The following is a 57671-nucleotide window of genomic DNA, read 5'->3' as shown; positions in this document are numbered from 1 at the left end:
TTATTGCATCTACCAGATGCTCTTCATTAAAATCGGGCCAAAATACGTCAATAAAATATAATTCGGCGTATGCTATCTGCCAAAGTAAAAAATTACTGATTCTGTGTTCTCCGCTAGTACGGATAACAAGGTCTACATCTGGCAGGTTATGCGTGTAAAGATGTGTATTAATAAGGTTCTCGTCAATATCCTCTACTGAAATTATATTATTTTTAACTTTGGATGCGACGCACTTTACCGCGTTTTTTATTTCTTCTCTAGAGCCATAGCTAAGGGCTAATGTTAGCACAAGCCCTGTATTCTTGGCTGTTTTACTTATAACATCTTGAAGTTCTTTAGCTGCTTTTTGCGGCAAAGCTTCCAGATTGCCTATTGCATTGAGTCTTATGTTATTATCCTCAAAAGTCCTTAATTCTTTCCTAAGAGACCCTATTAAAATCTTCATTAAAGTTTGGACTTCTAACTTTGGCCTTTTCCAATTTTCCGTAGAAAAAGCATAAAGCGTTAGACATTCTATATTGAGCTTAGCACAGCTTTCTACGGTTCTTCTAACAGCAGTTACTCCATTTTCATGACCAAACACACGTAATTTGCCTCTTTGTTTTGCCCATCTTCCATTGCCATCCATAATTACAGCAATGTGTTTTGGTAATCTGTGTTTATCTACTTGGTCTAGGTTGTTCATTTTATTCAAAACAATCTTGGCAGGGTTTTCTACCAAAAGTATAGGTTAACGTAAATCCTGAAAATACGTACCAGTCGTCACTCAGAATATTTCCAAACTTAAACTCATCAAAATTGGAACCTTCAGGATTACTGGCGTCCAAATTATCGGTAAAAGTATAGCGTGCACCAATTTCCACACCTAATATTAAAAACTGATTAAGCCGATACTTTGCCCCAATTGTCATTGGAATTGCGAAACTACCATCTTTTTGGTTAATATCCTGAACTTGTTGTGCATCAATGTAGTTAAAATCATACCTAAAGTATGTAAGTCCAGTATACAAGTAGGGTGTAAATGCAGGTCCTAGCTTATGTAAGTTGTATTCCACAAAATTAAACTCCAGTCCTGCGGAGTACTCTGTAATCTTATTCTCTACCCTATAACCACGCTGTTCCCTGGAAGCCATATTACTCTTGGAATCATCCATTACTACCTTGCCATGATACACACTACCCCTGTAAGCAAAACGTTTGGCTTTATTCCATTTAAACAACCCACCAAAAGCCACTCCTGTTGGAACTATATAATTAGTGCTCCCAACATCTGTAATGGTATTGGCCCCACCAGCAAACAAACCTGCCTCATAGGTCTGTGCTTGGCCCCAGATACCAAAACAAAGTATAATAACAAAGAATATTTTTCTCATCTACCTATTCCTAATTTTACACTGATTCTTCAGCGATTTAAAAAAGGCATGCAAATATAACAATCCAAAATTGCCATAGTTTTCATTGCCATAAACTGTTCCTCAAGTAAAACAGTTTTAGCGCCTATTTATTGTTCTAATTACGCTTGTCTTCTCCCCAAAGTAGTTTGTTTCTCAAAGTTTTAAGAAAACTCTCTGCTTTGTATTCAATCATATTAATAGTGAAGTCTGCCTTTTTAATAATTATTTCCGTTCCATTTGGTATGGTAGCAATTCTAGAATCTAAAGAAAGTAAATGGTTTTCTTCCCTACCGGAAACCTTTATTCTTATTTCGGTATTATCAGCGATAACAAAAGGGCGTGCATTCAAGTTATGTGGTGCTATTGGAGTAAGCACCAAAGCCTTGGCCGAGGGTGCAATTACGGGCCCACCACAACTTAAAGAATATCCCGTTGAGCCTGTAGGGGTAGATAAAATTAAGCCATCTGCCCAGTAAGATGTCAGGTATTCGTTGTCTAAAAAGGTTTCTACCGTAATCATAGAGGTGGTATCTTTTCTGCTTACGGTAATTTCATTAAAAGCAAAATTTAAATCCCCAAAGTGACCTATTTCCGTTTCATTTGATAACGCCACCAGACTCCTTTCCTCTATACTGTAATGCCCCTTTAAAAACTCCGTCACTACTTTGGATACATCTTCCTTTTTAAAAGTAGATAAAAAACCAAGTCTACCGGTATTGACCCCTACTATAGGAATACCCAAATCTTTGATATAGGTTACGGCCCGGAGCATGGTTCCGTCTCCACCAAAACTCACGAACATATCAAAATCCTTATCTAGACCAGAAGTTTTATCAAAGGTGCTATACTCGTATACGGATAAAGCGGTTGCAATTTTTTTAGCAAACTTTTTTTCTACCGCGAATTTGGCCTTAATTTTTTGAAGTTCGGTTATTAGTTGAATTACAAAAGGTATATCTTCTTCTAATATTACCTTACCGTAAATGGCTACCTTCATATTAAACGTTAAGGTATTTATTTAAATAATCTGAACGCTGTTTTAAGTCTTCCAAAAATTGGTCGTCATTGTTTCCAAAAAGAATATTGTAGCTATAACGCCTAAAGGTTTGTATTACCTCGTTTAAGTTGGCATTTGCTATTTTAAGGGTAACCTGCACCAAATCGTTCTCATTATCCGTAATCAATGCTCCCAACAATTTACCGTTGTTGGTCTCTACAATTTGGGCTATTTCGCTCATGGAATAATCCCTTACTCCTTTTGATACAACCAAAATACCTCCAGGTTCGGTAAAAAAAGGCGTACCAATAAAAAGGGTTACAATATCATTTAGATTATAATAGCCCAAAAAACGTTGGGATGCATCCAATACGGGAACTAGATTGGCATCGTTACGCGCAAAAGCCTCTAGAACATCTAGCCAAAGTGTTTCTGTAGTAACCGAAAAAGTCTCTAGTTGATACCTAAATTCCTCAATACTTTTACCCTTCTCAAAACAATCTTGATCGTTTTCCGATAGCAGACCCAAATACTCGCCTTTATCTACCACAGCCACGTGAGAGAACATAGTTTCTTCAAAAAATGTAATTACATCGTCCAAAGTGTCCTTAATATGAAAAACCGGTAAGGTGTCTATTAATTTATCTTGAATATGCATAACCTTTTACTTACTAACAAAACTACACATTAATAGTGAGCAAAAGGCGTGCCTGTTTTGTATTTTTGGACTTATTTAAGTTATACTATGACAAAATTAAGCGTAAACATAAATAAGTTGGCCACCCTAAGAAATAGCAGAGGAGGCAACGTACCCAATTTAACTCAATCTACATTAGACATAGAACGCTTTGGCGGGCAGGGCATAACCGTACACCCCAGACCAGACGAACGCCATATTAAATACCAAGATGCTAGAGACCTTAAACCCATTATTACTACGGAATTTAACATAGAAGGCAACCCAATTCCAAAATTTGTAGACTTGGTTTTAGAAGTAAAACCAGCTCAGGTAACCCTTGTACCAGATGCAGTAGACGCCATAACTTCCAATGCGGGTTGGGACACTATTAAAAACCAAGCATTCTTAAAAGATGTAATTACAACTTTTAAAGAACACAATATTAGAACCTCCATCTTTGTAGATCCAGATGTGAAGATGGTAGAAGGGGCCGTTGCAACTGGCACAGACCGTATAGAGTTATATACAGAAGCTTATGCAGAAGCTTATGCGGCCGGAAACCTCAAGGGAATAGACCCCTTTGTGGTAGCAGCAACAAAAGCACAAGAAGTAGGCTTGGGACTAAACGCTGGGCACGATTTAAATTTGGAAAACATTAAATTTTTCAAAGAAAACATTCCTGATTTATTAGAGGTATCCATAGGGCATGCCTTAATCTGTGAATCTATATACTTAGGATTAGAAAACGTGATAAACTTGTATTTACACCGTCTAAAATAATGGAAGTATTACATTCAAAAATATTGGGCGAAGGCTCACCCTTACTAATATTACACGGTTTTTTGGGAATGAGCGACAATTGGAAAACGCTAGGCGCCAAATATGCTGAAAATGGTTTTGAAGTACATTTAATTGACCAAAGAAATCACGGTAAAAGTTTTCATTCAGACCTTTTTAATTACGATGTGTTGGCAGAAGACCTTAAAAATTATATGGACCATAAAGGTATTTCTAGTGCTAATTTATTAGGTCATTCTATGGGTGGCAAGACCGTGATGCAATTTGCCGTAAGTTATCCGGAAAAAGTAGAAAAATTAATGGTTGCAGACATTGGGCCAAAGTTTTATCCACCTCACCATCAAGCCATACTTAATGCCCTACAACGGTTAGACTTTAATTCAATAAGTAGTAGAACTGAAGCAGACGAACATTTATCAGAACATTTAAAAGATTGGGGCATTAGGCAATTTCTACTTAAAAATCTGTATTGGGTAAATAAAGGCACACTAGGATTTAGGTTCAATCTAGACGTTCTCAAGGACCGAATGGAAGAAATTGGGGAAAATATACAAACTACGGATAGTTATAATGGGGCTACTTTATTTTTGAGAGGAAGTAAATCCGAATACATTTTACCCAATGATTATTCTGAAATAAAGAAACACTTCCCTAATGCCAAAATAGAAACTATAGATAACGCTGGGCACTGGCTCCATGCCGAGAATCCAAAAATGTTCTTTTCAAAATCACTAGAATTCCTAAATCAGTAAAAAATAACAGTTTTTATTATGCATGCATAATTTTTTATCCTTAAAAATTGCATGAATCATAAATATAATCTAGATTTGGTTTAACTGATATTAACAATAATTTCAACTTAAACTAACTCAAATATTTAGGTGTATGAAAAAGTTCCTTGCCCTTTTACCAATTATGGGGCTGCTCTTTATTTCTTGTGAAGATGATGATACTATAGACGGTACGGTAACACCGGAACCAGATCCAGTAAACTATAGTAGTGGATCTGCAGACTTTTCTAATTACGTTTCTATAGGAAACTCTTTGACGGCAGGTTTTTCTGATAACGCCCTTTTTATTGCAGGGCAAGAAGCCTCTTTTCCTAACATGTTGGCCGGTGCATTTGCAGAAGCTGGTGGCGGGGATTTCTCCATTCCTTTTATGAACGATAATTTGGGCGGCATGACGCTTGGAGGACAAGCAATTAGCCAAAACAGACTTATTCTATCTTTTACTTCTGGCTCTCCGGCTCCTGTTAACGTAGAAGGCCAAGGCTCTACGGAAATTTCCAATACACTTTCAGGACCTTTTAACAATATGGGTGTACCTGGTGCTAAAAGTTATCATGTTTTAGCTCCTGGTTACGGTAATGTACAAGGGGTAGCTTTAGGGTTAGCCAACCCTTATTTTGCTCGTTTTGCATCCGCTCCTGACGCTACCATTTTGGGAGATGCCGCGGCACAAAATGCATCTTTTTTCACATTATGGATTGGCAATAACGATGTATTGGGCTATGTAGCAGCTGGTGGTGATGGCGAAAACCAATTGGGCAATTTAGACCCATCTACTTATGGTTCCAATGACATCTCCGATCCAATGGTGGTTGCAGGTGCGATCCAAGCAATCTTGCAAACCATGACAGCCAATGGTGCTAAAGGCGTCATAGCAAATTTACCAGATGTAACAACTATTCCCTATTTAACAACGGTTCCTTACGCACCTTTAAGTCCGGCCAATCCAGATTTTGCTCCGCAAATCCCTGCATTGAATGCTCAATTTGCAGGATTAAACCAAGTATTTGATGCGCTAGGGGTTCCAGAACGTAAGTTTACTTTTTCTGCTACAGCGGCTAGTTCTGTTATCATAAAAGACGAAAGTTTAGTAGACTTATCTGCCCAAATAACCCAAACACTAATAGCTGTTGGCACGGATGCCGGTACAGCCCAGGTTTTAGGTTTCCTTTATGGCCAGGCTAGACAAACCACAGCAGATGATTTATTGGTATTACCAAGCTCCAATGTTATAGCTACTTTAAATGAAGAAGCTTTTGCAACACTACAAGGTTTAGGATTGCCTGCAGCTACCGCCGGTCAATTAGCGGTAAATGGTATTACATACCCTTTAGAAGACAAATGGGTTTTAACTCCAGCAGAACAAATGGAAGCTAATACTGCAATGGAAAGTATAAATACCTTAATACAAGGTCTTGCCACACAGTTTGACATTGCATTTGTTGATGCCAATGCAATCTTAACAGACCTTAGGGAGAATGGCATTACCTTGGCAGACGGCAGTAAAGTAACCGCAGATTTTGGCACGGGCGGCGGTTTCTCTTTAGACGGTGTTCACCCATCGCCCAGAGGTTACGCAATATTGGCCAATGCATTTATAGACGCTATAGAAACAAAATACAATGCCACATTGCCAAGCGTAAATCCGCTAGACTATACTGGTTTGTACATTAACTAATCCAAACTTTAACAGTTAATTAGAAGCATCGTTTTAAAACGATGCTTTTTTTTACTCAAAATTTTAAACTATGAAACTCATATTAAGAATCTTACTTAGTGCCGTGGCTGTATTTATACTTGCACATGTTCTACCTGGGGTTGGTGTAGACAGTTATTTTACCGCAATACTTGTAGCCATTGTGCTAAGCCTGCTTAATTTTTTGGTTAAACCCATTTTGGTCATCTTAACCCTACCCATAACCATTGTTACTTTAGGGCTTTTCCTATTAATCATTAATGCACTTATAATCCTACTAGCAGACAGCGTAATTAGCGGATTTAGTGTAAGTAGTATTTGGTGGGCTTTGTTATTTAGCTTACTCTTATCCTTTTTACAATCTATCTTGTTTTCACTACTAAAAGAAGACACTAAAAATTAATCTTTACTAACTGATTTGCAATTGCTTAAAAACTTGTTGAACAAAAGAAAATGTACTACTTTTGCCAGCCATCAATAAAATTGAATATTTAGATGAATATTTCCAAAGAGCAGATAGACGATTTAAATGCAGTTGTAAAGGTTGAGATTACCAAAGCGGATTATGAAGACAAGGTAAACGATATTCTCAAGAATTACAGAAAACAAGCCAATATTCCTGGCTTTAGAAAAGGACAGGTTCCAATGGGACTGATAAAAAAACAATACGGTAAGGCCGTATTGGTAGACGAAGTAAATAAGTTATTACAAGACAATCTTAACAAATACCTAACCGAAGAAAAATTAGATGTTCTTGGTAATCCACTACCAAAACAGCAAGATAATTTTGATTGGGATAGTGATACTTTAGACTTTGAGTTTGAATTAGGTCTAGCTCCGGATTTTGATGTTAAATTGAAAACAAAAAAAGCCATTACCCAGTACAAAATAGTTGCTGACAAAAAAATGGTAGATGAGCAGGTAGAACGTATTCAAAAACAATACGGTAAAATCATCTCTAAGGATACAGTAGAAAAAAACAGTGAGGTTACGGGAACCTTTACCTATAGCGAAAAGGAAATTACTAAAACCACTACCGTAGAAGTAGACAAACTTAAAAGTAAAAAAGCAAAAGACGCTTTAGTAGGTAAAAAGGTAGGTGATACCGTTACTTTGAACACCAAAGGCTTATTTGCAGAAGATTACATGTTGGCCTCTGCTACAGGTTTGTCTAATGATGAGGTTAAAGATTTAAAAATTAATTTAGAATTCACCATTGAAGAAATCAATGAAAGAGAACCCGCAGAATTAAATCAAGAATTGTTCGATAAACTTTTTGGAAAAGATAACGTTACTTCAGAAAAAGAAATGAAGGACAAAATAAAAGAAGATTCCGAAAAGCAATTTGAGCAACAAGCGGATCAGAAATTATTGAACGATGTTACCGAAAAGCTTATAGACGAAACTACTTTTGAACTACCTGCCGGTTTTCTTAAAAAATGGATTCAATTTAGTGGTGAAAAAGAGCTAACGGAAGCAGAAGCAGAGGAAGAATACGAAAAGTCTGAAAAAGGTTTACGTTATCAACTAATTGAAGGAAAAATCATAAAAGATAACGACCTTCAGGTGCAGTTTGATGAGCTTAAAGAGTTCGCCAAAGGATTTATTAAAACCCAAATGGCGCAATACGGACAATTAGATCCAAAGGAAGAAGAGTTAGAAGGTATTGCCGCTAGAGTATTAGGCAACCAAGATGAAGTTAAGCGTCTTTCTGAGCAGCTAATGAGCCAAAAATTGTTAGATCTTTATAAAGAAAAAGCTAATCTTAAGGCTAAAGAGGTAAGCTATGAGAACTTTGTAAAAGAGGTTTACGGATAGCGTTTTAAATAATTGTATCTTTACGGTTCTGAAATTTTCTATTTCAGAACCTTTTTTTTGTCTAAAAATAAGCGATAAAATCCTATGGATTACGGAAAAGAATTTGAAAAATACGCTACTAAGCATCATGGAGTTAACAGCATGTATTACGATAAAATCGTAAGCAGTATGTTCCCAGTAAACCTTACCCCTAACATTATAGAAGAAAGACAACTAAATATTGCAGTATTTGATGTTTTCTCTCGTTTAATGATGGATAGAATTATCTTTTTAGGAACAGGTATTAATGACCAAGTAGCCAATATTGTGCAAGCACAATTATTGTTTTTGGAAAGTACAGATGCCAATAAAGACATCTCTATATATATTAACTCTCCTGGTGGTGGTGTTTACGCTGGGTTAGGTATTTATGACACCATGCAGTTTATTAAACCAGATGTTGCCACAATTTGTACCGGTATAGCCGCCTCTATGGGCGCCGTTCTTTTGTGCGCAGGAGAAAATGGTAAACGTAGCGCCCTACCCCATTCTAGAATTATGATCCACCAACCTTTATCTGGGGCCCAAGGGCAGGCAAGCGATATTGAAATTGCAGCTAAAGAGGTATTGAAAATTAAAGATGAGTTATACGACATCATAGCTAAACATTCTGGCCAAACCTTTGATAAGGTTTATGAAGATAGCGACCGTGATTTTTGGATGAAAGCGGATCAAGCCAAAGAATATGGTATGATAGACGAAATTTTAACTAGAGACAAAGCATAAATTCGATGTACGAACTGTCGTTCATCGAAACGGTAAAAATTTAATTACAATATTACCGTTAAATAGAATTCAAGTACAAAAGCATAATGGCGAAGGAGAATTTAGAATGTTCATTCTGTGGCAGAAAAAAATCAGAAACCAATTTATTGATTGCTGGTTTGGACGCGCACATTTGTGACCGCTGTATAGAACAAGCTTACAGCATTGTCTCAGAAGAATCTAAGCAAGCAAAAAACAATGATTTGTCCTCAGAACTGGTTCTAAAAAAACCGCTAGAGATCAAAGACTTCTTGGACACATTTATAATTGGCCAAGAAAGGACAAAAAAGGTTATGAGTGTTGCCGTTTATAACCATTACAAAAGGCTATTACAACCAAAAAATGCAGAAGACGGTATAGAAATACAAAAAAGTAATATCGTTATGGTTGGGCAAACGGGTACGGGCAAAACCCTAATGGCGAAAACAATTGCCAAAATGCTTAACGTACCCTTAGCTATTGTTGACGCAACTGTTTTAACAGAAGCCGGTTATGTTGGGGAAGATGTGGAAAGCATCCTTACCAGGTTGCTACAAGCGGCAGATTATAATTTGGACAAGGCAGAACGTGGCATTGTATTTATTGATGAAATAGATAAAATTGCCCGTAAAAGCGATAATCCTTCCATTACCAGAGACGTTTCTGGAGAAGGCGTACAGCAAGGCTTGCTAAAGTTATTGGAAGGAACTACGGTAAATGTTCCTCCAAAAGGAGGTAGAAAACATCCAGACCAAAAGTTCATAGAAGTTAATACGGAAAATATTCTGTTCATAGCTGGCGGTGCTTTTGATGGTATTGAACGCATTATCACCAAAAGATTAAATATGCAAGCTGTGGGCTATAGTGCCTCTAAAGCTGAAGATAATTTAGATAGCGAGAATATATTGCAATATATTATTCCAAAGGATCTTAAGGAATTTGGATTGATACCGGAAATTATTGGTAGATTACCGGTACTTACCCACATGAACCCGTTAGACAAAAAGACGTTAAGAGCTATTCTTACCGAACCAAAAAATGCTATAATAAAGCAATACGAGAAGCTTTTTGCAATGGATGATATACAATTCACCATTACAGAACATGCGCTAGATTATATTGTTGAGAAAGCAATTGAATACAAACTTGGGGCCAGAGGATTGCGCTCTTTATGCGAAGCAATTTTTACCGATGCCATGTTTACCCTACCTAGTAGCGATGAAAACGAGTTTAAGGTAACCAAAGACTACGCTGAAGAAAAGCTTTCTTATGAAACCATAAAGAAACTAAAGGCAGTTTCATAAAGGTTTATACCACAAACAAAAAACGGGACCAAATGGTCCCGTTTTTTGTTTGGCATGTTTGGCGTATTATACCGCCTTTTTGGTCACTTTATTTAAAAGCTCCATACAAATTTCGCTTATATATTTTTCGTCTGAATAGAGTTCGTGCCCAAAATTTTGGATTATAGTAGGTTCTAGTTTCATGGTCTTGAACCAATCTGCTTTAGGTTTATACTTATCCAAATCACCATAAACCAAATTCACGGCTTTGCACAAAGGACGTTCTTTTTCAAATCTCAATCTTGTTGCAGAAATTGCGGTTAAAGATTTTAATGGCATTCCCAAAAGTGCTGCTTTCCAAGCTATGGTGCCACCAGCGCTAAATGCCAAGATGTGTTTAGCCTCTTTTACCTTACTTTTTAAATGCGCGGCAGCAGTTTCCAATCCGCCTTCTACAAATGCCTTGTGTATATTTTCTCCTGTATTAACCGGCAATTCTAAATTGGCCAACTGTTGAATATCATAAAACTCAATATCATAATATTGCTGTAAATAACCAAAATAGGAAGTTATCCAAAGTCCTTTCTTTACGCCCCACATATCTGATAGGACAATCAGTTTTTCTGCCATAGTTAATGCTTTAAGATTTTAGTTTAGTTTCTTAAAAGTGAGTAGAAAACGAGAATATTTCTAAAATATTGGGCAAGTACATGATAATCTCGATAAAAAACACAATTATTACGAAAACGTTTGCGTAACACCGTGTAATTTAAATCCAAAAGCTTAAATGGCACTATCCATTCAATTGCAATAATTCCTCTAAATACTCTCTGCTGTTAGATAACCTTGGAATCTTATGTTGTCCCCCTAATTTATCTTTAGATTTTAACCAATCATAGAACAAATTTTGCCTAGCTACATGTAACTGTGGTATATTTAGGGTAATGTTGTTGTAGCGCTTGGCTTCGTAATCAGAATTAAGCGCTTTTAGGGCATTGTCCAATAATTCCGCAAAATAAGCCACATCTTCCGGTGCTTTTCTAAACTCAATTATCCACTCATGCGCGCCTTTATCGTTATCCTTCATAAAGATTGGGGCCACGGTATAGTCCTTAATTTGCGAATCGGTCTTTAAACAAACCTGTTTAAGTGCTTCCTCTGCATTTTCTATTATCAACTCCTCCCCAAAAACATTAATGTGATGTTTGGTCCTACCTGTTATCTTAATTCGATAAGGATCAAGAGAGGTAAATCTAACCGTATCTCCTATTTTATAGCGCCACAAACCAGCATTGGTTGTAATAACAAGAGCATAGTTCACTCCTTTTTTCACCTCCCAAAGCGGAACTGCCGTTGCTGTACTACCGGCTTCCAAATCCATAGGGATAAACTCATAAAAAATACCGTAGTCCAACATTAATAAAAGCTCATCCGAATTATTGCGGTCTTGAATTCCAAAAAAACCTTCTGATGCATTGTAGGTTTCGTAATAATTAAAACGTTTTCTGGGAAGTAATTTCTTATACTGCTCACGGTATGGCGCAAAAGATACCCCTCCATGAAAATAAACCTCCAGATTCTCCCATATTTGAAATAAATGGTCTTTTCCCGTTTTTTCTAAAACATTGTTTAGCAACACCAACATCCATGAAGGCACACCGGCCAAACTGGTAACGTTCTCTTTTATGCTTTCTTCTATAATAGCGGCCATCTTATGTTCCCACTCACTCATTAAAGATACCTTGTTGCTGGGCGTGCTGCTATATTCTGCCCATAGTGGCATGTTATCAATTAGTATGGCAGACAAATCACCAAAAAAACTACCATTATCCTCGTACAGTTCTTTGCTACCTCCCAAACGCAAACTCTTGCCCGTAAATAGCTGGGAATTCTCATTATTGTTTAGATATAAACACAGTAAATCTTTTCCAGATTTATAGTGGCAGTCTTCCAATGCCTCTGTGCTTACTGGTATAAATTTACTTTTGGCATTGGTGGTACCACTACTTTTTGCAAACCACTTTATATTGGTAGGCCAAAATAAATTTTGCTCACCCTTACGGGTACGTTCAATTAGAGGTGCCACCTCTTCATACTGTACTATTGGCACCCTTGCTACAAAATCTTCATAGGTTTTTATACTAGCAAAATCATATTGCTTGCCCAATTGGGTATGTTTTGCATAGGTTATCAAGTGCCTTAATACATCCTTTTGTACATCTATAGGATACTTTAAAAAAAGTTCTATTTGATGGAAGCGTTTTTTAAGCAACCACGAGGCAATGGAATTGAATAATGGTATTGGCATTTTCGGTATTTTTGGGCTAAATAGTTTTAGCGCCAATAGCTAAAATAACTTTTATTTCAAATTTGTTCAAATAAAACTATTGCATGATTTACGAAGGTGTTTTAAAGAAAATGCGTACCGAATTTAAGTCGCCCATACAGTATTATCTTATGCTGGGTTCAGATTTTATACATATGAATCAGGTATTGGATAAAACAATAAAAATATCCTTTATAAAATATGAATGCCTTAACTGTGGTTTGGACAAACCCATTTACCGACAAGGATTTTGTAGAACTTGTTTTTTTGAGGTACCACAGGCCGCAGATTGGATTATGAAACCCGAATTGAGCAAAGCCCATTTAGACCAAGAGGAACGAGATTTGGACTATGAAAAAAGAATGCAGCTGCAGCCCCATATTGTGTATTTGGCTAATAGTAGCAATGTAAAAGTTGGTGTTACCAGAAAATCTCAAGTTCCTACCCGTTGGATAGACCAGGGTGCTCATGAGGCTATTGAAATAGTGGAAACACCCAATCGTTACTTGGCCGGAATAACAGAAGTTGCACTAAAAGAATTTGTGAGCGATAAAACCAGCTGGCAAAAGATGCTGAAGAACAATTTGGAGGATGTAGACTTGGTAGCATGGCGAGAAAAACTTAAACCACATATTCCCGCAGAAGCACAAGATTATTTTATAGCAACAAATACGGAAACCCAATTGGATTTTCCCGTATTGCAATACCCTTCAAAAGTAAAGAGCCTAAACCTAGAAAAAACACCAACATTTACAGGTGTTCTTAAGGGAATTAAAGGGCAATATTTACTTTTTGAAGATGAAACCGTTTTTAACGTACGCTCTAATGAAGGGTATTACGTTGGAATAGACATAAACTAATAAAATGGAAAGCAAAAACAACTTAAGCTGGGAACAATTTATGCAGGTAGAAATGCGCGTAGGCACTATTTTGAGCGCAGAAATATTTAAAGAGGCCAGAAACGCCGCATACAAGATGCAAGTAGATTTTGGTCCAGAACTAGGGATCAGAAAAACATCTGCACAAATAACCGTGCTGTATAGACCAGAAGAGTTAATTGGCAAACAGGTAATAGCCGTGGTTAATTTTCCTCCCAAACAAATAGCTACAATTATGAGCGAATGTTTAGTTATGGGAGCTGTAGGTAGCAACAAAGAAGTAACGTTACTACAACCAGAAAGAAAGGTTCCTAACGGGACCAGGATTGGATAGGTTAGTTTTGTTTAACCGTATCCTTCTTTTTCTTTTTATTACCCAAAAGCCCTCCTAAAATATCTTTGGCGGCATCTTTTACGGCCTCATTTTTAGTGGTTGTAGAATCTGTCTTTATTCCTGTAGAATCCTTGGATGTTTTCTTACCTCCTAACAAACCGCCCAATACATTTTTAACCGTAGTTCCGTTTGTAGCGGCAGTATCTTTTTGGATGGAATCCTTATTCTGGTTGAGTAGGCCACCCAGTAAATCCTTGGCTTTATCCTTTCCTTTGTTTACTAGCTTTTGCTTTTCAATCTCTACCAACTTAGCCGTTAACTGTTTTACTCCAGAGGTTAAATCCGTATCAACTTTTGGTGCATTATAAGCACCACCAATATTGGCCGTTACAGGAATGGTTAAATTATCAAGACTAGCATCGTCTATTCTCGATATTAAGTTGGTTACCTCATCTCCCAAATATTTTGCAGGCACGTTAAGTACCGCTTTATATTCTAGATTTTTATCAAAGGAATGACTCCCCGCAACGTTAATACTTATATCCTTATACTTAATATCAAAAGGCTTTACAGAAACCTTGCCATCCTCAAAAGACAATTTGGTCTTTAAATCCTTTAAATTCAATTGTCCCAAATCTATAAAGTTCAATTTACGGTCCAATGCGGTAAGCAAGGGAGCACTTTCTTCATTGATTTCCGTTGCCAATAATTGCGCTAACAAATCGCCGGTTAACGAACCTAAAATTGGTGTCATATCGTCATTAAGGTTACCTGCCAGCTTAATATCCGTATTTAATGTTCCTTGTAATGCGTTGGCCACCGGCGCCAATACTTTAAACAAATCCAAAGTTTTAAAGGATTCTCCAATCTGTATCTGATTCATTCCTAGGGCAACGTCAAAAGTAGTTATGGGACCTTTGGTAGAAACTTTTCCATTAAGCCCTAGTTTACCATTAAATATAGAGGAGGTCAAATTCTCTAAAACAACGGATTCATCTTTAATAAATAAGTTGCCAGATACATTTTTTAAAGTAAGATTATCATACAACACCGTTTCGGCATTGGCAGCTATGGAACAATCTAAAAACGAAGGTATTTTTATCCTCTCCGTGGTTTCAGAGGCCACTTCAGGATTTTTACTGGCAACCTCTTCCGTGGTAGCCACCGCTTCGTCTACCATAAAATCATTAACCGAAAATATATTGGAATTCAACTTAAAATTACCAGTTATATCTTCATTGTTGAAAAGAAAACCTAAAAGATTTGTCAAGGTTCCCGTAGCATTAAAATCCGTTTTACCGGTTTTACCTTTAAAACTGGTCACGTTTACCGTTGTAGGATTAAAGGTTAATCCGGCCTCGCTAATGGCTACAGGATTTTTCATTTCTTCCGAATTGTAATTGAAACCTGTTAGGCTAGCTTTACCGTTAGTCTTGGTATTGGCGTACGCCTTATTTTCTACAGAAGCCATGTCAAAGGCTGTTGTAACATCTGCTGTTAATATACCTGATAAATTTAAATCTGCCGGCACAGGATACGCCTTAGAAATGTTCGCCAAATTCATTTTGCCGTCCATATGTGCATTTACTTGGGTATTGCCCAACAAATCGCTAATCTTGGCATTAACATTGAACTGGTCTTGATCTATTCTAAAACTAAGCCTATCTATATTTACATAAGTGTCTTCCGTAATACCGGTCTCATTATTTATTTTGGTATCTATAAATACATTTTGTACCGACTTAGGTAAGTCTGGATATTTAAAAGAAGCGTTATCCGATTTAAGGTTTATATTGAATTTAGGTATGTGGGTTTCGTCTACAATTCCATTGAACCTACCGTTAACCTCAAAATTACCCGTTGTACTTACATTTTCTATGTTTTTAGAATAGGTTTCTGGAATTACCGCCAAAAAGTTTTTAAAATCTGAAGAAGGTGTTTTAAACGTAATATCTACCTCTTGATTATCTGGGTTAACTCTTACAAAACCATCAAACACCAATGGCAGCTGATTTACCAAGGCTTTATTTTCCAAGAATGAATACGTATTGGTAGCTAAATCTATTTCTAACAGGGCATCCAATGCTACCTTGTTCTTGTTCAGGTATTTGGTTTTATCCAATTCAAAAGATACTAAAGCATCGGTATGTGTGTCTAATTCTGATTTTTCTAAAGATAAATCGCCGGTACCTTCATGATTCATTTCTAACACTTCCAAATGCATGCCTGTAGAAAAATCGTCATAAATAACCTTTGAATTTTTTATGGAGTATCCTTTTAAATCAAAGCTAAAATCACTGTCACCAGTTGTTTCTGAAGCATTGTTAGTAGTAGACTCTTTAGCAATATCGTAATTAGCATTACCTAAACTATCCACTATTATATGTACGCTGGCACCTTCCAAGGTAAATTTATCTATGGCTATTGGCTCTTCTGCCCCCTTGAATAACTCTTTAATACTCATGCTCAAAGCTAAATCTTGAGTTTTAAAAAGTGTGTCGCCCACAAAAGGTTCTTTGTTGGTTAAACTAACATTCTTTAACCCAACATGTGCATTAGGAAAACTCTTGATCAGACTTAAATTGGCTTCATCAAAATCTAATGTAGCATTGATATTTTGATTCACTTTATTTTTGATAATGGTAGCAATTTTACCCTCTAGAAAAAAAGGTAATGCTATAACCAATGCCAGCACCACCAAAAATAATATACCTATAACTTTAAGAAGCTTTTTTTTCATAGCTGAACAATCTTTTAAACAAAATAAGGAGTTAGGCGTTAGACAAGGTAATTTCCTCTCCTATTTTTAAGTTAAATCTTTTACGTATAACATATACGAAGAAATACAGCAAAGGGGTGTCCAAAACGGCAATAAATACCTTAAAAAGAAATCCGCTTATGATTAAGCCATAAAATTTATCCCAGGGTAAAACACCAAATATGCACAACAACCCTACAACGGTAAAGGTATCTACAAATTGGGACGCAAACGTGCTAAAGTTATTACGCACCCACAAGTATCTACCCTTTGTTATGCGTTTCCAAAAATGATAGATAGAAATATCTATATATTGCGCAAACAGGTAAGCTAGCATGGAGGCCAAAACCCCTAAAGGAGATAACCCAAACACATTGGTAAAGGTTTCATCGCCCACTGGGCTAGCAGGTATAGCTGGTGCATAGTTGGCTACCAAAATAATGAGCATGGAGAAAAAAGATGCGAAAATACCTGCTGTCACTATTTGGTTCGCCTTTTTTTGACCAAAAATTTCCGAAATCAAGTCGGTAATTAAAAACGTAACCGGATAGGGCAAAATACCAACAGAAATCTCAAACAATGGGGCCCCAAAAACCGTTATATCTCCAAACGGCTGCCAATAAAAAAATTTTTGAAAAATTAAATTAGAGACAACCAGTGAGGTTATGAACAAAGCGCCCATATACAGGTAAAGCTTAAAAGCTAATTTTTGGTCTTTAGGCTTCATGGCAATCTACTTAATTTTTAAGGTGTACGGCATTCTGGCCTGTATCCCTTTTTGCTCTGTAAACGATTTTAAGTCTTTAAGCCTACCATAAGTATCCTCACCAAGTTCCTCTTTTAAGATTGCTTCACCCAATTTAATTTTAGCGGAACTTAAATCTTCCATCATTCGCTCAAATTCCGATTTGTATTTTGGAAATTTTTTAATTCCATAGGTCTCAAGTCCTGCCATTTCGGCTGCTTCAATAATTGCGTCTTGCATATCGCCCAACTCATCTACCAAACCATTTGCTTTGGCATCCACGCCACTCCAGACTCTACCTTGTGCAATCTCATTAACAGCTTCCTTGGTCATTCCCCTGCCATCTGCCACACGTTGTAAAAAGGTATCATAGGTTTGTTCTATGCTTTCCTTTACATGCATTCTAAACGTATCCGTCATAGGTTCAAATACGGAATACTCTACGGAATTGGCATTGGTACCAACTTGCTCTGCATTAATACCAATATTATTGGCCAATTCGTGTGCGTTTGGTATGGTTCCAAAAACTCCTATTGATCCGGTAATGGTTGTTGGTTCAGCAAAGATTTTGTCCGCACCGGCCGCAATGTAGTAACCACCAGAAGCGGCCACGTTTCCAAATGAAACCACCACCGGTTTCTTAGCCTTGGTCAATGCTACCTCTCTCCAAATTATATCGGAAACCAATGAGCTACCTCCTGGAGAATCTACACGCAAAACCACCGCTTTAACCTTATCGTCTTCACGAGCCTTACTTAATGCCTTTTGCATTACGCCTTGCCCAATGCTGCTTTTACCTCCTTCTCCATAAATAATTTCACCTTGCGCATAAATAACGGCTATAGCGCTATCGCCTTTAGGCTTATTTTTCTTGTCTGCATATTTGATATACTTATCCAAGGAAACATAATTTATGTCTTCAGAAGACGTAACCGATAAGGCATCCTTAATTCTTTCTTCGTATTCGTCCACATAAAGTAAATCGTCTAACAAACCAACATTCTTTGCCATTAAAGCGGTTCTACCACCAAGGGTATCCGCAATAATATTTAGTTGTGCCACACTTAAGGACCTGCTTTCACTTACATCGTCTAACATCACGTTCCATATAGAAGTCAATAGTTCTTTAAGTTGGGTACGGTTGTTATCGCTCATCTCATTTTCCAAAAAAGGCTCTACAGCACTTTTGTATTTGCCGTGGCGTACCACTTCCATTTTAAGTCCTGTTTTTTCTTGTAAATCCTTAAAATACAATACTTCTGAAGCCAACCCTCTAAAATCTAAAATCCCTTGTGGATTTAGATATACTTTATCTGCAACACTACTTAAGTAATAATCTTGTTGGGCATAAAAGTCCGAATAACTATAAATAAACTTGCCCGAAGTTTTAAAATCGTTTAAAGCCCTTCTAATTTCCTGGGTTTGAGCCAAACCAGCCAACAGAAACCCAGAATTTATACTAATTCCTTTAATTCTATCGTCTGTCTTAGCTACCGCTATGGCGTGTAAAATCTTATCCAAACCTTGGCCTTGTTCAAAAAGGGCGGAAAAAGGATCCTCCATATCTCCACCTTGGTAATCGTATATAGGTTCTTCAAAGCTAAGTTCCAGAACAGTATTATCCTTTACATTTACTTCTTCTCCGGCACTACCCAACAAGGCGGTAAACAATATAAACATGACAAAGAGAATACCAAATGCAATTAAACAGCCTATAATTGCGGCCAATAGATTTCTTAAGAATTTCATTTAGAATTTATTTAAGCCTCAAAGATAACCAATGTGCCCATCTTTTATTTACTTTGTTGATTGGTATTATGAGTACAGAAAAAACCGTTTACATCTCTATAGGTAGCAATACAGGAAACCGCTATGTTCATTTGCAAAAAGCCATTTTTGAAATGGGGAAACGCTTGGGTCCGGTTTTGGATATTTCTGCTATTTATGAAAACGAGGCTGTAGGTTTTGATGGTGGCCTTTTTTATAATGCCTGCCTTTCCTTAAACACCAAGTTTGGCCCTAATCAAGTTCTTGCCCAATTGTTACAATTAGAAAAAGAAATGGGTCGCGAGCGTGTAGAAGGCCAAGGCTACGTTTCTAGACCAATAGATTTAGACATCTTGTATTATGGAGAAGAAATTGTAAATAACCAGAATTTGACCCTGCCACACCCAAGACTACAAGAACGCAGTTTTGTACTTAAGCCATTGGCAGATATAGCACCACAGTTCTACCATCCCCTGTTACAAAAAGACACCCGTAATTTATTGATGGAGTTGAGAGACAAGAATCCACTGGTAAAAACGAAACTAAAACTCTATAAAGACAGAAATCATTTTTTTTCTAGGTTACAACTTATTTCCATTGAAGGAAATATCGGTGCTGGAAAAACGACTTTGAGCCAGATGATTGCGGACGATTTTAATGCCAAATTGGTGTTGGAACGTTTTGCGGACAACCCATTTTTACCCAAATTCTACAAAGATCAAAATAGGTATGCATTTGCGCTGGAAATGTCTTTTTTAGCAGACCGTTACCAGCAATTTATGGACGATACTAGCCAGTTTGATTTGTTTAAGCAATTTATGGTGAGTGATTATGATATTTTTAAGTCCTTAATATTTGCAAAGGTTACCTTACAACAAGACGAGTTTGACTTGTATAGAAGGGTTTTTAATGTAATGTATAAAGAGGTTAGAAAACCAGATGTGTACGTTTACCTTTATCAAAATACAGAAAGGCTTTTAGAACAAATTCAAAAACGTGGCCGGTCTTATGAGCAAGATATTAAACCAGATTATCTTAACACCATTAATAAAAGTTATATGGATTTCCTTAAGAGTTATCCAGAGCAAAACGCACTTATCATAGACATGCAAGACCTTGATTTTGTAGAAAATAGAGCAGATTACGAAGTTATCTTGGATGCCATTGAAACTAAAATACTATCTAAATACTCTTAAGATAATTTTTAGAAAATATTTGGATTTAACAAAAGGTTTTCATTTATTAGCGCCCTGTTAAGTCAGAAACTAACTAACTCAAACTATATGTTATCCCCGGTTTTTACCGGGGTTTTTTGTTGTTATCCCATTAGTTTATTCCAGACATCCCACACGACAACTCCAGTACTAACCGAAATATTTAAGGAATGTTTAGTGCCAAATTGGGGAATTTCTAACACTACGTCTGCTTGGCTTACCACACTTTGTTGCACGCCTTTAACCTCGTTACCAAATACAAATGCATATTCTTTATTGGCATCTAACTTAAATTTATTCAAAAAGGTAGCATTCTCGGCCTGTTCCAGGGCCGCTACAACAACGCCTTCTTGCTGTAGCCGCTTAACCAATGCCAATGTATCTTCTACATACTCCCAAGCTACACTTTCCGTAGCACCAAGGGCTGTTTTATTAATATCCTTATGCGGTGGCTTTGCGGTTATACCGCACAAATAGATTTTTTGTATTAAAAAGGCATCTGCGGTTCTAAAAACAGAACCTATATTATTTAAACTTCTAATATTATCAAGAATAAGAATCACTGGAAGTTTATCGGCCGCTTTAAATGCGGCCACATCCAAACGGTCTAACTCGTCATTAGCCAACTTTCGCATTAATTATTCACTTTTAAGGTGTAAATATCAACAAAACTACAAGAAACCTTGGCAACTTCATATTTTCGAAAGACCTAATTAAAATAGAAGTGAGCGTGGCCGGTAAGAAGACAAAAAAAGTAACTCCGTTGATGCAGCAATACAATGCTATCAAGACCAAGCATCCAGATGCCTTGTTGCTTTTTCGTGTAGGAGATTTTTATGAAACCTTTGGGGAAGATGCCATAAAAGCAGCTCAAATATTAGGTATTGTCTTAACCCATAGAAACAATGGGGGAGACCAAACAGAATTGGCCGGTTTTCCGCACCACTCGTTAAACACATATCTACCTAAATTGGTAAAGGCCGGTGAACGCGTTGCTATTTGTGACCAATTAGAAGACCCAAAGCAAACCAAGACCATAGTTAAACGCGGAGTTACGGAATTGGTAACACCCGGAGTTGCGCTAAACGATGACATCTTAAACGCCAAAAGCAACAATTTTTTGGCAGCTGTACATTTTGGTAGAAAGAAACTAGGTATAGCCTTTCTAGACATTTCTACAGGCGAATTTTTAACTACTGAAGGTTCTACCGCACAAATAGATAAATTATTACAGAATTTTGGCCCCAATGAAATACTTATATCAAAAAAATGTAGAAAGGAGTTTGGCGAAAATTTTGGCAATAACCTACACACCTTTTTATTAGAAGATTGGGTTTTCCAAGTAGATTATACACAAGAAAAATTAAACGGTCATTTTAAAACCAATTCTTTGCAAGGCTTTGGTGTAGACCACCTACAATGTGGTACAATTGCCTCTGGTGCCATTTTGCACTATTTGTCCGAAACACAACATAAACAACTGCAACATATAAGTAAGTTGCAACGCATTGCAGAAGAAGAATATGTTTGGATGGACCGTTTTACCATTCGTAATTTAGAGTTATACGGAAGCCACAACCAAAACGCTGTTACCCTACTGGAGGTTATAGATAAAACCATTTCTCCAATGGGCGGAAGAAATTTAAAACGTTGGCTGGCCCTACCCCTAAAAAACAAGGATAAGATCAATAGCCGTTTAGAGGTGGTAGATTATTTAACAAAGAACAATACGGTGCTAACCCAGTTAAGGGCACACATAAAAGAAATGGGCGATTTGGAACGTCTTATTTCCAAAGTAGCAACTGGAAAAATAAATCCAAAAGAAGTAGTTCAATTAAAAAACTCATTGGCCGCCTTAGTTCCCATAAAAAAACTATGCGCCGCAAGTGCAGACCCGGCCCTTTTAAATTTTGGCCAACAAATTGACCCACTGCCAGCTTTGTTTGAAAAAATAGGTAGTACTTTAAGTGAAGAGGCTCCTGTACAAATTTCTAAAGGCGAAACCATAGCCAAAGGCTATTCTCAAGAACTTGATGAATTACGCGCATTAGCTTTTTCTAGTAAAGACTATCTAGACCAAATGCTGCAACGAGAAAGCGAAGCTACTGGTATTACTTCTTTAAAGATAGCCTCTAATAATGTGTTTGGATACTACATAGAGGTGCGCAATTCCCATAAAAGCAAAGTGCCCGCCGCATGGGTACGCAAACAAACTTTGGTAAATGCAGAACGCTACATTACAGAGGAGTTAAAAGAATACGAAGCCAAAATTTTGGGTGCAGAAGAGCGCATCTTAAGTTTAGAACAACAACTCTTTTCACAATTATTGGTTTGGATGCAAGAATATATAAGCCCTGTACAGGCCAACGCACATCTAATTGCGCAATTAGATTGCCTTGGTGGATTTGCACAGCTAGCCACAGAAAACAAGTACAACAAGCCCAAGATTACCAATACTAGTACACTTACTATTAAAGAAGGTAGGCACCCGGTGATAGAAAAACAACTACCATTGGGAGAAAGTTATATAACCAATGATGTACACTTGAACAGGGAAGAGCAGCAAATAATTATGATTACCGGTCCAAATATGAGCGGTAAGTCTGCCATTTTAAGACAAACCGCCTTAATTGTCTTGCTTGCGCAAATGGGGAGCTTTGTACCTGCCGAAGAAGCAGAGATTGGCTTGGTAGACAAAATTTTTACAAGAGTTGGCGCTAGTGACAACATCTCTATGGGCGAATCTACCTTTATGGTTGAAATGAACGAAACCGCCTCTATCTTAAACAATCTTTCTGAAAACAGTTTAATTCTATTAGACGAAATAGGGCGTGGAACCAGCACCTATGACGGCATCTCAATTGCGTGGGCCATAACGGAATATTTACACGAGCACCCTTCTAAGGCAAAAACGCTATTTGCCACCCATTATCATGAATTAAATGATATGACCAACCGCTTCAACAGAATTAAAAACTATAATGTTTCTGTAAAGGAGCTAAAAGACAATGTACTATTTCTTAGAAAATTGGTGCCAGGCGGATCAGAACATAGTTTTGGAATACATGTTGCAAAGATGGCCGGTATGCCACAACAAGTAATTTTAAAAGCCAATAAAATTCTTAAAAAGCTAGAAAAATCACATGCAACGGAAGAAAATTCCGCAAAAATTGATGAAGCGCAAGACGAAATGCAGTTAAGCTTTTTTAATTTAGATGATCCACTTTTAGAAGAAATAAAAGAGGAAATACTTCATTTAGACATAGATACGCTTACCCCAGTGGAAGCTTTGATGAAACTTAATGAAATAAAACGCTTGCTCAGCAAAAAGAAAAAAGCAACTTCTTAAAAAATTGCTTTGCATTTTAAAGAATTGTATTAAATTTGCATCCGCATCGGGAAAATCGATGACGTTCTTAAACATGCGAAAATAGCTCAGTTGGTAGAGCATCACCTTGCCAAGGTGGAGGTCGCGGGTTCGAATCCCGTTTTTCGCTCTTGCGCTGCTCGAGTGGCAGCGTTTTTTGTTTGAAGTTCAAACAGCTTTGTAGGTTACTTTATCAACCTAAATTTTTAGGTAACCTACAAAAGGCTCGGATGGTGGAATTGGTAGACACGTTGGACTTAAAATCCAATGACCATTGCGGTCGTGCGGGTTCAAGTCCCGCTCCGAGTACAAAGACCCTTCTTAATCTTTAAGATTTTGAAGGGTTTTTTATTGTTATATCTTTTTAAATCCCCTAAACCAAGAGCTAAACCCCGTAAAGGTCTTGAGATAACGTTCAATCAGTTCCAAGTCATCATCATTCTTATGCAAAATATAGAATGGATCATTTTCGGTTTGTAAGTAACAAGGACAGAAATTTTTGGCTATTACCCTTGATAAAGTTTCATATAACCTTTCGTGATAGCTGGTTCCCAAAAAAATATGACCTTGGGTAATATCGCCTTGGGTAATAACAATAGTATCTTCTATTGGTTCGGCAATATAACTACGCTTAACAAGAAATCCATTATTATCCAGTTGTTCTATTCCAAAAATAATTTGTCTTCCGTTTACCCTCTCGCTGGATTGTTTTAAATACGCTAGTACTTTATCTAAGTCTACATTAGCAATAGTTGCGCTAAAATCATAATATGGATGATTTATAGGATCAAAAACAACCAAATAATTTGTTACTCCAAAACTGGACAACTCCTTTGTTAAGCTATCAATTATACCAATTGCCTTCTTTACGGGTACGTTTAAGAAATAATAACTTTGATCTTGCTTAAATGTTGCATCTTGAGCAGTACTTAAGGGCAATTGCGATTCTTTAATGGTTATTGAAAGTAAAGGATCAACTTTACTATTGGACTTTTTATTTAAAGTACTAGAATGGTTGTTTATTTCTATTTCTAAATCATCTAAAAACAAATTAAGTTGCCAATAATCATTACTAAATTTAAATTCATTTACAACCTTTTCTATATAAGTAAAAACGGAATCTGCCTTGCAATTAATCGTGTAGTGATAATGTCCAAAATTATAATTACGAATTGTTTCCGAATTATAAAAATGATGCTTCCCTTTCCAATCTATCACAACCTCATGCCCCAGTACCGAGAACAATGCTAAAATTTTATAAAGACCACCCGTCAATGCCTTTGCATGGATGACAACAGCACCTTCAATTGATTCCAAGTTATAACTATCCAATTCTATAGTAACATTTTTAGTTTGTGGAAAGCTTATTTCTAGTTCGGTATCAGAAATTAAATTGAGATTCAAAGGATCTAAATTTTTCAATTCGGGCACCAATACAGTATAAAATGCCTTGGCATTAAACGGCCGGGCTTTTAAATTACCTACAAATTGAAAATCTAACTTTTTGTAACAAGAAATCTCGTTGTGGAATAAGTTTAAGCCAGATACTTCACCCATTTTTTATAACCTTTTAATTTGCTACTAAATAAGTGATTATAATTCAGTTAACCTTTGTACCAATGAAAAATCCCTTGAAAACACAACAGTAATCAAGGGATTTACATACTACTAGAATTCGTATTAAATATCTAGCCTATAGATTAAAATAAGTTTTACCCAAAGCGTTTAAAATTTCTTTGTTCGGTTAAATTTCCGACCAAAATTGGGCTGTTACATTGTTTTATATTTAGCTATGTCATAGTTATCATGAACATATAAAGTGGCATTCCCAAGGTAATATTAAAAGGAAACGTAATAGCCAACGCCATAGGCAAGTACAAACTTGGATTTGCCTTTGGAGCCGCAATTCGCATAGCGGCAGGTACTGCTATATATGAAGCACTCGCCGCTAAAATTGACAATAAAAATCGGTCTCCGTCTTGTGTTAAGAACAAACCAGACAATTTTGCTATAAGCACGCCATTTATAATAGGAATTACAATAGAAAAGACTAATGCAAACCAACCCTTTTTTAGTAAAGCACCAATTTTTTTACCACTAGTAATACCCATATCCAATAAGAATACCGCTAAAAAGCCTTTAAAAATATCCGTGGTAAATGGTTTAATGCCCTCTGCCTGAGCATCACTTGCCACATAACCAATGCACAAACTACCTAAAATCAATAAAACACTACCGTTGGTTATGGCATGGGTAAATAGATTTAAAAATTCTTTTTTAGATTTTTTCCCATTAGAATAAAGGCGCATCAATAAAACCCCAATAATTATTGATGGGGCCTCCATTAACGCCATTACAGCAACCATATGCCCGCCAAACGCTATCCCTTCCAACTCTAAAAAACTCACGGCGGTAACAAACGTAACCGCGCTTACAGAACCATATGCAGCTGCAATAGCACCAGCATTCTCTACGGAGAATTTTAACCTTAATACAAAATACGTATAAACAGGTACCAATAAAGCCAGTAAAACGCCCGCTATTATTGCATAGGTTATTTCTACATTATACACACTATGCGCCAACTCTTGACCGCCTTTAAAACCAATTGCCAACAATAAGTATAACGAGATAAATTTAGAGGAGTTAGGAGGTATTTCTAAATCGCTTTTAACTTGCGAAGCCAAAATACCTAAAACAAAAAATAAAAGTGCTGGGTTTGTTAAATTATCAAATAGTAAGTGCAAATCCATTTATTGCCTGTATTTTTTTAATCTTCAATGGTTATACTTAAAGTACCTTCTATCTTAAGTTTTGCCAAGGGATCTTGAATCTCCTTATAGAGATTTTTAACCCGAGTACGCTCATGCATCAATTCATGTATACGCGTGTCATCATAATCCGTATCGGAATCCGGAAAACGCTCTCCCATAGAAAGACGGTGTAGTTTGTGAAAATTGATTTTCTCCTCCAATAAAGACACCAATAAATCTGTTGCCTCTGAAACGGTAAATGTTCCGTTTACCAATTTAATTTCTGTTTTTGTTTGTACCATAGTTTAAAGAATTAAATAGTTTTTGTTTTTATGATTGTTAATAGAAAGAGTATTAAACCAGCCTTAATTAGAAAAGGCTGCATGGGAGATTGTATAAAAGTTGCCAACACCATAACTAGCAGCAGTAATCCCATGAAGGCCATCCAGAATAACCATTTATTGGTTTCTGCCTTTTGGTACTGAAAACGATATAACCCCCTTTCTTGTTTGTGCACTTTTACAATTCGCATTATTGCTTTTTGCTTGCAAATATGCAGGTAGAATTTCATTAATTTTTATTTATATTTATTATGATAAACATTAATAATATTTAATGCATTTTACTTTTCATCAATTACAAATTTTTGTAGAAGTAGTTAACCAAGGCAGTATAACAAAGGCTTCCGAAGCATTGCACCTAACCCAACCGGCTGTTTCAATTCAACTAAAAAAACTACAAGAACAGTTTCCAATTCCACTAACAGAAGTTATTGGCAGAAAACTTTATGTTACTCCATTTGGAGAAGAAATTGCAAATGAAGCAAGAGATATTTTGGTTAAATATGACCAAATAAACCAGAAAATAGACATACACCAAGGCAGATTGGCCGGCAATTTGTCTATTGCGGTAGTTTCTACAGGAAAATATGTGATGCCCTATTATTTATCTGGGTTTGTAAACAACCATCCTGCTATAGATTTTAAGATGGATGTAACCAACAAATTAAGGGTGGTAGAAGATTTAGAACAAAACAATGTAGACTTTGCATTGGTATCTGTTTTACCTGAGCATTTAGACTTGGTAAGCATTCCCCTTTTAAAAAACGAACTTTACTTGGTTGGAGGCACACTTAGACAGGCCTTAAGCAAAACTCCTAAGAAAAAGGTTTTGGAAAACGAACCACTACTATTTAGAGAATATGGCTCTGCTACAAGAAATGCCATGGAAAGTTTTATTAAAAAACAAAACCTTGCAGTAAAGAAGAAAATTGAACTTACTTCTAACGAAGCTTTAAAGCAAGCTGTTATTGCCGGTTTAGGATATAGTATTATGCCAATGATAGGTATAAAAAACGCCGTAGAAATGGGCCAGATAGCCATTATACCTTATAAAGGGTTGCCTATTACTACAGAATGGAATTTAGTTTATCTTAAAAAGAAAAAACTTTCACCAGTAGCAAAGGCTTTTGTTACGTACATTCATGAACAGAAAGATACCATTAACCAGCAACATTTTTCTTGGGTAAACCCATAATCACAGTTTACCCAAGAAATTTAGTATTTGCTAGCTAAATGGTATTATAGTTTAGGTTCCCAGCCCTTTTCATAATCGCGCTTCCAGTGCTCCATTACTTTTTTATTATTGCTGATTTTACCGGTGACCGCATCAATTTTCAAAGTTTCACCAGCCTCTTGCGCCATATTTCCTAAATGGCATAATTGGGTAGAAACAGCGGCATCTTGAATATCTGAATGCAACGATACATCTTCTCTAATCGCTTTAAAAAAGTTCCCCACATGGTTTACGTCCAAACCGCCTATTCCTTGGGTATTTGTTGTAGCGCTTTGATTGGGCTCATTCTCTAGTTTAATCAAATTACCACCTAAATCATACAATTTGTAAAAATTACGATCCAACTCTATTGTACCCTTACTACCATATAGTACAGCTCCACGGCCAGGTCTTTCTGGTTTCATTATACCTCTACTATGTCCCGTCCATGTTATAAATTTATTATTTGGAAAAGTATAGGTTACTTGTTGATTATCTACAAATTGCCAATCGTCTTGAAACGTATATTTACCACCAAAAGATGTAACCGTTGTAGGTAGATCTACCCCCAACGCCCATCTACAGATATCTATTTCGTGGGTACCATTGTTATGTATTTCTCCAGTACCCCAAGTCTTGAACCAATGCCAGTTGTACGGATGAACATTGTCTCTAAAATTCTCTCTAGGAGCAGGCCCTTGCCATAAATCCCAATTAAGATGTTCGGGAACTTGTACTTCTTGGCCAATTCCTATACTACCCCGGTTGTTAGAATAGTACGCTTCTCCTTTATATACCTCACCAATAATACCTTTTTTAATATCCCCAATTGCGCTAATTGATGTCTGTGCAGAACGTTGTTGGTTGCCCATCTGAACTTTTTTACCATATTTCTTCTGGGCCTGCATGAGCAAATCATTTTCCCACGGGTTATGGCTACAGGGTTTCTCTACATAAACATGTTTACCTGCCTGTAAAGCCATTATGGCCATTGGTGCGTGCCAATGTTCTGGTGTAGCAATAAAGACCGCATCTACATCCTTATCTTCTAAAACCAATCTAAAATCCGTACTTTCTTTTGGCACATAACCAATTTCTTCTAAGCACCATTGGGAGTGGTCTTTTAAAATCTTTGTATCTACATCACAATTGTATAGTATTTTTGCGTTGGGGTCTGCATTTATAGCTATTACATGAGCCTTTGCCCTACTACGCACCCCTATAACCGCACAATTTATTTGTTCGTTTGGAGATAACCAATTAGCTGTGTTAATCTGAGGCATTACACTTAAACCTATAGCCCCTACCCCGCTTTTTTTAATAAAATTTCTTCTTGTACTCATAATTATTTGGTTGAAATAGGTAAGATTTTTATGTTTTTGAAATAAACCTCATGCCCATGGTCTTGTAATAAGATCGGACCCGCCTCTACCATGCCAAAACTTGGCCATTTGGCATACTTACTTTCGTTCACCAATTGTTTATAAGCATCTGAACCCCGTTCATACTCCACTATTTTTTGATGGTTAAGGTAGTGTGTCACTTTATTGTCCCTAGCCACAATATGAGCTGTATTCCATTCACCAATAGGGTAAACCAACTTGTTTTCGTCTGCTTTGATTAAATCGTACAAAGAGCCCATTGTTCGGCTACCCTCATGATTACCCAATTTGGCATCTGGGTGTCTAGCATCATCCAAAATTTGAAATTCCAATCCAATTGCGGAACCTTCACCCTTATTCAACTCTGGGTCCACATAGTATTTTATACCGCTATTTGCGCCTTCCGTAATTTTAAAGTCTACTTTAAACTCAAAATTGGCATAAGTATCTGTAGTAATAATATCGCCGCCAGCGGTAGACTCACCACCTCCGGTTTCCAAAACTTTAAGGGTACCATCTGTTATCTCCCATCCTTTATCGGGAAAACTATCCAGTTTTGCTCCTTTCCAACCATTGGTTGTCTTACCATCCCAAAGCAATTGCCAACCCGCTTGCTTTTCTCCATCCGTTAATTGATTTTTGGTTTGCTTAAGTGGTAATGGCGAAGGCTTACTGTATTCGGATAGATTATCGGTTAATATATTTAAATTTCTCCATTGCACTTGCGTACCCGCTTTTTGGGCTTTATCTATACTATGTACTTGCAAGGCTATAAATCCTTCAGCTGTTTTATCATCTAGCAAATGTGCTACCGGCACACCATTGACCCATGTTTTTAGGGTATCGCCTATTGCCTCTATACGGTAATGGTTCCAACCTTTTCTGTCAAATGCCTCTTGGGCTTTTGGGTTGTCTGCTACATTATGAAGCCAACCTCTTCTTGCTTCATCATACACTCCACCACTCCAAGCACGGTTAGATGGATCAATTTCTATTTGATAACCATGTACCCTACCATCCATATATTGTGGGATACTGTTACTTCTTATTTGTATACCAGAATTCATACTGGAATCTAATTTTACCTCGAGCTCCAAGATGAAATCTCCGTACAATTTGGTTGTTGTTAAAAATGTGTTGGGGGTGTTGTGCTTTGTGGTGCCCACAATGGAATTATCCATCACGGTATATTCCGCATTGCCTCCCTTTTTAACAAACCCTTCTAGGTTTTCACCGTTAAATAGTGGTTGCCATGGAATGGCGGACTTTTCTTCTTGTTTACAAGAAAAAAAAAGGCAGGTTACTAGAGCACCATATAGCATGGTACGAGCAGTGTTTTTCATTGGTCTTCGGTTTAAATTTATCTGTTTGAACACTCAAGATACCAAATAAAAAACACCTAATGCAATCGATTTTGTTAACCTATTCCTCTTTAGGGGCTATAGCTAAAACAGATTCTATAAAACGATATGTTTTCTGTTTAACGGCTGTTAAATCCTTAGATGTAATATAAGATGTCATAACATGATTGGCAGCATTGGGGAAAGCCCATTTTTGTTTTTCATTCTCAGCAGTACCTAATTGGTCAAACATGTTTAACATGGCCGGCACGGAAACAACGCTGTCTTGATGCAACTCATCTTTATAGTAATATCCCAAAAAAACAGGCTGGGTAACGGCAGCAAATGTTTCTGGAACCATAGTTTCATCTACCAATGCCTGTAAATGGGTAAGCGCTTCTAGCCTATATCTCGTAGTCCAATATTGGTTCTTTAACTCAATTTCGGTATCGAATTCATGATAGTCACTACCCTTTACCATCTTGGCCAACTGCAAGCCCCAAGGCATAGACAATAATTTAGCGCTTGCATCAAAAATTTCTACATTGGGCGAATACAACAACAGGCTATGAATGGCTTTATTTTCTTTTGCAAGGTAGAGCCCCAACGTACCACCTGTTGAGGTACCCATTACTATTACCTTTTCCCCTATTTGTTCGCCAATTGCAATTGCTTCTTTGGCAGAGAGAATAAGTTGGTCAGCGGTTAAATTTACCATTGGGTCTTCTTCCTCTAATCCGTGACCTGCCAACCTAGGCAAAAACAAGTTCATACCGTAACGCTTTGCAGTCTCTGTATGTAAAGGTGCCCCTTCTGCCTGGCTGGCAGACCATCCGTGCAAATACACCAAACTGTAAGCGGTTTTCTTAGGCACACTATCTGCCCAAACAATACGGGCTTGGTTATCTGGTTTTATATTTTTAATCCGCTTTTCTCGTACTTTGATGGTTTTTTCCAGTTTACGTAAATCCCTGGTCACTTTAGGTGATTTTAGCTTTAGGTTTGGTCTTTTTACCCTTGGTCCCATAACGTAACCCAATACCAACATACCAATAATTGCCAATACCCAAATCATAATTTTCTTAAGTGTTTTCATCTTTTACAACTACCTTGATACAAATAAATATAGTATTTCTAAACCTTAGTCAAAAACAGTACTTTAGTTTGTATTTTACACTAGAATGAACCAGCTACTAAGACTAATTAAACAATTAGGCCCAGGTATACTTTTTGCTAGTATGGCCATAGGCACCTCCCATTTGGTATTATCAACCAAAGCAGGCGCACAATACGGTTGGATCATGATTTTGCCCATAGTCTTTGCCAATCTATTAAAATATCCATTTTTTGAATTTGGGGTTAGGTACACCAATGTCACCAAAAAAACACTTATTTCTGGTTATTTAGACTTAGGAAAGCCGTTTTTATATGGTTATGGCATTATAACAATAGTAAGTTGTTTTACCATTTTAGCAGCTCTTTACGTAGTTACCGCTGGTTTGTTGATTAATCTTTTAAAACTTGATATAAGCTTAAATCTAGCTGCATTACTTCTATTTTTTGCCATTAGCCTTCTCCTAATTATTGGACGCTACAAAGTATTGGAACAGTCGTTGAAACTAGTTGTCTCCATTTTATTTTTTGCTTTATTGATAGTTACCTTAATGGCGTTTGGCAAAGGGCAAGTTGCGCCCACCCATGGCTTTACGGCACCAACCCTATTTAATGAAATTGGCATTTTGTTCCTTATTGGTTTGGTAGGATGGATGCCTACCGCTGTAGAAGCATCTGGATGGGTAAGCATGTGGAGTGTTGAAAAATTAAAATTAAAAGGTTCTAAAATTAGTATCAATGAAGCTTTAAGGGAATTTAATATAGGATATGTAATTACCAGCATTTTAGCCCTATTTTTCTTGGCTATAGGCTGCTTAACCTTGTACGGAACCAACACCGATTTAAGTGGTAGCGCAGTTATTTTTGCTGACCAAATTGTAACGCTATTCACACAATATTTAGGCAATTGGGCCTACGGTCTTATAGCTATATCCGCATTAGCTACCATGTTTAGTACATGTATGACGGCGCACGATGCTCTGGCAAGAGTAAGTCTAGATTTATTGGAAAAATCAAGTACACCACAAAATCGCACTGCAAGTAAATATAGTTTTGCCTTTATGGTATTAGGGCTAGCCTTACTTAATTGGTTTGTTATTTACCAATTTAGTGCCAATATGGGCAATCTAGTAGCCTTGGCTACCTTTTTTTCTTTTGTATTTGCACCTATTTTAGGTTGGATGAATCTAAAAACAGTAACACAACCCACCTTTCCCAAAGCATACAGACCAAATAACCTGTTAAAAGGATTGAGCTATCTAGGGATTGTATTTTTAAGCGCATTTTCCCTTTACTATTGCTATCTAATGGTGTTTTAACACTTCTTATCTTAGGATTAACAGAATAAACTTGACTTTGCGTGTATTTTCTTAAACCTTTGTTGGTTCAAAATTTACTATGCGAGTTATTTACATTAAGAGACAGACTAAAAACGAAAGACGCTATTCTAAAAAAATGGGAATGTTTTCCCCAAAAGTAACATACATTAAAAAGTACATTGCCGGTATTCCCTACAAAACATTACACAAATATCGCGAAACCTATTACGGCCAAGTTAAGTGTTGTACAGAATGTAATTTGGCGTATTAAGCCGTCCTAATCAAATAAGATATTATCATTAAGAATTACCAGTAGTGAGCGTTGGTTCTGCTGGTGTAGCATTTCTAAACAAAATTTTCCGTTGGTACAATTGTTTAGAATCTTATCTTCCCCATAACCTACAGAATATAATATATTACTTGCTGGCATACCATTAGCAATTAGGTACTTTTTAATAGCATCTGAACGGGCTTGTGTTATTCTAAAATTGGTTGCGCTTCCACCCCTACTATCTGTATGGGTTTCTATACGCAATTGCATGTTAGGGAAAAATTTAACAGCTTCAATAGCCTTATCCAATTCTACAGCAATTTCTGGCGTAATTTTACTACTTCCCCTTTGGAAAAAGAATTTACGAAGTTTAATTACCTTTTGCCCTTCCTTTTCGGTTACTAAATCGTCATACAAGGCAATTGTAGGGTTAAAAGCAGCTGTTTGCAACCCCTCCATTTCTTCTTGAGAATACTTTTGCAAATAGGTAGAGTATCTATCTTTAAAAACCTCAACCGTTATCCCTTCTTGCCATGGCACTTCTATTCTATAGTTACCGTCCGCATCTGCCTTAGTTGCCTTTAACACCTCTCCGTCTAAACTTAATAACGCAATTGAGGCCTCTGCCACTCCAGATCCTGAGTTGCTATTCTTAATTTGACCATTTAGTACAAATGTTTTTAAACCTGGTTTTTCATCTACAAGAAAACCGTAAATATCATCACTACCCTTACCACCTTCTCTATTAGAAGAAAAATAACCAAGTAAGCCTTCACCATAATTCTTTATGATAAATCCAAAATCGTCTTTCTCTGAATTTATTTGAGTTCCAAGATTTACGGGTATGCTATAGGTATCGTTGTCCGTTACTTCCGTTTTGTAAATATCCATACCGCCCAAACCGTAGAATATATCTGAGGCAAAATATAAAGTACCTTCAAATAGGTAAGGTGCAATTTCGTTACCAAAGGTATTTACACGAGGGCCTAAATTCACAGGAGCACTCATAACTTGGCCATTATTGGTAGTTACATAATACAAATCCGTACCACCATAACCATCTCCAAAATCCGCAGCAAAGTATAATCTTCCAGTTCTTTCATCATAATAGGGATAATAGAAAGAAGTACTTAAATCCCGCCAAAGGTATCTAAAGTCGCCATCTATTCTTTGCATACCAATAGACAAGGCATTTTTACCCTTCTCATCAAACTCCAACTCGCCTTCAAAAGTGTTGGAGAGTACATAAAACACTGCATTTAGCTTTTCGGAAAAGTAAGGTGTAGCCTCATGGTACTTAGAATTCTTAATGGCTTTAAAACCTGAAATATTAGAAAGCGTACCATCCTCCTTTATTTCGCCTTCAAAAATATCTAGATAACCAGCAGAAGCCGCATCCATCTTTTTACCTAATGGCTTGCGAGCCGAAGTAAATAAAAGATTGTCTTTATAAAAGGTGGGCGAAAAATCTTCTTTAGCTGTATTGCCCCCAATGTCAAATACGTTGAAATCTAAATTAACCTGCGCAACATCATCAAACAACAGGTCATTATTAAACTCCATATTTTCTATTAGTTGTGGCGAAAGGTTGATACTATCATGCTGCATTAATTCCTTAACACGTTGTACATCTCCCGTTTGCTCTAGGCTTCTAAAGAGACGATTTATGCGTTTATCTCCCAATTTTACATTGTTAACAAACAATTGCAAATACAACTCGTTTGCTTTCTTGTAAGATTTGGTCATAAAATAAGCATCTGCCAAATTCAATTTTTGCTCCGTTGCCAAGGCAAAACCCTTGCCCATATCTTTCTCATAGGCCGCAATGGCCTTATCGTAAGCATAAGAAAAGAAATAGTCATCTCCTTTGGATTTACGATTTTGTGCTTGCGCAAAGCTCACTACTATTAGCAGAATAAAGAATATACTTTTTTTCATCGTTATACTACACTTTAGAAAAATCTAGGAGAATCTATTTGTTTGGGTTTTCCTTTTAAGTTCTCTTTTTTGGCCCTACCGCCATTGGCTCCATTACCACCTCTACCAAAATAGAATTTTAAGATGGCCTCATGGGAACCGCTATTGTATTCTCCCAATCCGTTGGTATTGTAATCATAGGAATACCCAAAAAAGATGCTGTTAGAAATTTGAAAGCCTGCCAAACCACTAACCGCATTACCAAACCTATAAGACGCACCAACAGTTACCGCGTCTGCGAACAAGAAATTAGCCGATAGGTTCGCATTTACCGGGGCACCATTTAAATAGTTAAGTAAAAAAGCCGGTTTAAACTTGGTGTTATCCGATAGATTAAAGACGTAACCCGCAATTAGATTATACTGTATTTTATCTTCTACTACCGTTGCTACCTCATCATTATAAATACCGTTGGTCAGAAAATTAGGAATAGATGCCCCAACGTACCAGTCGTCTGAATAAAGAAACAAACCTGCCCCAACGGTTGGATAAAAATTATTGGAATCTTGACCGTTTACACCAGGATCACCTGGGTTTTCAAAAGTTCCCTTGGAATAATCTATATTTAACAAAGACCCACCTGCATCTACCCCAAAGGACAAATAAGTGTCTGAATCCAAATTTACTTGATACGAATAGGCTAGGTCTATATACGTTTGTTGCAAAGGCCCTATTTCATCGCTAACCACGTTAAAACCCATTCCCATTTTTTCATTTTTAAAAGGATGGTTTATACCAAACCTAAGCGTTCTAGGTGCACCTTCTATATCTATCCACTGTGCTCTGTACAACAAGGATAAATCCGTATTTGCCACAGAACCTACGTACGCAGGATTAAAGCTGCCCACGTTGTACATATACTGGGTGTATTGTGGTTCTTTTTGCCCAAAGACCAATAAATTGGCACTAAGAAAGCAAAAAAGCATTAAAAGTTTATAAGGGTTATTCATGGATAGTGTTCGTATTATCGTATAATTTGAATCCAACCTTTTATTACATCCGTCCCATCACCTAAATCCAAGGTATAGAAATAGGTTCCTTTGGGTAATGCGCCATTTTCCCCAGTTCCATCCCAATCGCTTTGGTAATTCCGTTTTTCATAAACAGCATTGCCGTAACGGTCATAAATCTGAAGGTAATTATTAGGATAATCTCCTGCTGAAACTAATGTAAGCCTATCGTTTATACCATCTCCATTAGGGGAAAAAATATTGCATATGGTACCAGGGTCCACACATTCTGTTGTCTGTACTTCTACTACCACCGAAGCTATATTGTTACTAGGGTCTATATCTTGTGGTACAACCTGATCTATAGTTGCCGTATTGGTAAAATCTGTATTCCCTGCTGCAGCAACCGTACCAGTTAACCTTAACGTTACCGCTTCTTCACCATCTAGCTGTGGAATAGACCAGATTCCCAATTGGGCATCAAAAGTGGTACCTTCCGCCACCTCCTCGCTGATTATATTAAAAGCAGCAGCATCACTCAAAACATCTAACACCACAATATTTCTTGCTACCCCACCTTCGGTTAAATTGGCAACGGTAATGGTAAATATTATTTGGTCTCCACTTAGTGGCTTGGCCACATCTACCGTTTTGGTAATCTCTAAATCAGAAGCGGTTGCCCCACATGCCTCACTATCAATAAAAGGATCACAAGGGTCTAGCGGATTAGAAGCTACTTCTGGAACCAAAGCCGTAGTTGGGTCATCTACCACCAAAACTTCTTCACCATCCGTTAATCCATCCATATCCGTGTCTGCAACAAAAGGATTTGTACCCAAATCCACCTCTTCACCATTGGTAAGTCCGTCAGAATCGCAATCATCTTCTGGTAGTGGTGTACCCCCTACGGAATCACATGCATCTAGAGGATCGGTTTGGTCTACATTTACTTCTTGGCCATCTAAAATACCATCGCCATCCGTATCTGGATTATTAGGGTCTGTACCTAAAATTTCTTCTTGGTCATCATTTAAACCATCATTATCGGCATCTAACAAACAGTTAACTGCTGTTAATGTTACTTCTATGGAATTGTTGGTACAAGGTGCTTCTGCAGCTGTAGTAGTAAATCTAAACGTATAGTTTCCTTGGGCAAGGCCCTCAAAATCCACAATATTCTCTGCACCAATACTTACGGTTTCTTCTCCGGAAACAAATTCCCATGTACCTGGATCCTCACCTTCCAATACCTCATCTAAATCTAATGTTGTAGGGTTTTCTGGACCTGCAACCGTACATGCCGAAGTATCTACTATGGTACCAGTGCTTGGCCCTTCTAATACCGTAACCACAACCTCTTGTCTATCTGAGGCACAGCCATTGGCAAACGCCTCTACAAAATAACTTGTGGTTTCCGTTACCTCTGGCGTAAAGGTTTTAGAAGTACTCAAAATAGTATTGTCTGTTGCAGTTGCATACCACCTAACACTAGCGCCTACCGTGGCATCTGCCGTAAGGGTTGCCACACCACCATCACATATGGTATCCCCGTTGGCCGCAGTTAATTCCGGCGTTTCGTTCAGCACCAAGGTTATGGCTATAGTTGGGCTGGCACAGTCATTGGCTACATCAAAATAAAAACCATAGTACGTACCAGGTGTAGTAACCAAATTACTACGGTGTGCGCTGGTTACCAAAGGATCTGGGTTAGGACTCCAACGCAATTCCGTTCCATTTGGGGCATTGCCCGTAACAAAATCATTTAAGTCCGCATCTACAACATCACAAAAATTATCATCAACCGAGTTATCTCGTGTGGGTGCCTCGTTACCTGCATCACAATCAAAAGCACAGTCGGTTACCCTAATCAAAAGCGTATCTGAGGCATCACTACAAGAACCTTGTGCCGTATTGGTGGTATAGGTAAAGATATAATCACCCAACGGCGCCCCCGCAAAATTAACCACGTTACCAGAACCAATTGCTACCTGCCCACCAGAAGGGTCTGTGGTCAATGCCCAGATACCGGCATCAGCTCCTGTTATTCTCTCGTCTAAGTCTGCGGAGGCGTTGTTACCACCTGCAGTAGTATTACAAACTTGAAAATTATTTATGGTACCCGTACTTGGTGTTTGGTTAAACACAATAGTTACACTAATTGCCGGACTTGCACATTGGTTTAAACTGTCATAAAAGAACCCGTAGTACGTGGTGCTTTCATCTGCAGTATTGTTGCCAATATGCGTACTGGCATCGGTTAGGTTAGTGTTACTCTTGCTCCATTTTAGAGTTGCTCCTGTGGGCGCTGCATTGGTTACATACACATTAAGGTCTGTACTGGTAACATCACAAAATTCTGTAGGAGCACTTGTATTTAAATTTGGCGCGGTGTTGCCAGCCGCACAACCATCATCGTTCAACAAGGTAACTGTAGCCGTATCCGAAGTATCTATGAGACCACCAAACATACTTGCCGTAGATAGACTAACCAAAATGGTTTCGTTATCTTCTATTTTGGCATCAGCGATTGGTGTTATCTGAAAAGATTTTGTTTCGCCAGCGGAACCGTTAAAATTCATTTGCCTAGAACCTCCCGTACTATAATCATTATCTGCGGAAGTTGCAGTACCATCTGCCAAAATACCGTTTACCGTAAAGCCCGTAGTTACCGCATTGTCTAAGGTTGCAGTAACCGTAATGGCGCCATCATCTTCATTTTCGCTAACATCTTCAATAGTGATTGTGGCCGTATCTTCACTTTCTACACCTATGGTTACCGTATTATCGGAGCCTATAGTGTAACCCGTACCTGCAGTTAAGGTAATTATAATGTTTTCTGTAAGCTCTACAATATTATCATCTATTGGCGCTATGTTTACCACAACAGAAGTTTCACCATCTATAATAGTAGCCACACCACTTAAAGCCGTATAATCTGTACCTGCTGTTGCCGAACCACCAATACTATAATTTACAGATAGGTCACCACCAGTTAAGTTTTGTTGGTCTAACTCAATTGTAAAACCCCCGTTAGTTAGCGGAGACTCCACCGCATTACTAGCGTTACTAATTTCCGCTTCAAATTGGTCGTCATCTTGGTTTACAACAGCAACCGTTCTGGTTCCTAAACCGTCAAAAGACGTATCGGCCGCTGGCTCTTCTATTGCTACATTTATGTTAACAGTTACATCACCATCTACATCTGTATCGTCTACTCCTGTAACTGTAATGGTTCGTGGGGTGTCCCAGTCGCTAGCGGTAAACGTTAACCTATCGCTATCAACTTCAATTTCACCATTATCTTGAGAAACCACAAGTACATCTATGTCTCCTTGCGGCTCTGCACCCAATACCACGGTAAATGTTGCTGTTGTTGTTTCGTCCTCGCTAACCGGCCCGCTAATTGCAGAAACAATTAAATTGGCAGTGTCATTATCAATGCTAGTCACGGATAAATCAGCTACATCGGCATCGGCAAGTAGATTATAATCTGTATCCGTGGAAGTAACATCCCCTGTTGCAATGGCTACAGATACATCCCCATCGTCTATAGCATCATCCACGCTTGTTACATCCAATACCACTCCCGTTTGCCAATCGGCAACTGGAATGGTTATACTAGCAGGACCATTTAATTGGGTTCCATAACCGGATAATGCAATTTCTACATCTGCAGTTGGCTCACTAGTTAGGCTAAAGGTAAAAGAAGCCGTTTGCGACCCATCTTCTGCCGCTGTACCCGTAACCGGACCACCAGCTGCATCTATGCCGTTTACCAATACACCGGCAACGTCGTCATCAAAAATGGTAACAGTACTACTTTCTTGACCAGAAGCAATGGTATAAGCACTATTATCACCGGGATTCAGAATTAATTCCAGTACCACGGTTTCATTTCCTTCAATTAAAAAATCCTGAATTACATCTACATCAATTGTCGCGGAATCCTCACCAATTAAAATATAAGGCACATTTACGGAAGTTGTTTCACTCAAATTATAATCAACACTTTCAGAGGCTGTACTAGAAATAGAAACTTGAAAAAAAACTTCAGTCCCAAATAATTCATTATTTGAAACCGTAATCGTAAACTGTCCTTGGTCCAAACCATCCTCGTCTGCAGTAAAATCGGTTGCTACTATTGACACTTCCGGTTGTGCGAAAGCAAGCCCAGAGCAAAAGAAAGCAACAATAAAAAAGTAGTTTTTAAAGGCAGAAAATAGCTGGGTAGCCGCAAAGCGGTTGGGTAGCTGGTGGGTTATTATTTTCATACTGTGTATCAACAAAGTAAATAGTGTTCTGTTCGTGTTCGGGGACACCAAATATTAGAAAAAAAACATAGATTTAAACAAAAAGGTGGATTAAATCTATGTTTCTTAAGACAAACGGCTAAAAGCCCCGTTATAACTACCTACGTAAGTTCTACGCCTTGGGTTTCCGCACTGCGGTCTATTTTCTTTACCAAGCCTTGCAACACCTTACCCGGACCTATCTCCGTAAAGGTCTTGGCACCATCTGCCAACATCTGTTGCACGCTCTGCGTCCACTTAACCGGAGCCGTTAATTGGGCTATTAGGTTTTCTTGTATTTCTTTAGAACCGGTAACCGCGGTTGTGGTCACATTTTGATACACCGGACAACTAGGTTCCTTAAATTGAGTTGCTGCTATGGCCGCCGCTAATTCTTCTCTAGCCGGCTCCATTAATGGCGAGTGGAACGCCCCGCCTACCGGTAAAACCAAGGCTCTACGCGCACCCGCTTCTTTCATTTTTTCACAAGCTGCCTGTATGGCCGCTACCTCTCCAGAAATAACCAACTGCCCCGGGCAATTGTAATTGGCAGGTACTACAATACCTTCTGTTTCTTCGCATAATTTTTCTACCAAGGCATCTTCCAAACCTAGTACGGCCGCCATGGTGCTTGGTTGTAGCTCACAGGCTTTTTGCATAGCTTGTGCCCTTTGGGAAACTAATTTAAGGCCATCCTCAAAATTTAATGCCCCGTTTGCTACCAAAGCAGAAAATTCGCCTAGAGAGTGACCTGCAACCATGTCTGGTTTAAAGCTATCTCCCATAACTTTAGATAGAATTACGGAATGCAAGTATATCGCCGGCTGGGTAACTTTGGTCTGTTTTAACTCATCTGGCGTTCCTTGGAACATGATGTCCGTTATGGAAAAACCTAAGATGTCATTGGCTTTTTCAAAAAGTTCTTGTGCCAGAGGGTACTTCTCATAAAGGTCTAACCCCATACCTACAAACTGCGCCCCTTGACCGGGAAAAATATATGCATTCATTTTCTATCTTTTTAGTGTAACGCAAAAATAGGAAAAGCGGCGGACTAGCCCTATTCTTTGAACCAACTACTGTATTTTACATAGTTATTGGCAATACGGTCTATTTCGCCCTTACTTAATTCTGGGCTTACTTCTTTAATTTTACGCGCGGGCATACCTGCAAATATGGTTCCTGAAGGTACCCGTGTACCCTTGGTTACCACGGCACCAGCCGCTATGATGCTGTTAGATTCCAGAACACAATCGTCCATAACAATTGCGCCCATACCCACCAAAACGTTGTCTTCTATGGTACAACCATGCACAATGGCATTATGCCCTATGGAAACATTATTGCCAATAGTTGTAGGACTTTTTTCATAGGTACAATGGATAACCGCCCCATCCTGTACATTAACCTTATTGCCTATTTTTATAAAATGGACATCGCCACGTAAAACCGCGTTGAACCAAACGCTGCATTGGCTACCCATATTTACTTCCCCAACAATTGTAGCATTTTCCGCAATAAAACAATCGGGTCCCCAAACTGGGGTTTTACCATTTACTGTTTTTATAAGCATAGCATTACGATTTAAAATGAGATAATAAGGTTGCCTTTTTGGAAGCAGAGACAGAGAGTTCCTTATCATTGGTCAATATAACCGAACCGCCCTTTCCTTTTACATATTTTACAATTTCGTTCAAGTTTACTAGGTACGATTTATGAATGCGAACAAACGGGAAATCCGCCAGGGCTTCTTCAAAATACTTTAGTGTTTTACTCACTACAATCTTGCGTTCTTTTAGGTAGATTTCGGTATAGTTATCATCTGCCTTGCAAAAATAAATCTCCGATACGTCCAAAACCTGGAAACCATCTTGTTGCGGTATGGTTATCTTACCTTCGGTCTTGGCAAAACTACTTTTAAGCACCTTACCCGTTAGCTCGCCTTCCTTTATTTTAATGGCCGCTACATATTCTACCGCTTTAATTAGCTCATCTATATTTATAGGCTTCATTAAATAATATGCCGCATGGTTGTTAAGGGCGTCTAAGGCGTAATTGTTATAGGCCGTTACAAATATGACCTCAAAATTGCGATCCGGAAACTCCTCCAACAAATCAAACGCATTACCAAAAGGCATTTCTACATCTAAAAACACCAAATCTGGCTTGTGTTCTGTAATTGCGGCAACACCTTGTTTTATACTGTCTGCTTCACCTAAAAGTGTTACGGACGGGCAATATTTAGCCAAATAGTTTCGTAAAATTTCACGACTATTGGCTTCATCTTCTACTAAAACAGCTTTAAGTTTCATCTAGTCTTTTTTTAGGCGTAACACCACTTTTGTTCCTGTCTCATCCTCATTTAAATCGTTTATGGTTACATCTACCTTATTCTTGTACATATCATTTAAAATAGCAATACGCTTTTTAATATTACCCATACCCTTGGATTTTTGTCTTCGCTGATTATCGGTCTTAAGATTGGCAGAATGCTTTCGCCCTATACCATTGTCCGTTACCATAATTTCTAGCATATCTTCTTGAGGTTGCGTTACCGATACAATAAGCTCTCCCTTATTTTCTTTATAACGAAGCCCATGCCACACGGCGTTTTCAATATAGGGCTGCACCAACATAGGCGGAATTTGAAACGCATGTATATCTACCTCATCTGCAATTTTGATATCGTAATCAAACTTATCTGGAAAGCGGGAATGCTCTAACTTTAAATACAATTTTATAAGCTCTAGTTCTTTGGTAAACGGTATAAAGTCTTCTTCTGAATTTTCTAGTACCGTACGCATAAGCAATGAAAAATCGCTAAGGTATCTGTTGGCACTACGCTCATCGCTCTTGGCAATATAATTGTTCACAGAATTTAATGCATTAAATATAAAATGCGGATTCATTTGCGAGCGTAATGATTTTAAGGCGAGTAAATTATTGGCCAATTTTTGTTTTTGATTGCTTCTATAAAAAAAGAAAGCAGTTAACGCAAACAACGCCATCCCCATAACCAAAGAATAAATCAGCACCTTTTGCCAATTGGCACGCGTCTCGAACAATTTCTGTTCGGTCATGGCCAAACTATACTTACTTTGAGACAGCTCTCTTTCCTGTTCCAGAGAAGAAATACGATTTTGCTTGTTGGCCACCTCTCTATTTAAGCGAGCCAATCTAGAAAGCTCCTGTTCCTTTCTAATGTAGAGTGTGTCTACTAAAGAAACATATTCCTGATAGGTTTTATAGGCCTTATCAAAATCGCCCCGATACTCGTACACCTCTGATAATTTTCGGGTTGCATCTTTTTGAACCACCAAATCATTATCAGAATCTGCCTCCACAATACTTTTTTGCAAATAAGGAATGGCTTCTGCCAATTTTTCTTGGGCAATATATGCATTGGCAATTTTATAGTTGATGCGTTGGGTGGTAATAGAATCTTTTTGGGCAGGTTCATCTTTTAAAAGCACCTTTTTTTTGGGCAACCGTTTTAACTGACTAAGATTTTCTTTTCGCAATTGAATCTCATCTTCATAACGGCTGGTTTGATTATAGAAATCCGCTACTTTTTCTTTTTCCCGAACTTGTCTTTCCGGAGCCTGCTGTTTACTTAACTTAATGGAATTATTGTAATAATCCTCTGCCTCTATTTGCCTATTCTGTGCCGCAAAATTTTCCGCAATCTTGGTGCTTAGATCAATTATCTTAGGAGTTACCTGATTTTTTTCTGCAATTTTTAAACCAGCTTCATAAAATTGCTGTGCCAGTTTGCTTTTACCCATGCCCTTTTGGGCATCTCCTTTAAGCTCCTCCTTTTCTATTCTTTGATATGGCGGCATATTCTTTACCGCATCTAATTTTTGCAGCTGTTCCAATGCGGCATCATACTCTTTATTTAGAACATAGGCTTTTGCCAAGAGCAAGGTAGTGCGCACGGTTTTTTTGGCACCCAGGGCATCTTCTAGATTTGCAACGGCCAAATCAAACTGTTTGTGGTATAAATATATCTCTCCCAACAGGGTTAAGCTATGGTTTACCTGCGTTTTGCTGGGTTCTAGTGTTGTATTGGAAATGGATTTAGAAATAAAATCCAAACTTTTTTCAATATCCGTTTTCTTATAGAAATTTGCAGAATCTAAATAACGTTGGTGTTCAACAGCCGTTGTAGCCCTAGAACCGCCCCTAGCATTTGGCTCAAAATCTTGTACCTCTACAATAATCTCTTCTTTAGAAGTAATCCTATGAAATACCGTTTCAAATTCGGGACTTCTAAAAACAATCTCATCACCAATATTGGCACGAATTTTAAACTCACCTAAACCATTGGTACTAGTATATTCTCCTTTATCCGTACTTACCGAAACACCTGAAATTGGCATTTGATTATCCTGAGATCGCACCAACCCCTCTAGGATAAATCCTGATTGATTTTGCTGACCATAAAAGGTATGTACGGAAAGCATGGCCATAGACAAGCTTAGAAAGAATAGAAACTGCCTCATAATTAAAGGTAAACTTAGGTTATTTAGGTGGCACTAGAAAATGACATATAACCACTGAGAGGAGATAAAAAATAGAAAAAGTATAGTTAACTCATTGAAGTACAAACCAAACTAACTAACAACGGATCTTTCCTAATTATGAATTTTCTACCTAAAAATGCTCCCCTAGGTTTGTGATGAACAATGTTGAAAAGAAGTCTATTTAATCACAAAAACATTCATCATGAAAAAGAACATTTTAATCGGTTTAAGTTTACTAACCTTAAGTATTGGTTACGTTGAGGCCTCCCGTTTGGCAACCAAAGAAATAGCTGGCCTGAGGACCGAAATACAATTAGAAGATAAACTACACCCTGTAAAACCCAAAAAACAATATGTAAAAATTGCCTTGCTATTAGACACCAGCAATAGTATGGACGGGTTAATTAACCAAGCAAAATCGCAGCTTTGGGATATTGTCAATGAATTTTCCTATGCCAAATGCGGCAATGGGAGTACTCCAGAATTACAGATAGCCCTGTATGAATATGGAAATGACGATTTAACCGCACAAGAAGGTTATATAAGGCAAGTACTTCCCTTTAGTAATGATTTAGACGAGATTTCAGAAAAATTGTTTTCTTTAACCACCAACGGCGGGGAAGAATATTGCGGTGCCGTCATAAATACTTCTTTAAAACAATTGGATTGGGGAAAGAACCCAGACGACCTAAAACTAGTTTTTATTGCGGGTAACGAACCGTTTACCCAAGGCCGAACCAACTATAAAGATGCGGTTTTACAAGCAAAAGAGAAAGATGTGGTCATCAATACTATCTTCTGTGGCAATTATGCACAAGGGATAAGTACAAAGTGGAAAGATGGCGCCCAACTTAGCGGTGGCGATTACATGGCCATAGACCACAATGCAGAACAAATTTATGTAGCCACCCCATATGATAAAATTATAATAGAGCTAAACACCAAACTTAATAACACCTATGTGGCGTATGGCGCCACCGGAACTACCAGATTAGATAAACAACGCTTGCAAGATAATAACGCCTATGAAATGGAGGCCGAGGTAGCCGTTAGCAGGGCCGTAAGTAAAAGTTCTAAGTTATATAAAAATTCTAGCTGGGATTTAGTAGATGCTGTAGAGGAAGATGCTGATGCTATTGAAGAAATTGCACCAGAGGCCTTACCGGCCCCGTTAAAAGGCAAATCTAAAAAAGAGATTAAGGCCTATGTTTCCCAGAAAAAATCGGAACGTGCCAAAATTCAAGCTGAAATACAAAAAACAAACGCGAAAAGGGAAGCCTACTTGGCCCAGCATCAAAAAGAAAACACAAAGGGCGAACTTGAAAACGCCTTACTTAAAGCCATTAAAAAGCAAGCCGCTAAAAAAGAACTTAACTGGAAATAGCAGAATGGATTTTAAAGATAAGGACAGTTGTAAACAACTGTCCTTTTTTTCTTTTAATTGGCAGCAGGGCAATAACAATTGTACCTCTTTTCCTCTTGCTTGCCAAAATCATAGCCCAGGGTTATTTGGTGAAAGCCCCCATTATCAAAACGAATATCCCCAGATTGATAAGAATAGTTATATGAAAATAAAAATCGGTTAATGTTTACACCAACTATAGGCGTGAACAACTGTAAACGCTGCTCTCCAAACGTACCATCTTGTTGAAACTGCGCACCATCAAAACTTCTTCTATAAGATAACCCTCCCCACACCGTGGTAGTTGGGTTTAGATCTTTATACACCTTTAGGTTAAGGTCAATTGTCTTTTCCTTAGTAAAATCTGTCATTTGGAACAAAGTAGAAGGCTCAATTCTAAAATCGCCCTTACCAAAAACATAACCCGCAGAAAGTAGATAGCGTCTTAAATTGTCAAATTCTGCCAAGGTATACAAATCCCTACCACTACCTAAAAGGTTTAAAATTGCAGCATGGGCATAGAATTCAAGAAAGTTATAACTAACGCCTAAATCAGTATTAAAATAACTGGTAGTATTTTTAACGCCGCTTACAAGAGGATCTTGCCGAATAGAAATAAATTCAGATTCGTCTAAACTACTTAAGATTACACCTGCGCTTAAACCAAAAGACAACTGATTCAAGGTTCTAAAATCGCCCCCCAACTGTAAATGATGTGCATAAGTACCTTTAAAACCAGTTTGGGAATGATAACCGTTGGCATCGTTAAATAGAATAAAACCAATTCCACTTTTGCCACCTACCCTAAAATTAGCATTCAAAGTTTGTAAGCTAGGAGCTTCGTCTACATTAAACCATTGCTTTCTTGCCGTAAGTCTAATTTTACCGCCTTCTCCTATACCTGCCATAGAAGGATAAACCAAGTAGTAATTATCCGCTAAATAATCAAAATAAACAGGAATTCCCTCTTGTGCTTTTGTTGTACCAAAAAACAAAAGAAGTATTGCCAAGGTTGGTATAAGTTTATTCATCTGGTTGGGGCTAAGTGTATCTCTCTAATTAATAAAACAAAAAATATAACGGGAATAAAGTAACATTATTATATCTATGCAACGCCAAGATTACTTTGTACTTTTGTAGAAATTTTAGCCATGAAAGATTATAACATAACCGTAGTAGAGACCAACAATCCTGCTATTTTGAAGTTTGAGGCAAATCATTTTCTAGTAAAGGACAATTACGAGTTTAAAAATATAGATGAGGCTAAAAAATCGCCTTTGGCCCAACAGCTGTTCCATTTACCTTTTATAAAAACAGTTTATATCTCTGGGAATTTTGTAGCCATGGAGCGATTTGATATTGTGGAATGGAATGATGTTAAAGACGAAGTTGCCCAAAATTTAGTAGAATACTTAAATGCGGGAGAACCTATTGTCTTGGAGGACTCTGAAAACAACACACCTATTTCTGTTTATGCCGAGGTTACACCCAACCCTGCGGTTATGAAATTTGTAATGAACAAAGTTATTGTTCCTACTATTTTTGAGTTTAAAAATATAGACGAGGCAAAAGGCTCAGAATTGGCCAGTCAATTGTTTCACTTTCCATTTGTAAAAGAGGTCTTTATAGACCAAAATTATGTTTCCATCACAAAATATGATGTTGCAGAATGGAACGAGGTAACTATGGAAATAAGAGAGTTTATTCGCGCCTATTTTGCAGATGGTAAGGACGCTGTTTCTGATGAAGCACTTTCTAAAACAAAGGCGGCCAATAAAGTACAAGCAAAACCTGAAGTACAACAAGATGAAACTTCACAAGCCATTATCTCTATTCTAGAAGAATATGTAAAACCAGCAGTAGCCAGTGACGGCGGTAATATCATGTTTGAGTCTTATGATAGTGAGACTAAAAAAGTTAACGTTATTTTACAAGGTGCTTGCAGTGGCTGCCCTTCTTCTACGTTTACCCTAAAAAATGGTATAGAAACGATGTTAAAGAACATGTTGGGTGAAAAGGTAAGTGAAGTTGTTGCCATAAATGGCTAATGTTTTTAAATAGAATTTCTTATCTTCTAAGAGAATTCTAAAAACATTAACTATGGCAATTTTAAAAGTGATTGAAGTATTGGCTAATTCTAGTAAAAGCTGGGAAGATGCCACAAACAAAGCGGTAGAACAAGCTGCAAAATCGGTAAAGCACATTCGTTCTGTTTACGTTAACGAGCAAAGTGCCACGGTAAAAGACGGCAAGGTAGATGAATACCGCGTGAACGTAAAAATTACTTTTGAGGTAAATTAAATAGAAAATACCGCATAACTTAGCGCCTAATCAGGCGCTTTTTTTGTACCCAATTGTAAATTATGAAACAATACGTATTTGGTTTATTCCTAGGAACACTTTTTCTAGTTGGTTGCCAAGAAACCCAAAATAAAATGGAACATAAATACACCAATGCCTTAGTAGAAGAAACTAGTCCATATTTATTACAGCACGCCCATAATCCCGTTGATTGGAATGCATGGAAACCTGAGGTTTTAGAAAGGGCAAAAGCGGAAAATAAACCCATACTAATAAGTATTGGATACGCAGCCTGCCATTGGTGCCACGTAATGGAAGAAGAATGTTTTGAAAACGAAGAAGTGGCAAAATTAATGAACGAGAACTTCATTAATATTAAAATTGATCGCGAAGAGCGGCCAGATGTTGATCAAATTTATATGGATGCCATACAGATGATGACCGGTAATGGGGGTTGGCCCTTAAATATAGTTGCATTGCCAGACGGCAGGCCGTTTTGGGGGGCCACTTATTTACCAAAAGACAATTGGACAAAATCGCTCAAAAGCCTAATTGATCTCTATCATAACAACCCTGAAAAAGTACAAGAATATGCAGGAAAGCTAGAACAAGGCATACAAGCCATAAACCTAGTGGAAAACAAGACCTCCAAAATAAATTTTACTAAAGAAGAATTGGATTTAGCCGTACAAAATTGGAGCACTAGTTTTGACACCTATCTTGGCGGCTACAAAAGGGCACCAAAATTTATGATGCCCAACAACTTGGAGTATCTTTTACACTATGCCACGGCCAATAAAAACGATACTATTTTAGAATATGTAAATACCACCCTGAAAAGGATGGCTTATGGCGGTATTTTTGACCCAATTGATGGCGGTTTTTCTAGGTATGCAGTTGACGTTAAATGGCATGTTCCACATTTTGAAAAGATGTTATATGACAACGGGCAACTAATTAGCCTATACAGTAAAGCCTATGCAGTGACCAAAAATTCGCTCTACAAAGAAACCGTAGAAAAATCCGTAGGCTTTGCCACATTAGAATTATTGGATACTAATGGTGGCTTTTATTCCAGCTTAGATGCAGACAGTAAAAACAGTAGCGGTAAACTAGAAGAAGGTGCCTATTACGTTTGGACCGAAAAAGAATTGGATAGCATTTTAGGTAGTGAATCCAGCGTTTTTAAAACCTACTACAACATTAACAGCTACGGTTATTGGGAAGAAGACAAGTATGTTCTTATCAGAGATGCAAGCGATAATGAAATTGCAGATAGCTTAGGAATAACTACAACCAACTTAACCCAGCAAATAGCTAAAAATCTTAAACAACTTAAAAAAGTTAGGGACCAAAGGGAAAAGCCAAGATTAGACGACAAAATCCTAACCTCTTGGAACGGGCTCATGCTAAAAGGATTAACAGATGCTTACCGCTATTTACAAAATGATAAATACCTACAATTAGCATTAAAAAACGCAAATTTTCTAGAACAAGAAATAATACAAGACGACTTTTCGGTATACAGAAACCATAAAAACGGTAAAAGCAGCATCAATGGTTTTTTAGATGATTACGCAACACTCATAGATGGCTTTATAGGTCTTTATGAGGTAACTTTTGACGACCGCTGGCTTACCCTAGCAAAAAATCTAACAGACTATGCCATTACACATTTTAAAGACGAAGAAAGTAACATGTTTTACTACACTTCTGATTTGGATGATAAATTGATTAGACGAAGTATAGAAACAAACGACAATGTTATCTCCGCTTCTAATTCCATAATGGCCAACAACCTTTATAAACTACACAAAGTCTACATGAAGGAACCGTATGGAGAAATTGCTTCTGCCATGATAAACAATGTGCAAGACAATTTTATAAAAAGCGCACAAGGTTTTTCTAATTGGATGCACCTTATCTCCTACCAACAGAATAATTTTTATGAAATAGCCATTGTTGGTGAAGCTTATAAAGAGATTGGCCGTGAATTGGGCAAGGAATACATTCCCAATAGCATATTAGTTGCCACAAAAGACGACCAAAGTCCAATAGAATTATTACAAAATAGGCACGTTCCAGGTCAAACCTTAATCTATGTATGTATAGAAGGTTCTTGTAAACTACCTGTAACCTCATCGGGGGAGGTGTTAAAACAACTATAAATTCGACCTTAATTTTAACCCAGTTTTAATTTCAATTTTTTGAAATGTTAAAATCTATACCGTAGGTTGGCGGCTTAAAACAAAAGCTATGTTAGAAGAATTTCAAGATTACGAAAAACACATAAATAAAGCCATAGAATGGTTTTGGGATTTGGTCCCCAATTTAATATTGGCCATTATCATACTTTTTGCTGGTTTGTGGTTTATTAAGATCATAAATAAGTTGGTTCGTAAATTTTTCGCAAAAAAAGACTATGACGAAACTTTGGAGAGTTTTTTACAAAGCTTTATCAGCATTGGTCTAAAAGTTATGTTGTTTGTGTTGGTGGTAACCCAACTAGGCGTGCAAACCTCTTCCTTAATTGCCATGATTGGTGCGGCCGGTTTAGCAATTGGTCTAGCCTTGCAAGGTTCTTTATCCAATTTTGCCGGAGGCGTATTAATTCTTTTGTTCAAACCATTTAGGGTAGGCGATTTTGTATCTGCCCAAGGTGTAGATGGTACTGTAAAGGAAATCTCAATTTTTAATACGAAACTGAATACTTTTGGAAACCAATTAGCCATTGTACCTAACGGCCAATTGGCTAATGGTAATATTGTAAATTATAGTGCAGAACCCATTCGCAGGGACAACTATATTGTAGGTATAGGCTATGGTTCCAACATTAAAAAAGCTAAAGATATTTTGTTGGCACTTTGCGAGCAAGATGAACGCATACTTAAAGAACCTAAACCAGAAGTATATGTAGCGGAATTGGCAGATAGCTCTGTAAACCTATCCTTAAGATGGTGGGCCAAAAATGAAAACTTTTGGGGTGCTAAGTTCAACCTTATTGAGCAATCCAAATTACAGTTTGACGAAGCAGGTATTGAAATTCCTTTTCCGCAAAGGGTTATACACTCAGAAGAAATAGACGATTAAGCCTTCTTCTTTTTGGTTTGTAAAACAAAATCCTTTAGATAATAAGGTTCAAAATAAGCAACGTCTTCAAATAGTTGTTGCTCAAATCTACTAAAAGACAAGGGTGCCATTTGCAATGCAGATGGCACTTTTTCTTGATGGTATGCAAACTTAATTTCTCCAAGTTCTTCTCTGCATTTTTCAGCACCGTTGCCTACCAAATGTACTATTCCCTTACTGGAAAAGCGCTCAAATGAGTTTGCATCAATTATTTCGGCCTCGGTAGCTCTTAACTCCTTATATTCAGCATCAAAAACACAGGAATAAACTTCCATACGTCTAGCATCCAACACCGGAACAATAAACTCATTTGGCTGCACATTAATTTGCTGCGCCAAACTTTCTAAGGTTGGAATAGCTATTAATGGCTTATCCAAAGAAAAACATAAACCTTTAGCTGCAGACACCCCAATTCGTAGACCTGTGTAAGAACCCGGCCCCTTACTCACCGCAATTGCATCTATGTCTAAAAAAGACAAAGAAGCCTCTTGCAAGGCTTCTTTTATAAAAATGTGCAATTGTTCTGAGTGCGAGTAGTTAGCAGCGTTTTCTTCTATTAAAGCAACTACTTTACCATCTACACCAATACTTACGGAACAATTGGTTGTTGCTGTTTCTAAGTTTAATATTGTAGCCATACTAGCTACAAATATACCTAGTTCAATTGTATTGGTAAACCAAAATAAAATTCTAGAATCTTTATTCTAAAAATATAATCGTACTTAGTTCTTATTACGTTTGCCTCTGCATCATCTACACGAGATTGTGCTTGGCTAAAATCAAAACTGTTCATTAATCCAACCTCAAAACGATCTTTTGCATATTGATAAGCTGTTCTTCTAGCTTCTAAGGTTTTCTGTGCGGCTTCATATGATTTTCCAAATGTTTTTACATCTGCATATGCTTGTTGTACGGTAGCTTCCAAAGTCAGCTTATCTTGCTCGTATTGCAGTTTTACACGTTCTAAGCTAATTTGGGAACGTTTTACATTATTACGGGTACTCCATCCGTTGAAGATGGGCACATTTAATTGTGCTCCATAAGAAATACCATCGTTTAACCATAATTGGTCCACAAATTTTAAATCTTCACCGGTAAACGGGTCTCTATTCTGGTCAGAATATCGAGTATTATAATTAAAGAAAGCTCCTAAAGTTGGCATGTATGCTCCTTTAGCAATCTCTACATCTTTCTCTGCCAATTCAACATTTGCCTTGGACAATTTTATGTCGTTTCTAAAGGTCAAGGCTTTGTCAAAAATAGTTTTGGCAGACTGCTGCAAGATGTCACTTGGTGGCACCTCAAAAGTCTCATCGGCTATATCAAATGTTTCGTAATCCGTTATTTGTAATAACTGGGCCAAACTAATTCTAGAAATGAGAACCAAGGCCTCGTTATTTACTATTTGCTGTTCTTGTGAGGCAGCGGTTGCTTCAATCTCTAACAAATCTCCCTTGGGCACAACACCTGCTTCTACCAACTCCTTTGTTCTATTCAAGTCTTGTTGCGTTACCGCATATTGCGCTTCTGATACTTTTAAAGCTTCTTTATTGGATAATACTTGCAAATACGCGTTGGCAACATTTAAACGAATATCATCTTTTAAATCATCTAAACGATATTGTGATGCCAGCGCATTCATCTTTGCCCTTTTTAAATTATTATAATTTCTTAATCCGTTAAACAGGGTTACACTAGATGTCATATTCATGGAAGAAGACAAAATTGTACCAGACACAAGATTATTAGTAGTTGGATCCAATATTAAACCTGTATTACCAGATAAAGAGGCTTGGCCGTTTAAGTCTGGCAACAGATTACCAATCGCATCTGATTTCTCTAGTTTTACGTTCTCCAAATCCAACTCAAATTGGGCAACGGTTAAATTATGGTCTACGGCATAGGTAACGCATTCTTCTAAGGTCCACTTTTTTACCTGTGCCGAAGCCATGCTTACGACACCTACAAGTGTTAGTATAGCTATTTTAAATTTCATTCGTTTTTTGATTTTATGGTTACTTAAATCAGTTTCTAACTGGCCTAATTATCCGTTGATTTCTTTTCTAGTTTGTTCCAAACTTTAATTTTGTCACCCTCACTTAAACCAGAAACAATTTCTACATCAATTCCATCGCTAATACCCAATTCTACATCCTTGCGTTCATATTGGTTTTCTCCAGTTTCTACCTCAACATAAGGTTGTTCCGTATCCTTATCAAACTGTAAAAGTGCTTCTTTTATAGACATTACATCTTTCTTTTCATCTAAAACAATTGATGCGTTTGCAGAGTAGCCGGCTCGGATGTTCATACTATCGGTCACAACTAAGTCCCCTTCAATTTTAAATTGAACCGCTCCTTCTTCTTCCACACCTTTAGGGGCAATAAATTTAAGTTTGGCATCGAATTTACTTTCTTCTAAAGCGCCTAAGCTAATTTCTAACGGCATACCAACATGTAGCTTTCCTACCTCAGCTTCGTCTACCTCTCCTTCAAAAATCATCTTGCCCATGTCTGCTATGGTAGCTATAGTTGTACCATCATTAAAGTTGTTACTTTGTATTACTTGATCCCCTTCTTCTACTGGGATTTCTAAAATAGTACCGTTAACAGTAGCTCTAATATTTGTATTTGCGCTCGAAGAACCTCCAGCAGATCCTTTTAGGATTATCTGATAATCGTTTTGTGCATTTTGCAATTCCAATTTGGCTTGGTCAAATGCTAATTGAATATTCTGGAAGTCTTGTGCAGATACTACACCTTTATCAAAAAGGGTCTTGTTTCTTTTGTAATCGGTCTCGGCATTGGTCAATGCTACTTTGGCATTATTAACCCTACCTCTTGCCTGGTATACAGACTGTTCGTTAGGAACAACTTTAATCACGGCAATTAATTCTCCTGCCTTAACTTTAGCCCCTTCTTCTAAATAGACCTTTTCTATTATTCCAGAGATTTGTGGTTTAATTTCAATTTCGTCTTCTGGAATTACTTTACCGGTAACAATAACCTTATTGGTAATATCTTTTTTCTCTACGGTCTCTGTCTTAAACAGTTGTTTTGGTTTACTGTTTTGTTTTAAGAAAACCACGATTGCGCCAAGGATTACAACGACCCCTAGCCCTACTAAACCGTATTTTACAAATTTGTTCATTGTATTACTTTTTGTATTTGATTAGTTATTTTGATTTTTATTCTTCTCTTAGTGCCTCTATTGGCCTAATTTTTAATGCTCTATTGGCTGGTATTAATCCTATAAGTACACTGAGCCCAACCATTAACACAAAGGATATGGTAAATTGAGGTATGGTTATCATAGGATTTACGAAAGGAAAATCTTCTCCGGAGCCGAATGCTGCATTTAAACCAGAGAGAATGCCTATAGAAATAGCGAAACCGATTAAACCTGCAAATGCAGTTAATACTATCGCTTCTAACACGATTTGTCTTTTAACTATCTTAGGTGTTGCCCCCATGGCCCTACGTACCCCAATTTCTTTAGTACGTTCCTTAACGGTTATTAGTAGTATATTACTAATGGCTATAACCCCTGCTAACAGGGTAAACAGGCCAACAAAGAACGAAAAACCTTTAAGCACAGTGGTAAAGGCAGAGATATTGCTGAAAATTTCAGAAAAATCAAAACTACCAATAGCTCTTTCATCTGTTGGGGCTATATCGTATTTATTCTTAAGTAGGGTTTTTATTTGCGACTCTACAAAAGAAACTTTTGTGTTTGCATCTACGGCAATGGCCATCCACCCCATACGATTACCAGAACCAAACGCTTTTTGAAAAGTAGTAAAAGGTATAAATACCGCATTCTCTCCATCTATGTTGATGTTGTCATTAGGTTTATACATGCCCACAATGGTAAAAAACACCCCATTGATTCTTAATTCCGTACCTATGGCCTGCTCTCCTTTATCAAAAAGCAATTCGTAAGTTTCTTCCCCTATTACACAGACTTTTTTAGCCTCATCAATATCACTTTTGTTTAAAAACCGGCCTTCTACCAGTTTCTTTTTAGTGATTTCATCTATCTGTGGAAAATCTCCATACACTGCAGACCCACTGGTTCGGCCTTTTCTGTAAACCGAAACCACTCCCCTATGAGAACCTAATTCTATTCTTGGGGCTAGCACTTCAATTTCTGGAATGTTCTTTTTAAGGATGTCCGCATCTTCTATTTTAAATTGAATTCTTCTACCTCTCTCAAATCCTTTATAGGGTTCTGAAGTTGCTTGTGCCCATACAAAAAGGCTGTTAGAAGCCGTACCGGCAAAAATCTTATCAAAACCATTGCTCATACCATTGGTAGAACCCAAAAGCAAAACCAAAATAATCATAGCAAAAATTACCCCAAGCATGGTCAAGAACGTACGGAACATATTTTGCCCCAACGTATGAAAAATTTCTGACCACATGTCTCTATCAAATAACCACATAACTATTTATCGCTTAATGCTACAATTGGTTTAACTTTTGCTGCTTTCATGGCAGGTAACAAACCTGCCAGCACCCCCGCAACTATTAGGATAATGGTTGCCGTTACCACAACCCCAAGACTTACATTAGGATTGGTAAATGCTGGCGATTGTATGGTAGGCCCTATTATGGCTAGTATAATCCAAGCGAACAATAACCCTACAAAACCAGAAATAGCGGTTATAAACACAGATTCCAATATTACTAGATTTACTATTTGGCTAGGTTTGGCCCCTAGTGCTTTACGAATGCCTATCTCTTTGGTACGTTCTTTTATGGTAAACACCATAATATTGCCAATACCCACAATACCCGCTATCAAGATTAGAAAACCCACGCCTATACCTATAAATCTTAAAACGGCCGTGAACTTACTAATATCATCAAATGCTTGAGCATAGTTCCAGACTCCTATAGCAGCTTGATCGTCTGGGTGTACGGCATGCCTCCTTTTCATTAAAATCTCTAAACGATCAGAAAATTCTAAAGCCTCGGTTAAATCATAATTTGGATTATACGTAAGCGCTATGGAATTTAAGAGATTGGTATTGCCATATATTCTCTGGTAGGTGGTCATGGGCGCGTAAATAACTCGCTCTGCATTGTCATCACCTTCGTCTGTAAAAACGCCAATAACCCTAAATGGCAATCCGTTGAACTCTACAAACTTTCCTATTGGATCCTCTTTTTTAAAGAGGTCTTCGGCCACTTTTCTACCGATAACGGCCACCTTGGCCTTATTAATGTAATCAGCTTCATTTATATATCTGCCAGACATCATTAATGTCTTTTCAATCATTTGATGGTCTGGAGCCACCGCTTGTACGGAGTAAGAACCGGTTTCGCTTTTATATCTTGCCGTGGTACTTGCTCTATACCTACCGCTTATATATTCTATGTCTTTTGGAAAACTGGCCTTTATGTATTCAATATCATCATCTTTGAATTGAATTCTACGGTCTGCCTCAAAACCGCCATACGCTTTTGAAGTAACACCAGAACGAACAAAAATGGAATTATTGGCATCGTCATTAAATTGGGTATAAAACCCATTTTGCATACCATTTACAGAGGCAAGTAACATTACCAAAATAAAAATGGCCCATCCTACAGAAAAACCGGTCAAGAACGTACGAAGCTTGTTCTTTTTTATGGTATTGAAGATTTCTTGCCAAACGTCTCTATCAAACATACTGTTCGGCTCTTACTTGTTCTACCTTTTTATCCTCTACGATCACACCATCTTTTAGGTGAAC

At 37.6% G+C, this 57671-nt stretch carries 49 protein-coding genes and 2 tRNA genes (2 of these 51 running past the window's edge); 20 read left to right on the top strand and 31 right to left on the bottom strand.

The features are described 5' to 3' along the window. The 4 genes from BUL40_RS04165 to BUL40_RS04150 all read right to left on the bottom strand — a co-directional run. A protein-coding gene (locus BUL40_RS04165) for an isoprenyl transferase (protein WP_029511461.1) crosses the window boundary here: on the bottom strand, positions 1 to 685 show its 5' portion. It extends 56 nt beyond the left edge of the window; the window shows 685 of its 741 coding nt (coding positions 1–685); it begins with the start codon at positions 683 to 685; the stop codon falls past the left edge of the window. 1 nt (position 686) lies between these two features. Then, on the bottom strand, positions 687 to 1373 hold the full coding sequence (gene porG, locus BUL40_RS04160; RefSeq protein ID WP_080318193.1) for a type IX secretion system protein PorG: 687 nt from the start codon (positions 1371 to 1373) through the stop codon (positions 687 to 689). Positions 1374 to 1509: 136 nt separating this feature from the next. Beyond that, a complete protein-coding gene (locus tag BUL40_RS04155) occupies positions 1510 to 2391 on the bottom strand; it encodes an NAD kinase (protein WP_010518402.1) in 882 nt (293 codons plus the stop codon). A gap of 1 nt (position 2392) precedes the next feature. After that, positions 2393 to 3049: a CBS domain-containing protein gene (locus BUL40_RS04150; RefSeq protein ID WP_010518403.1), complete on the bottom strand. Its 657-nt coding sequence runs from the start codon at positions 3047 to 3049 to the stop codon at positions 2393 to 2395. Positions 3050 to 3136: 87 nt separating this feature from the next. On the opposite strand from BUL40_RS04150, the gene BUL40_RS04145 reads away from it, so the two are divergent. The 7 genes from BUL40_RS04145 to clpX all read left to right on the top strand — a co-directional run bounded on the left by BUL40_RS04145 (position 3137) and on the right by clpX (position 10260). After that, a complete protein-coding gene (locus BUL40_RS04145) occupies positions 3137 to 3850 on the top strand; it encodes a pyridoxine 5'-phosphate synthase (protein WP_080318192.1) in 714 nt (237 codons plus the stop codon). Then, complete coding sequence (locus BUL40_RS04140) at positions 3850 to 4620, top strand: alpha/beta fold hydrolase (protein ID WP_080318191.1); 771 nt, start codon at positions 3850 to 3852, stop codon at positions 4618 to 4620. The genes BUL40_RS04145 and BUL40_RS04140 overlap by 1 nt, the downstream gene beginning before the upstream one ends. A gap of 133 nt (positions 4621 to 4753) precedes the next feature. Continuing rightward, positions 4754 to 6337 (top strand): SGNH/GDSL hydrolase family protein, encoded by a 1584-nt coding sequence (locus tag BUL40_RS04135; protein WP_080318190.1) that lies wholly within the window; start codon positions 4754 to 4756, stop codon positions 6335 to 6337. A gap of 70 nt (positions 6338 to 6407) precedes the next feature. After that, positions 6408 to 6758 (top strand): phage holin family protein, encoded by a 351-nt coding sequence (locus BUL40_RS04130; RefSeq protein WP_010518409.1) that lies wholly within the window; start codon positions 6408 to 6410, stop codon positions 6756 to 6758. A 92-nt stretch (positions 6759 to 6850) separates the two neighbouring features. Continuing rightward, positions 6851 to 8173 (top strand): trigger factor, encoded by a 1323-nt coding sequence (gene tig / locus BUL40_RS04125; protein ID WP_080318189.1) that lies wholly within the window; start codon positions 6851 to 6853, stop codon positions 8171 to 8173. An 84-nt stretch (positions 8174 to 8257) separates the two neighbouring features. Then, positions 8258 to 8938, top strand: coding sequence for an ATP-dependent Clp endopeptidase proteolytic subunit ClpP (gene clpP, locus BUL40_RS04120; RefSeq protein ID WP_010518411.1), 681 nt, complete (start codon positions 8258 to 8260; stop codon positions 8936 to 8938). A gap of 86 nt (positions 8939 to 9024) precedes the next feature. Then, positions 9025 to 10260: an ATP-dependent Clp protease ATP-binding subunit ClpX gene (gene clpX, locus BUL40_RS04115; protein WP_080318188.1), complete on the top strand. Its 1236-nt coding sequence runs from the start codon at positions 9025 to 9027 to the stop codon at positions 10258 to 10260. Between the two features lie 66 nt (positions 10261 to 10326). On the opposite strand, the gene BUL40_RS04110 is transcribed toward clpX, so the two are convergent. Then, positions 10327 to 10869: a hypothetical protein gene (locus BUL40_RS04110; RefSeq protein ID WP_080318187.1), complete on the bottom strand. Its 543-nt coding sequence runs from the start codon at positions 10867 to 10869 to the stop codon at positions 10327 to 10329. A gap of 163 nt (positions 10870 to 11032) precedes the next feature. After that, positions 11033 to 12547 (bottom strand): GH3 auxin-responsive promoter family protein, encoded by a 1515-nt coding sequence (locus BUL40_RS04105; protein ID WP_080318186.1) that lies wholly within the window; start codon positions 12545 to 12547, stop codon positions 11033 to 11035. 83 nt (positions 12548 to 12630) lie between these two features. On the opposite strand from BUL40_RS04105, the gene BUL40_RS04100 reads away from it, so the two are divergent. Beyond that, on the top strand, positions 12631 to 13425 hold the full coding sequence (locus tag BUL40_RS04100) for a DUF2797 domain-containing protein (RefSeq protein WP_080318185.1): 795 nt from the start codon (positions 12631 to 12633) through the stop codon (positions 13423 to 13425). Between the two features lie 4 nt (positions 13426 to 13429). Beyond that, positions 13430 to 13777, top strand: coding sequence for a tRNA-binding protein (locus BUL40_RS04095; protein WP_080318184.1), 348 nt, complete (start codon positions 13430 to 13432; stop codon positions 13775 to 13777). Position 13778: 1 nt separating this feature from the next. Here BUL40_RS04095 and BUL40_RS04090 read toward each other — a convergent pair whose 3' ends face one another. Genes BUL40_RS04090 through sppA form a run of 3 tightly spaced genes read right to left on the bottom strand, consistent with a single transcriptional unit; the run spans position 13779 to position 19029 of the window. Next, positions 13779 to 16517, bottom strand: coding sequence for an AsmA-like C-terminal region-containing protein (locus tag BUL40_RS04090; protein WP_080318183.1), 2739 nt, complete (start codon positions 16515 to 16517; stop codon positions 13779 to 13781). Between the two features lie 31 nt (positions 16518 to 16548). Further along, positions 16549 to 17262: a queuosine precursor transporter gene (locus BUL40_RS04085; protein ID WP_080318182.1), complete on the bottom strand. Its 714-nt coding sequence runs from the start codon at positions 17260 to 17262 to the stop codon at positions 16549 to 16551. 6 nt (positions 17263 to 17268) lie between these two features. Then, on the bottom strand, positions 17269 to 19029 hold the full coding sequence (gene sppA, locus BUL40_RS04080; protein WP_080318181.1) for a signal peptide peptidase SppA: 1761 nt from the start codon (positions 19027 to 19029) through the stop codon (positions 17269 to 17271). Between the two features lie 68 nt (positions 19030 to 19097). Here sppA and folK point away from each other — a divergent pair, with 68 nt between their 5' ends. Then, a complete protein-coding gene (folK, locus tag BUL40_RS04075) occupies positions 19098 to 20243 on the top strand; it encodes a 2-amino-4-hydroxy-6-hydroxymethyldihydropteridine diphosphokinase (RefSeq protein ID WP_080318180.1) in 1146 nt (381 codons plus the stop codon). 122 nt (positions 20244 to 20365) lie between these two features. Here the strand turns inward: folK and BUL40_RS04070 are convergent, their stop codons facing one another. After that, complete coding sequence (locus BUL40_RS04070) at positions 20366 to 20896, bottom strand: RNA methyltransferase (RefSeq protein ID WP_010518421.1); 531 nt, start codon at positions 20894 to 20896, stop codon at positions 20366 to 20368. A 131-nt stretch (positions 20897 to 21027) separates the two neighbouring features. Between BUL40_RS04070 and mutS the strand changes: the two genes are divergently transcribed. From mutS to BUL40_RS04055, 3 genes are all read left to right on the top strand, one after another. Continuing rightward, the gene (gene mutS / locus BUL40_RS04065) at positions 21028 to 23610 is read left to right on the top strand and encodes a DNA mismatch repair protein MutS (protein ID WP_080318309.1); all 2583 of its coding nucleotides are present in this window, start codon (positions 21028 to 21030) and stop codon (positions 23608 to 23610) included. Positions 23611 to 23685: 75 nt separating this feature from the next. Further along, positions 23686 to 23758 (top strand) — tRNA-Gly (locus tag BUL40_RS04060). 94 nt (positions 23759 to 23852) lie between these two features. Then, positions 23853 to 23937 (top strand) — tRNA-Leu (locus BUL40_RS04055). A 45-nt stretch (positions 23938 to 23982) separates the two neighbouring features. Here the strand turns inward: BUL40_RS04055 and BUL40_RS04050 are convergent. The 4 genes from BUL40_RS04050 to BUL40_RS04035 form a co-directional block, all read right to left on the bottom strand. Continuing rightward, entirely contained in the window at positions 23983 to 25185 is a 1203-nt protein-coding gene (locus tag BUL40_RS04050) for a hypothetical protein (protein ID WP_080318179.1), read from the bottom strand. Positions 25186 to 25418: 233 nt separating this feature from the next. Continuing rightward, the gene (locus BUL40_RS04045) at positions 25419 to 26381 is read right to left on the bottom strand and encodes a sodium-dependent bicarbonate transport family permease (RefSeq protein ID WP_080318178.1); all 963 of its coding nucleotides are present in this window, start codon (positions 26379 to 26381) and stop codon (positions 25419 to 25421) included. A gap of 17 nt (positions 26382 to 26398) precedes the next feature. Then, on the bottom strand, positions 26399 to 26683 hold the full coding sequence (locus tag BUL40_RS04040; RefSeq protein ID WP_080318177.1) for a hypothetical protein: 285 nt from the start codon (positions 26681 to 26683) through the stop codon (positions 26399 to 26401). 11 nt (positions 26684 to 26694) lie between these two features. Then, positions 26695 to 26952, bottom strand: a complete 258-nt coding sequence (locus tag BUL40_RS04035) for a hypothetical protein (RefSeq protein ID WP_141239638.1) — start codon at positions 26950 to 26952, stop codon at positions 26695 to 26697. Positions 26953 to 26996: 44 nt separating this feature from the next. Between BUL40_RS04035 and BUL40_RS04030 the strand changes: the two genes are divergently transcribed. After that, positions 26997 to 27917, top strand: a complete 921-nt coding sequence (locus BUL40_RS04030; RefSeq protein ID WP_080318175.1) for a LysR family transcriptional regulator — start codon at positions 26997 to 26999, stop codon at positions 27915 to 27917. A 44-nt stretch (positions 27918 to 27961) separates the two neighbouring features. Here BUL40_RS04030 and BUL40_RS04025 read toward each other — a convergent pair whose 3' ends face one another. The 3 genes from BUL40_RS04025 to BUL40_RS04015 form a co-directional block, all read right to left on the bottom strand. Further along, positions 27962 to 29278 carry a Gfo/Idh/MocA family protein gene (locus BUL40_RS04025; RefSeq protein WP_080318174.1) on the bottom strand — a complete coding sequence of 439 codons (1317 nt, stop codon included), beginning with the start codon at positions 29276 to 29278 and terminating at the stop codon, positions 27962 to 27964. Positions 29279 to 29280: 2 nt separating this feature from the next. Beyond that, on the bottom strand, positions 29281 to 30660 hold the full coding sequence (locus BUL40_RS04020) for a 3-keto-disaccharide hydrolase (RefSeq protein ID WP_080318173.1): 1380 nt from the start codon (positions 30658 to 30660) through the stop codon (positions 29281 to 29283). 79 nt (positions 30661 to 30739) lie between these two features. Further along, positions 30740 to 31753: an alpha/beta hydrolase gene (locus tag BUL40_RS04015; RefSeq protein ID WP_080318172.1), complete on the bottom strand. Its 1014-nt coding sequence runs from the start codon at positions 31751 to 31753 to the stop codon at positions 30740 to 30742. 85 nt (positions 31754 to 31838) lie between these two features. Here BUL40_RS04015 and BUL40_RS04010 point away from each other — a divergent pair, with 85 nt between their 5' ends. Beyond that, positions 31839 to 33089, top strand: coding sequence for an NRAMP family divalent metal transporter (locus BUL40_RS04010; RefSeq protein WP_080318171.1), 1251 nt, complete (start codon positions 31839 to 31841; stop codon positions 33087 to 33089). 277 nt (positions 33090 to 33366) lie between these two features. Here the strand turns inward: BUL40_RS04010 and BUL40_RS04000 are convergent, their stop codons facing one another. The 7 genes from BUL40_RS04000 to BUL40_RS03970 form a co-directional block, all read right to left on the bottom strand. Next, complete coding sequence (locus BUL40_RS04000; RefSeq protein ID WP_080318169.1) at positions 33367 to 35298, bottom strand: OmpA family protein; 1932 nt, start codon at positions 35296 to 35298, stop codon at positions 33367 to 33369. A 14-nt stretch (positions 35299 to 35312) separates the two neighbouring features. Next, positions 35313 to 36287, bottom strand: coding sequence for a PorP/SprF family type IX secretion system membrane protein (locus BUL40_RS03995; protein ID WP_010518434.1), 975 nt, complete (start codon positions 36285 to 36287; stop codon positions 35313 to 35315). A gap of 14 nt (positions 36288 to 36301) precedes the next feature. Next, positions 36302 to 40558, bottom strand: coding sequence for a T9SS type B sorting domain-containing protein (locus tag BUL40_RS03990; protein WP_080318168.1), 4257 nt, complete (start codon positions 40556 to 40558; stop codon positions 36302 to 36304). Positions 40559 to 40698: 140 nt separating this feature from the next. Continuing rightward, positions 40699 to 41583, bottom strand: a complete 885-nt coding sequence (fabD, locus tag BUL40_RS03985; protein ID WP_080318167.1) for an ACP S-malonyltransferase — start codon at positions 41581 to 41583, stop codon at positions 40699 to 40701. A gap of 50 nt (positions 41584 to 41633) precedes the next feature. Further along, positions 41634 to 42146 carry a gamma carbonic anhydrase family protein gene (locus BUL40_RS03980; RefSeq protein WP_080318166.1) on the bottom strand — a complete coding sequence of 171 codons (513 nt, stop codon included), beginning with the start codon at positions 42144 to 42146 and terminating at the stop codon, positions 41634 to 41636. A gap of 4 nt (positions 42147 to 42150) precedes the next feature. Continuing rightward, positions 42151 to 42885: a LytR/AlgR family response regulator transcription factor gene (locus BUL40_RS03975; protein ID WP_080318165.1), complete on the bottom strand. Its 735-nt coding sequence runs from the start codon at positions 42883 to 42885 to the stop codon at positions 42151 to 42153. Next, positions 42886 to 45078, bottom strand: a complete 2193-nt coding sequence (locus BUL40_RS03970) for a tetratricopeptide repeat-containing sensor histidine kinase (RefSeq protein WP_244901816.1) — start codon at positions 45076 to 45078, stop codon at positions 42886 to 42888. It abuts the gene before it with no gap. A gap of 223 nt (positions 45079 to 45301) precedes the next feature. On the opposite strand from BUL40_RS03970, the gene BUL40_RS03965 reads away from it, so the two are divergent. Then, entirely contained in the window at positions 45302 to 46483 is a 1182-nt protein-coding gene (locus BUL40_RS03965) for a vWA domain-containing protein (protein WP_080318164.1), read from the top strand. Between the two features lie 53 nt (positions 46484 to 46536). Here BUL40_RS03965 and BUL40_RS03960 read toward each other — a convergent pair whose 3' ends face one another. Then, the gene (locus BUL40_RS03960; protein ID WP_080318163.1) at positions 46537 to 47532 is read right to left on the bottom strand and encodes a PorP/SprF family type IX secretion system membrane protein; all 996 of its coding nucleotides are present in this window, start codon (positions 47530 to 47532) and stop codon (positions 46537 to 46539) included. A gap of 120 nt (positions 47533 to 47652) precedes the next feature. Here BUL40_RS03960 and BUL40_RS03955 point away from each other — a divergent pair, with 120 nt between their 5' ends. The 4 genes from BUL40_RS03955 to BUL40_RS03940 all read left to right on the top strand — a co-directional run bounded on the left by BUL40_RS03955 (position 47653) and on the right by BUL40_RS03940 (position 51892). Further along, entirely contained in the window at positions 47653 to 48549 is an 897-nt protein-coding gene (locus tag BUL40_RS03955) for a NifU family protein (RefSeq protein ID WP_010518443.1), read from the top strand. Positions 48550 to 48601: 52 nt separating this feature from the next. Then, complete coding sequence (locus tag BUL40_RS03950; protein ID WP_010518444.1) at positions 48602 to 48802, top strand: dodecin family protein; 201 nt, start codon at positions 48602 to 48604, stop codon at positions 48800 to 48802. A 62-nt stretch (positions 48803 to 48864) separates the two neighbouring features. Next, positions 48865 to 50970 carry a thioredoxin domain-containing protein gene (locus BUL40_RS03945; protein WP_080318162.1) on the top strand — a complete coding sequence of 702 codons (2106 nt, stop codon included), beginning with the start codon at positions 48865 to 48867 and terminating at the stop codon, positions 50968 to 50970. Between the two features lie 88 nt (positions 50971 to 51058). Continuing rightward, a complete protein-coding gene (locus tag BUL40_RS03940) occupies positions 51059 to 51892 on the top strand; it encodes a mechanosensitive ion channel family protein (RefSeq protein WP_010518446.1) in 834 nt (277 codons plus the stop codon). Here the strand turns inward: BUL40_RS03940 and tsaB are convergent. The 6 genes in view from tsaB to BUL40_RS03910 are tightly spaced (at most 44 nt apart) and all read right to left on the bottom strand, a layout consistent with a single transcriptional unit that may run on beyond the window. Beyond that, positions 51889 to 52569, bottom strand: coding sequence for a tRNA (adenosine(37)-N6)-threonylcarbamoyltransferase complex dimerization subunit type 1 TsaB (gene tsaB, locus BUL40_RS03935; RefSeq protein ID WP_080318161.1), 681 nt, complete (start codon positions 52567 to 52569; stop codon positions 51889 to 51891). The genes BUL40_RS03940 and tsaB overlap by 4 nt on opposite strands. 17 nt (positions 52570 to 52586) lie before the next feature. Next, a complete protein-coding gene (locus BUL40_RS03930) occupies positions 52587 to 53927 on the bottom strand; it encodes a TolC family protein (protein WP_080318160.1) in 1341 nt (446 codons plus the stop codon). Between the two features lie 44 nt (positions 53928 to 53971). Further along, on the bottom strand, positions 53972 to 55081 hold the full coding sequence (locus BUL40_RS03925) for an efflux RND transporter periplasmic adaptor subunit (RefSeq protein WP_010518450.1): 1110 nt from the start codon (positions 55079 to 55081) through the stop codon (positions 53972 to 53974). A gap of 37 nt (positions 55082 to 55118) precedes the next feature. Beyond that, positions 55119 to 56375, bottom strand: coding sequence for an ABC transporter permease (locus BUL40_RS03920; RefSeq protein ID WP_010518451.1), 1257 nt, complete (start codon positions 56373 to 56375; stop codon positions 55119 to 55121). Between the two features lie 2 nt (positions 56376 to 56377). Continuing rightward, a complete protein-coding gene (locus tag BUL40_RS03915) occupies positions 56378 to 57607 on the bottom strand; it encodes an ABC transporter permease (RefSeq protein WP_080318159.1) in 1230 nt (409 codons plus the stop codon). After that, positions 57600 to 57671 carry the final stretch of an ABC transporter ATP-binding protein gene (locus BUL40_RS03910; protein ID WP_010518453.1) on the bottom strand. Its footprint extends 630 nt past the window's final position, so 72 of the gene's 702 nt are visible here — the last part of the coding sequence; its start codon lies beyond the right edge, outside the window; the stop codon is at positions 57600 to 57602. Before BUL40_RS03910 ends, BUL40_RS03915 begins: the two co-directional genes overlap by 8 nt.

The sequence above is a fragment of the Croceivirga radicis genome (assembly GCF_002072105.2).
In the GTDB taxonomy this organism is placed as follows: domain Bacteria; phylum Bacteroidota; class Bacteroidia; order Flavobacteriales; family Flavobacteriaceae; genus Croceivirga; species Croceivirga radicis.
Note: the sequence above shows the minus strand (reverse complement) of the source record. Positions and strands in the feature narration are given on the sequence as shown.

Coding starts and splice junctions, on each gene's coding strand:
- BUL40_RS03945 (WP_080318162.1), top strand. CDS start 48,865: ATGAAACAATACGTATTTGGTTTATTCCTAGGAACACTTTTTCTAGTT.
- BUL40_RS04040 (WP_080318177.1), bottom strand. CDS start 26,683: ATGGTACAAACAAAAACAGAAATTAAATTGGTAAACGGAACATTTACC.
- BUL40_RS04155 (WP_010518402.1), bottom strand. CDS start 2,391: ATGAAGGTAGCCATTTACGGTAAGGTAATATTAGAAGAAGATATACCT.
- BUL40_RS03970 (WP_244901816.1), bottom strand. CDS start 45,078: ATGAGGCAGTTTCTATTCTTTCTAAGCTTGTCTATGGCCATGCTTTCC.
- BUL40_RS03995 (WP_010518434.1), bottom strand. CDS start 36,287: ATGAATAACCCTTATAAACTTTTAATGCTTTTTTGCTTTCTTAGTGCC.
- BUL40_RS04035 (WP_141239638.1), bottom strand. CDS start 26,952: ATGAAATTCTACCTGCATATTTGCAAGCAAAAAGCAATAATGCGAATT.
- BUL40_RS04100 (WP_080318185.1), top strand. CDS start 12,631: ATGATTTACGAAGGTGTTTTAAAGAAAATGCGTACCGAATTTAAGTCG.
- clpP (WP_010518411.1), top strand. CDS start 8,258: ATGGATTACGGAAAAGAATTTGAAAAATACGCTACTAAGCATCATGGA.
- BUL40_RS04110 (WP_080318187.1), bottom strand. CDS start 10,869: ATGGCAGAAAAACTGATTGTCCTATCAGATATGTGGGGCGTAAAGAAA.
- BUL40_RS04030 (WP_080318175.1), top strand. CDS start 26,997: ATGCATTTTACTTTTCATCAATTACAAATTTTTGTAGAAGTAGTTAAC.
- BUL40_RS04130 (WP_010518409.1), top strand. CDS start 6,408: ATGAAACTCATATTAAGAATCTTACTTAGTGCCGTGGCTGTATTTATA.
- BUL40_RS03955 (WP_010518443.1), top strand. CDS start 47,653: ATGAAAGATTATAACATAACCGTAGTAGAGACCAACAATCCTGCTATT.
- BUL40_RS04135 (WP_080318190.1), top strand. CDS start 4,754: ATGAAAAAGTTCCTTGCCCTTTTACCAATTATGGGGCTGCTCTTTATT.
- clpX (WP_080318188.1), top strand. CDS start 9,025: ATGGCGAAGGAGAATTTAGAATGTTCATTCTGTGGCAGAAAAAAATCA.
- BUL40_RS03990 (WP_080318168.1), bottom strand. CDS start 40,558: ATGAAAATAATAACCCACCAGCTACCCAACCGCTTTGCGGCTACCCAG.
- BUL40_RS04150 (WP_010518403.1), bottom strand. CDS start 3,049: ATGCATATTCAAGATAAATTAATAGACACCTTACCGGTTTTTCATATT.
- BUL40_RS03950 (WP_010518444.1), top strand. CDS start 48,602: ATGGCAATTTTAAAAGTGATTGAAGTATTGGCTAATTCTAGTAAAAGC.
- BUL40_RS04140 (WP_080318191.1), top strand. CDS start 3,850: ATGGAAGTATTACATTCAAAAATATTGGGCGAAGGCTCACCCTTACTA.
- tsaB (WP_080318161.1), bottom strand. CDS start 52,569: ATGGCTACAATATTAAACTTAGAAACAGCAACAACCAATTGTTCCGTA.
- BUL40_RS04070 (WP_010518421.1), bottom strand. CDS start 20,896: ATGCGAAAGTTGGCTAATGACGAGTTAGACCGTTTGGATGTGGCCGCA.
- BUL40_RS03925 (WP_010518450.1), bottom strand. CDS start 55,081: ATGAACAAATTTGTAAAATACGGTTTAGTAGGGCTAGGGGTCGTTGTA.
- BUL40_RS03940 (WP_010518446.1), top strand. CDS start 51,059: ATGTTAGAAGAATTTCAAGATTACGAAAAACACATAAATAAAGCCATA.
- BUL40_RS03930 (WP_080318160.1), bottom strand. CDS start 53,927: ATGAAATTTAAAATAGCTATACTAACACTTGTAGGTGTCGTAAGCATG.
- BUL40_RS04025 (WP_080318174.1), bottom strand. CDS start 29,278: ATGAGTACAAGAAGAAATTTTATTAAAAAAAGCGGGGTAGGGGCTATA.
- folK (WP_080318180.1), top strand. CDS start 19,098: ATGAGTACAGAAAAAACCGTTTACATCTCTATAGGTAGCAATACAGGA.
- BUL40_RS04045 (WP_080318178.1), bottom strand. CDS start 26,381: ATGGATTTGCACTTACTATTTGATAATTTAACAAACCCAGCACTTTTA.
- fabD (WP_080318167.1), bottom strand. CDS start 41,583: ATGAATGCATATATTTTTCCCGGTCAAGGGGCGCAGTTTGTAGGTATG.
- BUL40_RS04090 (WP_080318183.1), bottom strand. CDS start 16,517: ATGAAAAAAAAGCTTCTTAAAGTTATAGGTATATTATTTTTGGTGGTG.
- sppA (WP_080318181.1), bottom strand. CDS start 19,029: ATGAAATTCTTAAGAAATCTATTGGCCGCAATTATAGGCTGTTTAATT.
- BUL40_RS04050 (WP_080318179.1), bottom strand. CDS start 25,185: ATGGGTGAAGTATCTGGCTTAAACTTATTCCACAACGAGATTTCTTGT.
- BUL40_RS04145 (WP_080318192.1), top strand. CDS start 3,137: ATGACAAAATTAAGCGTAAACATAAATAAGTTGGCCACCCTAAGAAAT.
- BUL40_RS04015 (WP_080318172.1), bottom strand. CDS start 31,753: ATGAAAACACTTAAGAAAATTATGATTTGGGTATTGGCAATTATTGGT.
- BUL40_RS04085 (WP_080318182.1), bottom strand. CDS start 17,262: ATGAAGCCTAAAGACCAAAAATTAGCTTTTAAGCTTTACCTGTATATG.
- BUL40_RS03975 (WP_080318165.1), bottom strand. CDS start 42,885: ATGAAACTTAAAGCTGTTTTAGTAGAAGATGAAGCCAATAGTCGTGAA.
- BUL40_RS03960 (WP_080318163.1), bottom strand. CDS start 47,532: ATGAATAAACTTATACCAACCTTGGCAATACTTCTTTTGTTTTTTGGT.
- BUL40_RS03915 (WP_080318159.1), bottom strand. CDS start 57,607: ATGTTTGATAGAGACGTTTGGCAAGAAATCTTCAATACCATAAAAAAG.
- BUL40_RS03980 (WP_080318166.1), bottom strand. CDS start 42,146: ATGCTTATAAAAACAGTAAATGGTAAAACCCCAGTTTGGGGACCCGAT.
- BUL40_RS04020 (WP_080318173.1), bottom strand. CDS start 30,660: ATGAAAAACACTGCTCGTACCATGCTATATGGTGCTCTAGTAACCTGC.
- porG (WP_080318193.1), bottom strand. CDS start 1,373: ATGAGAAAAATATTCTTTGTTATTATACTTTGTTTTGGTATCTGGGGC.
- BUL40_RS03920 (WP_010518451.1), bottom strand. CDS start 56,375: ATGTGGTTATTTGATAGAGACATGTGGTCAGAAATTTTTCATACGTTG.
- BUL40_RS04000 (WP_080318169.1), bottom strand. CDS start 35,298: ATGAAAAAAAGTATATTCTTTATTCTGCTAATAGTAGTGAGCTTTGCG.
- tig (WP_080318189.1), top strand. CDS start 6,851: ATGAATATTTCCAAAGAGCAGATAGACGATTTAAATGCAGTTGTAAAG.
- BUL40_RS04010 (WP_080318171.1), top strand. CDS start 31,839: ATGAACCAGCTACTAAGACTAATTAAACAATTAGGCCCAGGTATACTT.
- BUL40_RS03965 (WP_080318164.1), top strand. CDS start 45,302: ATGAAAAAGAACATTTTAATCGGTTTAAGTTTACTAACCTTAAGTATT.
- mutS (WP_080318309.1), top strand. CDS start 21,028: ATGCAGCAATACAATGCTATCAAGACCAAGCATCCAGATGCCTTGTTG.
- BUL40_RS04105 (WP_080318186.1), bottom strand. CDS start 12,547: ATGCCAATACCATTATTCAATTCCATTGCCTCGTGGTTGCTTAAAAAA.
- BUL40_RS04095 (WP_080318184.1), top strand. CDS start 13,430: ATGGAAAGCAAAAACAACTTAAGCTGGGAACAATTTATGCAGGTAGAA.